Here is a 57,671-nt window from a genome sequence, read left to right on the forward strand (position 1 = left end):
AGCACCAGCTGATTCTTGGAATCTATCTATTCACTATTCTATACTGTATCTTTATATTATTTACTATTCAGCCCACAGGGAATAAGTACCAGGTGCCGGGATTTTCTGTGCTGCTAGGAATTATTTTTACGGTGATTTCCATTTACGCTTTTATTTACTTTATTCATCATATCTCCCAGAGCATTCAAATTAGCAATATCCTTCAAGGTATATTTAAAACGGCCGAAGTTTCCCTTAAAGAACTTGTTGATGACGAGGAAAAGGTAGTAGAGAACTTTGAAACTTCCGAAAAATGGCATGAGTATCATACCGAAACCAGTGGTTATCTTCAGAATGTATCTTTTACCAATCTGGTAAATATTTGTGAAAAGGAAGACACTTTATTACATATTCTACCTGTTAAAGGAATTTTTGTGCTAAAGGGAATTCCCATTTTTAAATCTAAAAAAAGATTAGATGAGAAAACTGTGAAAATTATCCTTTCCAATTTTAATTTTTCCCGGGAAGAACTAGTATCAGATAACTATACTCTCGCTTTCAAACAAATTACTGAAATTATTGTTAAAGCCATGTCTCCAGGAATTAATGACCCGGGAACGGCAATTAACGGGATAGATTATCTTACAGAATTGCTCTCCCTAAGAATGCAAAAAAAGGATAGCAGCGTAATTAGAAGAGATAAAAAACTCTACATTAAGATGAGTGTGGTTACTTTTGAAGAACTGCTGTATAATATTATGGCCTCTATCCGCACCTATTGCAAACATGATATTATCCTTGTGCAAAAATTACTCCTTATGTTCCATTATTTGCTGAAGCAGGAGCCTAAAGATGATAATTATACGCGTACAATTAAAAAAGAAGCCACTAATTTACTTAAAGATGCAAAAGAGGCTATTGCTAATGAAGGAGATGTGGAAAAAGCCAATAATATGGCTGAAAAGCTGAATTTATTTCTATAATTCTTCCTGTATCAATTACCTTTGTAGCTATGGCATTAACAAATAACGATATTTTTAAAAAATTAAGGGTAGCTCATAAATTACGTGATGAGGATATTGTAAACATTTGCGCGCTCGTTGATTTTAAAGTCACAAAAAGTGAACTTGGCGCAATTTTCAGAAATGAAAATCATCCCAAATATGTAGAATGTGGAGACCAGTTTCTGCGGAATTTTCTAAACGGACTTATTATTCACCTTCGTGGGCCAATGCCTGAAAAGAAATGAGACTGTAGACTGTAGACTGTAGACTGTAGACTGTAGACTGTAGACTGTAGACTGTAGACTGTAGACTGTAGACAAAATTAAAAAAAGGGAGTTGAACCACACGCTCAACTCCCTTTTTACTTTTTCCTGATAAAATTTATCTTACCAGTTTCTTGTATTTAATACGCTTCGGCATTACGTCACCGCCAAGCCGTTTTTTCTTATTTTCTTCATAATCTGAGAATCCGCCTTCAAAGAAGTACACCTGGGAATCGCCTTCAAAAGCGAGAATATGAGTACATACTCTGTCCAGGAACCAGCGGTCGTGAGAAATAACCACCGCACAGCCGGCAAAATTCTCCAAACCTTCTTCCAGGGCACGCAGGGTGTTTACGTCAAGGTCGTTGGAAGGCTCATCCAGAAGCAGTACGTTACCTTCTTCTTTTAAAGTCATGGCCAGGTGCAGCCTGTTGCGCTCCCCTCCTGAAAGCATGTTTACTTTTTTATTTTGCTCACTTCCGCTAAAGTTAAACCTGCTCATATATGCGCGGGAATTCACCTGGCGTCCGCCCATCATTACCAGTTCCTGTTCATCGCTAAAGTTTTGCCAGATGGTTTTTTCAGGATCAATATCAGAATGGCTCTGATCTACATAGGCAATCTTGGCGGTCTCTCCTACTTCAAAATTCCCTTTGTCCGGCTGCTCTTCACCCATAATCATCTTAAAAATAGTAGTCTTACCGGCACCGTTAGGGCCAATAACACCAACAATTCCTGCTTGTGGAAGTTTAAAATTAAGATCTTCATAAAGCAGTTTATCACCAAAGGCCTTGCTTACCCCCTTGGCCTCGATCACATTTGTTCCCAGACGAGGGCCATTTGGAATGTAAATTTCAAGCTTTTCATCCACCTGTTTCTGATCCTGGCTCAGCAGCTTATCATAATTATTTAGACGCGCTTTTTGCTTCGCCTGTCTACCTTTTGGGTTCATCCTGGCCCATTCCAACTCTCTTTCCAGCGTTTTCTGGCGCTTACTTGCCTGTTTCTGTTCCTGGGCCAGTCGTTTAGATTTTTGATCGAGCCAGGAAGAATAATTCCCTTTCCATGGAATTCCTTCTCCCCTGTCCAGTTCCAGGATCCAGCCCGCAACATTATCAAGGAAGTAACGGTCGTGCGTAACCGCGATCACCGTTCCTTTATATTGCGCCAAATGATGTTCCAGCCAGTGTACCGATTCGGCATCAAGGTGGTTGGTTGGCTCATCCAGAAGTAAAATATCAGGCTCCTGTAACAGCAAACGGCAAAGGGCAACCCGACGTCTTTCCCCTCCGGAAAGCACTCCTATTTTCTTATCGGCATCGGGAGTACGCAAAGCGTCCATTGCAATTTCCAGTTTGGTATCCAGTTCCCAGGCATTGGTGGCGTCAATTTTATCCTGAAGTTCTGCCTGCTTGTCCATAAGCTTCTGCATTTTATCTGCATCTTCATAAACTTCCGGCAGCCCAAACATGTCATTAATCTTATTGTATTCGTCCAGAACCGCAACAGTTTCTCCAACACCTTCTTTTACCACTTCAAGAACTGTTTTTTCGTCGTCCAGTTTTGGCTCCTGTTCCAGGTACCCTATGCTGTAACCTGGAGAGAAAACCACATCTCCCTGATAATTGCTGTCTTCCCCGGCAATAATCCTTAGTAAGGTTGATTTTCCTGAACCATTTAATCCAAGGATCCCTATTTTGGCCCCATAGAAAAAGCTCAGGTAGATATTCTTTATAACCGGCGTATTCGCATTTTTATAAGTTTTGGTGACTCCGGACATGGAGAAAATCACCTTTTTATCATCTGCCATATTTTTAAAATTTTCTGCTGTTAGTTTTCCCTAAAGAGTATTTTTCACCTTCTCCGGGTGATTGCAAATATCTTAAATTTAAGCCAGATAATATTATTGAGTAAGGAAATATCAGCTTTTGTGTAAGCCTAATAATCTAAGAATAACCAATAGCTGCCCGGTGTGATAGGAAGTGTGTTCAATTACCAGCATGATTTCCCTCAGCAGGCTATGGTTTTCGCCATTTTTTACTGGTTCCATCAGTTTATTTTTGGGATTAAGGATAAAATCCTCAAAATCCTTACGGCATTCAAAGTAATCGGCTTTCAGGTCTTCCCAGTCTTCTTCAGATTCGGGAGCAGGATTTTCAGGCCAGTAATCATCTGGCCAGTTTCCACTTTTATACTCTTCCGCAGTGCAATATTCAATGATATCTTTTTGAGCATAATGGATATGGTAAAACAGCTCGTAAAAGGAATAGGGTAAGGATTGCGGTCGCTTCCCTATTTCTTCAAAAGGAATTTCATCCAGGAATTTACCCAGGGACAAATATGCCTCTCCTCCCTGAAGATGCTTAATTAATTGTTTTTTTACCTCTTTTTCTGAAGCCATATTAAACTCTGCCTTTTAGTGCGTTAAAAGCCCATGAAATTGCGAAAAATCCTATTCCTACTACTGAAAATCCTATAGCATAATCCAGGTATTTTAATACTCCCAGTAAAATAACTGCTGCCCCTATGATGAACAGCACGAATGAAGCCCAACCGAAAATGGTATTTTTGTTCATTCCCATAGCATTTCAATTTAGAACAATGTGCAGCTATTTAAATTCTGCATTTCAATTTTACAATAGACTTGATTTTGTATTTTAGCTAAAAACCAATTTAAGGGAGTTTTTCCTGAATGTGTCTTAAAAATATACCAATATTTTTTGGTAACATTTCAAAAAGGCTAAAAAAGATAAGAAAACGATGAGTATCAACTTCAATAAGAATGAAGACCATAATAAACTTCTGGTTGCTGACCTGAACCATAAATTAAAAACAGTTAAGAAGGGTGGCGGGGAGAAAAGAATTGAAAAACACCATGGAAAAGGCAAAATGACTGCCCGCGAAAGAATTGATTTTCTATTGGATGAAGGCAGGGAGAGTATTGAAATTGGAGCGTTTGCAGGAGAAGGAATGTACAAGGAACACGGCGGCTGCCCAAGTGGCGGGGTTATTGTGAAAATTGGCTACGTCTCCGGCAAACAATGCATCGTTGTTGCTAATGATGCCACGGTTAAGGCAGGCGCATGGTTTCCTATTACCGGGAAGAAGAATTTGAGGGCCCAGGAAATTGCCATAGAAAACCGGTTGCCCATTATTTACCTGGTGGATAGTGCGGGAGTTTTTCTTCCTATGCAGGATGAGATTTTTCCCGATAAAGAGCATTTTGGAAGGATATTTAGAAATAACGCGGTAATGAGCAGCATGGGAATTACCCAGATTGCTGCTGTTATGGGCAGTTGTGTAGCCGGCGGCGCGTATTTGCCCATTATGAGTGATGAAGCCCTTATTGTTGAAAAAACAGGCAGCATTTTTCTCGCAGGAAGTTACCTGGTAAAAGCAGCGATTGGCGAAACCATAGATAACGAAACTCTTGGTGGGGCAACCACTCATACTGAAATTAGTGGCGTTACAGATTATAAAGCTAAAAATGACGCTGATGCCCTGGAAAAAATTCAGAATATTATGGATAAGATCGGCGAGTTTGAAAAAGCCGGTTTTAACCGAAAAAAAGCGGCTAAACCCAAAGAAGATGAAAATGAAATCTTCGGAATTTTGCCTAAAAAGAGAAGCGACCAGTATGACGCTATGGAAATTATCAAGCGCCTGGTGGACAATTCTGAATTTGAAGAATATAAAGCAGGGTATGGACAAACCATTATTACCGGTTATGCCCGTATTGATGGCTGGGCCGTAGGAATAGTGGCCAATCAACGTAAAATTGTAAAGACCAAAAAAGGCGAGATGCAGTTTGGCGGCGTGATCTATTCAGACTCTGCAGATAAGGCAACCCGTTTTATTGCAAATTGCAACCAGAAGAAAATTCCGCTGGTTTTTCTCCAGGACGTGACCGGATTTATGGTGGGAAGCAAAAGCGAGCACGGCGGGATTATTAAAGATGGTGCCAAAATGGTGAATGCGGTAAGCAATTCTGTAGTTCCAAAATTCACCGTTATTATTGGCAATTCCTACGGCGCTGGAAATTATGCCATGTGCGGTAAAGCTTACGACCCTCGCCTTATTTTCGCCTGGCCTAGCGCAGAACTTGCTGTTATGGGCGGCACCCAGGCGGCAAAGGTACTGGCCCAAATAGAAACCGCCGCAATGGCTAAAAAGGGAGAAAAAGTAGATGAAGAAAAAGAAAAGGAAGTTTTTGAAAAACTGAAGGCAAAATATGATGAGCAAACTTCGGCTTATTACGCCGCTGCCCGGCTGTGGACAGACGCGGTTATAAATCCGCTGGAAACCCGTAAATGGATTTCAATGGGAATAGAAGCCGCCAACCATGCTCCAATTGAGAAAGATTTTAACATGGGGGTAATTCAAACTTAATTTCAGGAAATAATCATCAAATTAATATCTTTATTCTTTAAAAGTACCGACTTTAATACTGTTTAAAATGAGAGAAATAACACTTAAAATTCCGGATAAAAAGCTAAGTTTTTTCTTGGAACTAGTGGAGCAGTTAGGCTTTGAAATTTCCAGGGACAGCATAGCTCCTTCCGAAGAGCACAAATCTATAGTGAGAAAAAGAATGGCACAATCCGGCCAGAATCCAGAGCGCCTTTTGAATTGGGAGAACGAGCAGGATAATTTCAGATTTAATGAATGAATTCCTCATCAAACTAGAACCTGAGGTTACAAATGATATTCAGGAAGGAATTAACTGGTACAATAAGCAACAACAAGGGCTGGGACCTCTATTTTATGTAGAAGTAAGAACTGCTTTTAATAGCTTAAAAATTAATCCATATTATCAAATTCGGTATGACAAGGTACGTTGCCTTCCAATAAAAAAATTCCCTTATATGATCCATTTCACCATTTCTGAAAAAGAAAATTTAATTATTATCCGTGGAGTTTTCAACACTTCAGATTCTCCAGAGAAATGGAAAAGAAATAAGTAATTTATTATGCCCGGGCACAGTAATCATTTTAACAAAATTTAAAAATATGAGAGTTGTTTTTTTTCTCAGTCTACTATTTTTCAGCCTTAATACTTTTTCCCAGGTACTAAGCGATAAAGAAGGAAAATATACAGAAGCGGATACGTTAAGAGGCTCGCTGAGGCCGGAAAGAAATTATGATGCTTTAAAATATCATCTTCAGCTAAGAGTGGTGCCTGATGAAAAATTTATTTCAGGTTCCAATACCATTACCTTCAGAACTGAAGAAAAGTTGCCGGTAATGCAGGTAGACCTTTTTGAAAATATGAAAGTAGATTCTATTGTTCATAAGGGCACAAAGCTGAAGTATAACCGGAAATACAACGCGGTTTTCATCAATTTTGACAAGCCCCTGAGGAAAGGAAAAAAAGATTCTATCCGGTTTTATTATTCCGGTAACCCGGTGGTAGCCAAACGCCCGCCATGGGATGGCGGCTTTATATGGACCCAGGATGAAAAAGGAAACCCATGGGTTTCTGTGGCGGTACAGGGAACCGGTGCCAGTTTGTGGTACCCCAATAAGGATCACCAAAGTGACGAGCCGGAAGAAGTATTGAGTGAAATTGAAGTTCCCACCGGCCTTACCAATGTCTCCAACGGCAGGTTATTAGGCAGCAAAGATTTAAAAGACGGTTATACGCGCTGGAAATGGAAGGTTTCCAACTCAATTAACAATTATGATGTTATTCTGAATGTTGGAAAATATGCCCATTTTCATGACACCTTTAAAGATCTGGACCTGGATTACTATGTGCTCGAGTACAATCTGGAAAAAGCAAAAAAACAGTTTGAGGAAGTACAGCCGATGATGGCCTGTTTTTATGAAAAAATGGGGCCTTACCCTTTTCCTGAAGACGGATACAAACTTGTTGAAACCCCGTATTTGGGAATGGAACACCAAAGTGCAGTGGCTTATGGCAATAAATATATGAAAGGTTACCTGGGAAATGACCTTTCCGGCACCGGGCTAGGCCTTACCTGGGACTATATTATCATCCATGAATCAGGTCATGAATGGTACGGCAACAGCATCACTTCAAAAGATATTGCCGATATGTGGATTCATGAAGGTTTTACCACCTATACTGAAGGTATTTATGTGGAATGCCAGGAGGGCAAGGAAGCCGCTTTAAAATACCTAAAAGGCCTTAGAAGAAATATCGGGAATCAAAGTCCGATAATTGGCGATTACGGAGTGAATTCCGAAGGTTCAGGAGATATGTATGCCAAAGGAGCCAATCTTTTGAATACCCTTCGCAGTATTTATAAAAATGACGAGCTTTGGTGGAGCACTCTTAGGGCCTATACCAAAGAATTCAGGCATCAAACCATTACCACACAACAGGCAGAAGATTTTTTCAATGAACCTGTTGCCACCAATCTTCAGCCGGTATTCGACCAGTATTTAAGGAATAGTCACCTTCCCGAGCTTCAATTTAAAAAAGAAGGAAATACGATTTCCTACCGCTGGGATGCAGATGTGCAGAATTTTGAAATGCCGGTAGATGTTTTTATTAAAGGAAAGGAAAAAAGGTTAACGCCCACCGAAAACTGGCAAAAATTCCAGCAGCCTTTAAGCAAAGAAGATATTAAGGTAAATGACCTGGAATTTTATATTAATTCTTCTTTTGTAGAATAAGTTTAGAGTTACAAAGAATAAGCAGATTTGGAAATCAATTTATCCAACTCTGCTTTTTACCGTATTTTCCCGGTGGATTTTGCCTGAAGAAGTTTCCTCAAATTTCTCGATAAGATAAATTTTCTTCGGAATTTCGTATTTACTGAGAGAATCCAATTCTTTTATGCTCTGCGTTAAAGAATCCAGCAACTCTTCAGAAAAATCATTTTCCACGAAGAGTACCAGTCTATCTCCCAGGGAATCATCGGGAAGAGAAGTGATGAAAAACCGCTGATGGACCACCGGACTAATCTTCTTTTCAACCTCTTCAGGATAAATTTTAATTCCGCCGGTATTTATCACATTATCGATCCTTCCCTTCCACTGAAATTTTTTGTAAGTAAGAATATCCACAATATCATTGGTCACCACTACGTCATCTGAAAGTTTGGGAGCCTTAATTACCAGGCAGCCCCGGCTGTCTTTAGAAATATTGATATTGGGCAATACTTTAAACGTCCTTTCCTCATCTTTTCTTTTAACAGGATTGAGCCTGCGGGCAGCGATATGAGTAACAGTTTCTGTCATACCATAAGTTTCATAAACCTTGGTTTCAAGATCCCTTACCATGTCTTTAATCCTAAAGGAAACTGCTCCCCCACCCACGATGAGTTTTTTAATTAGATGAAGCCGTCCCACCGAATTATCCAGCTGAAAAGGCGTCATTGCGCAAAAATCATAACGCTTAAAAACCTGGTCAAGAGGATTAGATGAAGGAGGGATAATATCAAGTTGCCAGCCAAGGACCATTGCCCGCACCAGCATCATTTTACCAGCGATATAAGTTGCAGGAAGGCAAAGCAGGGCCGTTGTTTTCTCCGGAAGGCCGAAAAATTTTGAAGTAGCCAGGGCAGAATTTACCATGTGCTCTTTTTTAAGTTCTATTTCTTTAGGTTTCCCTGTAGAGCCCGAGGTTTTACTGGTTATAAAAGAGGAAGGTTTTAACCATTCCAGCAAAAATGTTCCTAACTTTTCTTCAAAAGCTTCTCCTTCTTTTATAAAGCTATAGGCTACCTGCCGGAGTTCGGCGTTGGAAAAATGTTTCTTGTTCAGCCTGAAATCGGGGTGAGTTTCCGGTATCCTGTATTTATCCATCATAGCCCAAACCTAAAAGGAATTCTTTCTATGCCGGAAGTTAACAAATAGCCCGGATAATTTTAAGATTTTTTAGAAAATTTTAAGGATTTAATGGTACGATTTTTCCGAATAATTTATTTTTCCAGTCTTTCCAGCCATATTTTTTTGCAAGGATAAACAAGAAAAGAGGATAGATAATAAAAAGAGGGGCAAGAACATCCCATCCTGCCGAAGGTTCAGATACGTCCTTTAGAATAGAATCGGTCTGGAACGCTGTCCAGTCTGCAGTAACCAGTAAAGCTGTTACAAGATTATTGGCCGCATGAAAGCCCAATGCCAGTTCCAGCCCTTCATCCATAAGGGTAATAATGCCCAGCATAAATCCTGTGCCTATATAATAGAGCATGATAATATTACCAAGTTTGGTAACTTCGGGGTTAAAATAATGCAGCCCTCCAAAAATAACTGAAGTAACAATAAGCGGCACCCAACGGTTCTTAGCGAGTAAACCCAAGCCCTGCATAAGATATCCACGGAAAAAATATTCCTCAAAACTCGTTTGTAAAGGGATTAACAAAACTGAAATAACTACAAGGTACAGAAAGGGTTCCAGCTTAAAATTAAAGAGGTAATCCCCGGGATTGCTGTAGTAATCAATAACTATAAGCACAGTGTTAACCACCGCTACAAGTATAAAGGCAAAAGCGAACCTGCCCCAATCCACTTTTTTTCGCGAGGTGGTTAAAGCTTTAACAGGCTGCCGGTGAACATATTTCACCCAAAAGAGAAGTGCGCCAAGAAAGAGGACAAAAGCACTTAAATTTTCTGCCAAAACACGGTTTGCTCCTTTGCGGGCTATTTCTTCCTGCATAAACTGGTTCACATCAATTTCAAAAAATGCAACCGCAAGATAATTGAGGGCCATGAGCCCGAAGAAAAGAATAGGAATTACCAGATATTTCCAAAAAGACTGAGAATACTTAGAAGCCTGAGCTATAAACATACTTTTAAATAAGATTAACGTTCCAGGATTTCCCCGGGTTGTATTTTATTTTCCCGTTTTCGACCTCCAGCGGAGAATCAAAATTGTTGGTGTAAAGGCTTCCGGTGCCAAGCCCCTGAGGCATTTCGTTCTTTTTTGTAAACGTCCACTGCGAAATTGCATTTAAACCTACATTGCTTTCCAAAGCACTCGTAATCCACCAGCCGGTATCATTTTGCTCCGCGAGTTCAAGCCATTCCTGAGTTCCTCTAAAGCCACCAATTAAGCTGGGCTTAAAGATCACGTACTGTGGCTGTATAGTTTGTATCAGGTTACGCCTTTTTGTTACATCAAAAACGCCTATCAATTCTTCATCTAAAGCAATTGGCAATGGAGTCCTGGCACAAAGATTTGCCATTTCCTGAGGTTGGCCCTGTTTCACAGGCTGTTCTATGCTATGAATTTCAAAGTCACTCAGTTTTTTTAGTTTTTCCAGGGCTTCAGCCGGAGCAAATGCACCATTCGCATCTACCCGTAATTCAATTTCTGCTGAAGAAAACTGGCGGCGAATATATTTTAGAAGATCAAGTTCAGCTTCAAAATCAATCGCGCCTATCTTTAATTTTATACAATGAAAACCTGCTTTAATTTTTTCTTCAATTTGGGATTTCATGAAACTTTTCTCACCCATCCATATAAGGCCGTTAATGGGGATGGCACTTTCTCCCGTTGTAAATTCTGAAGGGTAAAGTTCAAAGGGATTTGAAGCATGAAAAGACCTGAAAGCCATCTCCACACCAAATTGTATGCTGGGAAACTCCTGTAACTGTTGCAGGAGTTTTTCTTCTCCAATATGGATGTTTGCACAAACCCATTTCAGCTTTTCCTCATAATCCGGCCGGTCATCTATACTTAAACCCCGCAGGAGGCCGCATTCTCCTATTCCCTTTTTATCTTCTTCGGAAATTATAAGGAACCAGGTTTCTTTTGTAGTAAGAACGCCCCGTGAAGTTCCACTGGGGCGTTTAAAGGTTAGGGTGTATTGCTTATAGGAAGCTTTCATTTTCGACTATTCGATAATTGGATTTTTGGATTTTTGATTTTTGATTTTTGATTTTTGATTTTTGAAAATTTAAAAGGATTTAATTCAAGGTAGACCTAAATTTTCAAGTCATTTTAATAATTGCTTCTAATTTCGATCGCAAATCTAAAAGATGCTCTTTACTTAGAAAACCTAAATCATTGGCAATTAACATCTGCGTCTCTATCTCATAACATGAACCAATCGCTATTTGTAAAAATCTGCTAAAATCTTTAGCCGAATCCCTTGAAGCACCTTCTGCAATATTTGAAGGTATAGAAACACTAGCCCTTCTTAGCTGATTTACGAGCCCAAATTTTTCTCCTTCAGGAAAATCTTCGGTAACCTTATATATATCTTTACAAAAGCTTCGGCTCTTTTTCCATATTTCCAGCTCTTAGAACCTGTGCATATTTATAAGATACCTACTAATCTAGCGATTCTAATCATCCAACATTCTAAATACAAATCATAGCTCTATACTTTCTCCAATTTCCAGCAGCATTAAATCCTTCCCTTTTTCGTAGAATTTCTTCTTGTCTTCCTCATGATCAATCTCAATGTAACCAAAAGTATCGTAGTGGCAGCCCAGAACCTTCTCGCATTCCACAAAATCACTGGCCACTATAGCATCTTCCACTCCCATGGTGAAATTATCTCCTATTGGCAGTACGGCAAGATCCAATTTAGTGGTCATAGGAATGAGTTTCATATCCATGGTTAATGCGGTATCGCCGGCAATATAAATATTTTTATGTTCACTTTCTATCACAAATCCTCCTGGCTGGCCGCCGTATGAACCATCAGGGAAGGAACTGGTGTGGATGGCATTTACATACTTCACATTTCCAAATTCAAAATCCCAGCTTCCGCCGTGATTCATCGGGTGAACTTCTATGCCTTTTTCTTCATAATGATTGGCAATTTCAAAATTGGCTACAATTACTGCACCTGTATTTTTAGCGATTTCTTCAGCATCCAGGGTATGATCCTGGTGTGCATGGGTAAGGAGGATAAAGTCTGCCTTCAAATCTTTAATATCAATTTTATCTTTAGCCAGTTCGTTTCCTGAAATAAAAGGATCTACAAGAACATCTACATCTCCTATCTTAAGCCCAAGGGCATTTTGTCCATAAAAAGTAATTTTCATAACTGTATTTTTAAGGTTTACTCCTAAAAATAAGGATTAGGAGAAAGATGCACCGATTGGCAAAATATATAATTTTGTTAAACTTGGCGCTTTTACCATATTTGTCCTATTCCGAAGAGAACCGCGGCTGCAAAGGTAGAGAGTGATAAAATTTTAAGTTCCGGATCAAGCATCATAGGAGCTGTATTCCCATAGACTCTTTTTATGTGGAAGATTAGCGGAATAAATGCCAGCAGATATAACAGGTCCATAAAATCTTTAAAAGAAAAAACGGTGTAAAGAGAAAGACAAACAAATGCTGAAAAAATAAGGGAATAGTGATAGATTTTTGCCCTGGCTCCGCCTAGTTTTACAACCAGGGTATTTTTTCCGGACTTTTCGTCGGAAACCCTGTCCCGCATATTGTTCAGGTTTAAAACTCCGGCACTCAGGAAACCGAAAGCCGCGGCAGGAAAGATTACTTTCCACTCCCAAATATGGGCATAAAGAAAATAGGAACCGTAAACCGCTACCAGGCCGAAAAATATAAATACGAACACATCACCAAGTCCGCGATATCCATACGCCGAAGTTCCCACAGTGTACTTTATAGCCGCCGCGATGGCTCCTAATCCTAACAGAAAAAAAACAATCGCGAAAACAAAATTTTCAGTTCCAAAAGCAGCATATATAAGCAGCAGGGCAAGAATTAAGGTGAGTATTGTGGTGACTACAATGGCCCTAAGCATCTCCTTCTGACTTATAATTCCACTCTGCAGCGCCCGCATTGGCCCTACCCTATCTTCATTATCGGTTCCTTTAACGCCATCTCCATAATCGTTGGCAAAATTGGATAAAACCTGTAAACCTAAAGTGGTTCCCAGGGCAAGACAAAAAACACCAATATCAAAAAAACCTTTTTCCACGGCTATGGCAGTACCTGCTAAAATTCCTGAAAGTGATAAGGGCAGGGTTCTTAATCTCGCGGCACTAATCCATGATTTAATTTTTTTCATTGATTAATGCATTATTTTTACTAGTAATTCTTTGAGCAAATCTCCCTGCGAAATATTTACTGCTCCAACTCCTTTGCTTTTCACATCGGTTTCATGCAACATGGCTATGACCGCACTTACTTTTTTCATGGGATAATTTTTGGCGCCGGTAACATAATCACTTACAAAATAAGGACTTACTTTTAACTGTTTTGCCACGTTGGCTTTGGACTTATCGGGAAGTCCGTGATACTGAAGCAATTGAGAAAAATAGGAGAACAACAACGAAATGGTTACTACAATTGGATTATCCCTTGGATTCTGAGCAAAGTAATTAACAATGCGGTGCGCCTTAAGCGAGTCCTTCATTCCAATTGCCTTTCGTAATTCAAAGTTGTTGAAATCTTTGCTAATTCCTATATTTTCTTCTATTAATTCCGGAGTAATTAGTGTTCCTTTAGGTGAAATAAGCTGTAACTTCTGAAGTTCATTATCTATTTTACCCAAATCTATTCCCAGAAATTCCACCAGCATTTGCGCCGCTTTTGGAGAAATACTGTACTCTCTGGATTTTAAGGTGTCCTGAATCCATCCGGCGACCTGATTTTCATAAAGCCGTTTGCTCTCGAAAATCACCCCCGACTTTTTTACGGCTTTGTATAATTTTTTTCGCTTATCAATTTTTTTATACTTGTAGCACATTACCAGCGTGGTGGTGTGCTGCGGTTTTTCAGCATAATCAACCAGGTTCTCAATAGTTCGGGAAAGGTCCTGCGCTTCTTTTACAATGATCACCTGGCGCTCGGCCATCATGGGATATCTTTTAGCGTTGCTTATAATATCGTCTATAGAAACATCCCGCCCGTACAGGGTCATTTGGTTAAAACCCTTTTCTTCTTCTTTTAATACATTATCAGCAATAAAATCGGCAATTTTATCTATGTAATAAGGCTCCTCACCCATCAGAAAATAAATGGGATCTATTTTACCGTTTTTTATATTATTTACAATTTGTCTTGCTTCTTCCATCAGGTTACCAAACTTTCATTCCACGCTGAAATCTCTATTTTTTCAGGCTGAATTTTTTATTCTTTCTTATTTTTGGCGCATGCAAGCACTCAATTTCCCGCATTATAAATTTCGGTTCAAAAATAGTCAAAATAAAACAGCTGTTTTTGACAAACTGCGGAAAAAGTTCGTGATCCTTACTCCGGAAGAATGGGTAAGACAAAATTGTGTAAGGTTCCTTTCAGAAGAAAAAAAATATCCGGAAAGCTTTATTAATGTTGAAAAACAACTAAAAATTGGCGATCTAACCAAACGTTACGATATTGTAGTTTTTAACAACAACGGCAGTATAAATCTTGTTGTAGAATGCAAAGCCCCAAAAATCAGTATCACACAAGACACTTTTGACCAGATCGCCAGGTACAACATGAGCCTTAACGCAAATTATTTAATGGTTACCAATGGCATTGTACACTATTTTTGCCAGATGGATTACCAGAATGAAAAATATAAATTCCTGCCCGAAATTCCCGCTTATAACAATAGACTATAGACGGTAGACTTTAGACCTTAGAAAAAAGAGGAGAGAGGAAAGAGGAGAGACAACACATAACAAAGACAATCTAGAAACAACCATGACCACAGCTGTAGTAATTTTAAACTGGAACGGGAGGACGCTTCTGGAAAAATTCCTCCCTTCGGTTGTATCTTTATCTCCAGAAGCTAATGTTTATGTGGCAGATAACGCTTCTACAGATGGTTCTGTAGATGTTGTTAAGCAGAAATTCCCGGAAGTAAAGATCATACAGAACAGAGAAAACGGCGGCTATGCCAGAGGCTATAATGAAGCGCTGAAGGATTTGGAAGAAGAAATTTTAATTCTCCTGAACAGCGATGCAGAAGTCACCCCTGGCTGGCTGCGGCCAATCCTGGAAATTTTTGAAAATGAAAATAATGTTGCTGCGGTCCAGCCAAAAATTTTAGACTATAACCGTAAGAACTATTTTGAATATGCCGGTGCTGCAGGAGGATACCTGGATAAGTACGGCTACGCCTTTTGCCGCGGAAGGATATTTGAAACGCTTGAAGAAGATCACGGGCAGTACAACAATGTGGCAAATATTTTTTGGGCCAGCGGCGCATGTTTCGCCATTAAAAACCAAGTTTTTAAAAAAGCGGGAGGTTTTGATGAAGATTTTTTTGCACACCAGGAGGAGATAGACCTTTGCTGGAGGCTTAATAACCTGGGATACCGTATAAAATTTGCCGGGAATTCCTCAATTTATCATGTTGGTGGAGCCACTTTAAGCAACATAAATCCCAGGAAAACGTATTTTAACTTCAGGAACAATCTTTACCTGCTGCTTAAAAATTTGCCTTCTTCGCAGTTAATCCCGATTTTACTGATGAGAATGGTCCTGGATGGACTGGCTGCTTTTAGGTTTCTGGCGCAGGGAAAATTCAGTCATTTTTTTGCAATTTTCAGGGCACACCTGTCTTTCTACAGCCATTTTTCAGCAATAAGAAACAAGCGTAAAAATATTGCTCACAAGAAAGAATATTTTAGAATTAATTCAATCGTATCTTCCTATTTTATAGCAGGTAAAAGAAAATTTACAGATTTAAAAAATTAAGCCCAAAGAATTGTTAAATCTGCTTTTTAGCTTAGCTTTTTTTTGATACTTTTGGCATCATCTAACATTAATAATATTATCAAATTATGAGAAAAATCATGCTTTTGTCGGCAACTGCCGCTATTGTGCTCTCTTCATGCGTTTCCCAGAAAAAATACGCTGAATTGGAAGCCAAGCAACAAGAGACCCAGGACCAGTTAAACACAGCAACCGTAAAGTTAAACTCTTGTCTGGATGATAAAGAAAATCTTAACAGGCAGATTACCACCTTAAACAATACCAATGCTGCATTACTAAATAACGTAGGGGATCTTGCCACCTTATCTAAAAAAGAGGCTGAGAACCTTGAACGTTCCCTGGAGAGCATCAAAGAAAAAGACATGGCTATTAAAACCATGCGTGATGCTATTAACAAAAAAGATTCTGTAACCCTTGCCTTGGTAACCAGCCTTAAAGGTGCTTTAGGTAACCTTAATGATGAGGATATTGAAGTGAATGTTGAAAAAGGAGTGGTTTACGTATCTATTTCAGATAAATTATTATTTGAAAGTGGTCGCTATAACATCACTAACAGAGCTAAAGAAGTTTTAGGGAAAGTTGCCACCGTGGTAAAAAACAAACCAGATATCGATTTTATGGTTGAAGGCCATACCGATGACAATCCAATTAACACCAATTGTCTTGAGGATAACTGGGATCTTAGTGTAAAAAGAGCTACTTCTGTAGTAAGAGTGCTTCAGGATGAATTTGGAGTAGACCCTAAGCGAATGACTGCAGCAGGGAGAAGTGAATACATTCCTGTAGCTGCTAACGAATCTGCTGATGGTCGAGCAAAAAATAGGAGAACACGTATTGTTGTACTTCCAAAACTTGATCAATTCTACGGAATGATTGAAGAAGGCATGAAAGAAGCCAACCAGGCTACAGAAAATCAGGATTAATACTTGCCTACACGCCAAAAAGAATGGACAACCCCGCCAATGTGCGGGGTTTATTATTGAAGAATATTCATCAAAAATTTGATCCAGATCAAAATTATTTAAACGTTTTTCAAAAAGGTTAATATTTTTAACAATCTTTCTTCCCTTTCCTACGAATCATCTTCTATATTTGGCTCTGAAATTTTTAACCACAAAAACATATTAAATGAAAAGTACTAAATTAAAAGTTGCTTTGTTAGCCTTATCCCTTGGAGTGGCAACAGTTTCCTGTGAGAAAGACACTATGGAAGAAGTAGGGAACACCCCGTCAACCCAATCGGTGAATAATAAAAAAGGTTTTCCAGAGCTTAGGCCTCAGGATACCAAAGCTGCAGCTGTTGAAACAAGTGAGAATCTGGGAGTTTTATTTCGTAATGCCGTAGCACCTTCAGAGTGTGGAACTACAGAGCTTACCACGGTTCAGAATAAATACATTAACGCCATTATAAAAGATCCAATAGCTTTAGCCAACAACGGAATCTATTCAGATCTTAATTATTACTACAGCTATTACCTTGCCGATGGCGATCAGTATTTTGGTGAAGATGGCGATTACACCAAACTGATGATTAAAAGACAGCGTGAGCTAGAAAAATTCTGGGATATGCCGGTAGAAATTCAGGTTAATGGCCAGCATACTGCCACCTTAAACGACAGGGATAAAATTGCTGAAGTTTTTGAAACTTTCTTTGGTTACAGAGTTAATGGCGTATTTGTTCCTTTAACCACAGAACAGGCTTATGAAGAGGCAGATTATCTTATATCTTTAAATGAGGCTTCTCCAAACTTACCGGAAAATCCATATTTTGCCACAGATGGATTTGCATCTACAAACCGTACCATTGTTATTGGTGATGGTTTACCAACATGGTTGGCAGAAACAGGTATCGACGAAGGAATTGTTTGGACGGGTATCCTTTCTCACGAATGGGCTCATGAAGTACAATTTTTAAACAGAAGTCAATGGTATCCTAATGGTGCCGCACCAGATCCTGCTGCAGCAACAAGGTATACTGAACTTGAAGCCGACTTCATGGCTGCTTATTTTATGACACATAAAAGAGGTGCTACCTATAACTGGAAAAGAGTTGAAGAGTTTTTTGATCTTTATTTCCAGATTGGAGATTGCGGATTTACAAGCAGTGGACACCACGGTACTCCACTTCAAAGAATGGAAGCTGCCCGTTTAGGATACGAGCTTGCAGACAGCGCTCAAAAGCAGGGACACATCCTTACACAACAGGAAGTTCATGAAGCTTTTGTTTCTGTAGTTGGAAGCATTGTAGACTAACAAGATCATATTATATGCTTACTAAAAAAGCCTCCTGTTTACGGGAGGCTTTTTATTTTAAGCTTGTCAATAACAAAACAGTTTAGTCCAAAATCTACATAATTTCCACACTACCTTTTCCCTCTCTTATTACTTCAGGACTAGCTGTTGTAAGATCTATAACTGATGAAGGAATATTATCTCCATACCCACCATCTATTACAATATCTACCAGATGGTCCCATTTTTCTTTTATTAATTCGGGATCTGTGGTATACTCCAGCACTTCATCATCGTCTTTAATAGAGGTGGATACTATAGGATTACCAAGGCCAGCTACAAGAGCTTTACAAATTGTATTATCGGGCACCCTTATTCCTACGGTTTTCTTTTTCTTAAAAACATTTGGCAAATTATTATTTCCCGGTAAAACAAAAGTATATGGGCCGGGCAAACAACGTTTTAATATCTTGAAAGTAGCGGTATCTATTTGTTTTACATAGTCTGAAAGGTTACTTAAATCTTCACAGATAAATGAGAAATTCGCTTTTTCCAGCTTTATCCCTTTTATCTGGGCAATTTTTTCCAGAGCCGCGGTGTTTGTTATGTCACAACCCAGCCCATAAACCGTATCGGTTGGATATATCACCAATCCCCCGTTCCTTAAGGTATCCACAACCTTTTTAATTTTATTCTGTTCCGGGTTTTCTTCGTAAATTTTTATTAATTCAGCCATATATTTTTAATTTAAAAATCTGAACAGGGTGCTATAGTATTAATTATTAGAATTAAGCCTTTTCCACCTCACTTTCAAGTTTCAGCACATGATCTCCATCTTCCTGTTCTATATATAAGGCTTTATTATCCTCTTTTCCGTGGCGTGTTACTTCGTTACCTTCAATTTTCCTGGTGACAGTTTTGGCAAATACAGATTTTACAGTACCTGTACCCTGACCATTTCCCCAGTTCCACTTCACTTTTGTGCCTTCCTTTACCATTTTTTTATTTTGAATATAAAAATAAACATATAGATAAAGATGCTCTATAACAGAAGTTTAACTCAAAAAAAACTCAGGAGAGCACCTTTAATTTGGCAAACCTCAGGAGTAATTTTTTAATCCCTCCGTTCTCAAAATCAATTTCTGCCTTTTGGTCCTGGCCAGCGCCTTCAATCTTCAACACCTTTCCTTTTCCAAAGCGCATATGCTCCACTTCATTTCCTGCGGAAAGGTCTACAGATTTTGTTGCTTTTACCGGTTCCGGCGAAGCAGGTTTTAATTTTCTCAACTTCCTAAGTTGTTGCTCGGTAGGTTTGTGGGCAGGCGGCGGCGTACCATTTTTTGGCTTGGTTTGCCTAAATTTACTTTTGTCAACTTCCCCAAAAATATCGGTATCTATAAGTGGTTTGTACTTATAATCGTCCTGCGGGATCATATAATCCAGGAACTTATCATCTATTTCTTCTATAAAGCGGCTGGGCTCCGCATCTACCAGTTTTCCCCAACGATAGCGGGATTGGGTGTAGGTGAGATATGCCTGGGTTTCAGCTCGTGTAAGAGCAACATAAAAAAGCCGGCGCTCTTCTTCCAGTTCGCTTCGGGTATTCATGCTCATTGCTGAAGGAAATAAATCTTCTTCCAAACCTACAATATAGACATAGGGAAATTCCAGTCCCTTTGCCAGGTGAATAGTCATTAAAGCCACCCGGTCTTCATCTGAAGTATCCTTATCCATATCTGTTGCCAGGGCCACATCTTCAAGAAATTCTGCCAAAGAACCTGTGGCATCTGCCAGTTCCTTTTGCCCTTCCACAAAATCGCGGATCCCGTTTAGCAGCTCTTCAATATTTTCAATTCTCGCAATCCCTTCGGGAGTGCCGTCCTTTTTTAATTCCTGTACAAGGCCTGTCTTTTTTGTCACGGTATCGGCCACTACAAAAGCATCAGCATTCTGGCTCAAAATGGTGAAACTTTTGATCATATTTACAAAGTTCTGAAGCTTATTTCGCGTACTGCTGTTTATTTTAAGGTCAAGATGATCCAGGTTTTCAATAACTTCAAAAAGTGATTTCCCATATTGGTTACCGGCAATACTCAGCCTGTCCATGGTGGTTTGGCCAATCCCTCTTGCAGGATAATTGATCACTCTTTTTAGCGCTTCTTCATCTTTAGGATTTGTTAATAGCCTTAAGTAAGAAAGTACATCTTTAATTTCCTTCCGCTGATAGAAAGAAAGGCCGCCGTATATACGGTAAGGGATGTCCTTTTTGCGCAATGCGTCTTCCATTGCCCTACTTTGGGCATTGGTACGGTATAAAATAGCAAAAGCACTATTGGGCAGCTGATTTTGCATCTTGGTTTCAAAAATAGAACTAGCTACAAACCTTCCTTCTTCCCCATCGGTAAGCAGCCGGTTGACCACAATTTTAGGACCTTCATCATTATCTGTCCAAACCACTTTTTCAAGTTTGGTTTTATTTTTATCAATTATCGAATTCGCGGCGTTTACAATGTTTTTGGTGGAACGGTAATTCTGTTCCAGGCGGTACATCTGAACATCGTCATAATCTTTCTGAAAATTCAGGATGTTGTTAATGTTCGCTCCGCGGAAGGCATAAATACTCTGGGCATCGTCCCCCACCACACAGATATTCTGAAATTTATCCGAAAGCGCCTTTACAATTAAATATTGTGAATGGTTGGTATCCTGGTACTCATCTACCAGGATATACCTAAAGCGGTTTTGATATTTATGCAATACTTCAGGAAAACGATTTAAAAGTTCATTGGTCTTCAGCAGTAAATCATCAAAATCCATCGCGCCGGCCTTAAAACATCTTTCCACGTAAGCCTGGTAAATTTCACCCATCCTGGGTTTTTTAGACATGGCATCGGCCTCCTGTAACTCCGGGTTTTGGAAATATGCCTTTACCGTGATCAGGCTGTTCTTGAAGGAAGAAATACGGTTATAAACCTGCTTGTATTTATAAACATCCTTATCCAGCCGCATATCTTTAATAATCGCACGGATAACACTTTGGGAATCCTGGGTATCATAAATGGTAAAATTGGAAGGATAACCCAGTTTTTCAGCTTCAAAACGAAGGATTTTTGCAAAAACAGAATGGAAAGTTCCCATCCATAAGTTTTTAGCTTCGCTGCTGCCCACGATTTTTGAAATCCTGTTCTTCATCTCACGGGCCGCTTTGTTGGTAAACGTAAGCGCAAGAATATTAAAAGGATCCACTCCCTGGTTCATGAGGTAAGCGATCCTGTAGGTAAGCACCCGCGTTTTGCCGGAACCAGCCCCCGCAATTACAATCATTGCACCATCTTTTTGCAGCACCGGAGCCCGCTGCGCATCGTTTAATTCCGCTATATAAGATTCCAAATTTTCCTTCTCTTTTAGGGCGTGAATTTAATCAAAAAAACATGTTTATAAAAACCTGCCGGAGCTTCTTACCAACAAATCAGGAAGGCGGAATTATGATCTAATCCATTTTTTGAATATCTTGGGCAGAAGGGTTTTTTGCTTTTTACTTTGAAACTAACCAAAACCTTATCTAAACTTAAAATATGAAACAATACTTCTCTTTTTTTCTTGTTTGCTTTTTGGCCGGATTTGCCTCTTATGCCCAAACAAATTTAAGTAAGGACATTGCTGCCATTGAAGATAAAGTTATTGAATGGCGAAGGAACATCCATCAACATCCAGAACTTTCCAACAGGGAATTTAAAACCGCCGAAAAAATCGCGGCGCACCTCAACCGGCTGGGGCTGGAAGTGGAAACCGGCGTTGGCAAAACCGGGGTGGTAGGAATCCTGAAGGGCAAAAATGAAGGGAAAACAGTAGCTCTACGTGCCGATATTGATGCTTTGCCGGTAACCGAAAGAAATGACCTCCCATTTAAATCTGAAGTAACTACAGAATTCCTGGGTTCCGAAACCGGGGTGATGCATGCCTGCGGCCATGATACCCACACCGCGATTTTAATGGGAGTGGCCGAGGTGCTTTCCAAACATAAAGACGAAATTAACGGGACGGTAAAATTTATCTTTCAGCCTGCGGAAGAAGGGCCGCCACCGGGAGAAGAAGGTGGCGCGGCCTTAATGATAAAAGAAGGTGTGTTAAAGAATCCTGATGTGGACGCTATTTTTGGGCTTCATATAGATTCTGAAGTTCCCGTTGGTACCATTACCTATAAACCTGAAGGCATCATGGCCGCCGTAGAACGCTTTGTGATTAATGTACAGGGGAAGCAAACCCATGGATCGCAGCCCTGGTCCGGGACAGACCCGATAATGATTTCAGCAAAAATTATAGACGGGCTGCAAACCATCATTAGCCGGGAAGCCAGGCTTACCGATGCGGCAGCAGTGATTACTGTAGGAAAAATTTCTGGCGGCGTGCGCTTTAATATTATTCCTGAAACAGTCGAGATGATTGGTACCGTAAGGACATTAGACCCCGAAAACAAGGAACTTATCTTAAGAAGGATGAAAGAAATGGTTCCTGCTCTTGCCGAAGCCTACGGCGCCAAAGCCACAATAGAAATCCAAAACAACACCTCTATTACTTATAATGACCCGGAACTAACCGAGGAAATGCTGCCAAGCCTGCAGAAAGTCGCCGGCAGTGAAAATGTGCAACTGGTGAAAGCCACCACCGGAGGCGAAGATTTTTCCTTTTTTCAGGAAAAAGTTCCCGGATTATATTTTTTCCTCGGCGGAAAACCTTTAAATTCTACCGAGGCGGCACCACATCATACTCCTGATTTTTATATTGATGAAAGCGGATTATTACTAGGGGTTAAAGCGATGTCGCAATTAGCAATAGATTACTTAAACCAGGGATAAAATGAATAGTTTTCTTTCTTTTTTTGGCGCCATAAGCTGGTGGGGCTGGATCTTAATTTTTCTTGCAGGTGTTGCCATAAAAGATATTTTCTTCAATAAAACTCATATTATAAAGCACAATTTTCCGGTAGTAGGGAACCTGCGGTATTTTCTGGAAAGTGTGGGGCCCGAATTGCGGCAGTACATTGTAGCAAGTAACCGTGAAGAAAGGCCTTTCAACCGGAGGGAAAGAGGATGGATTTATGCCTCGGCCAAAAATGAAAATAACTACGAAGGCTTTGGGACAGATCAGGATATTTCAGAAAACCAGTACATATTTGTGAATAATGCCATGATGCCCTTTAAGATGAAAAAGGATCATCCAAATCATGAAGATCCCAATTTTATCGCCTGTGCAAAAGTGATGGGCCTTTACAATAATAGGAAAAGGCCCTACCGCCCGGCCTCAATAATTAATGTTTCGGCGATGAGTTTTGGCTCCCTCTCTGCGCGTGCCATAGAAAGTCTTAATCTAGGCTGCAAGGAAGCCGGCGCATACCATAATACCGGGGAAGGCGGATTGTCTCAATATCATAAAAAAGGAGCTGATGTCGTGTTCCAGATAGGCACTGCTTATTTTGGCGTGAGGGATGACGAGGGTAATTTCTGTATGGAAAAACTTGTAGAACTGGTGCGGGAAAATCCGCAGATAAGGGCGATAGAAATAAAACTGTCCCAGGGAGCAAAACCGGGAAAAGGCGGGGTTTTACCCGCATCCAAGATTAGTGAAGAAATTGCTGAAATCAGGCACATTCCTTTGGGTAAAGATGTACTTTCGCCCCCTTTCCATACTGCTTTTGAAGGTTTAGACGGATTGTTGGAGTTTATAGAAGATATTGCCGAAGAAACCGGATTGCCGGTGGGAATTAAATCGGCTGTGGGAAAACTGGAACAGTGGGAAGAATTAGCCGAAAAAATGCAGGCTTCAGGAAAAGGCCCGGATTTTATTAGTATTGATGGAGGCGAAGGCGGGACGGGAGCTGCCCCGCCGAGTTTTGCAGATCATGTTTCCCTACCTTGGATTTACGCCTTTTCTAAAGTGTACAAGATCTTCCTGGACCAGGGAATTACCAACAGGATTGTTTTTGTGGCAAGCGGAAAACTTGGTTTCCCGGCCAAAGCTGCAATGGCTTTTGCTATGGGCGCAGATTGCGTGAATGTGGCCCGAGAAGCCATGATGAGTATTGGCTGCATCCAGGCGCAATCCTGCCATAACAATACCTGCCCCACCGGGATAGCCACTCAGAATAAATGGCTGCAATCCGGCATTAATATCAAAGACAAGGCAAAAAGAGTAAATTATTACTTTGTAAAATTTCGCAAGGAACTGCTGGAAATTTGCCATGCCTGCGGGTATGAACACCCATGCCAGTTCACCATGGACGATGTGCAGATTAACCTTAGTGACAGGAACCTGGCAAAATCTTTGGCCGCCACTTTTACTTACCATAAAGAAGAAGTACCTTTCACCTCTGTTAGAGAACATCTGGAATCTCCATATTTAGGCGGTTTCCAGAAGTCCAGAGATGTAGAAACCAAAGAAGCAGAAACCGAAGACACTGCAGTTTACCATAAGCACAAATGATAGCATCAGATCTTAGTTTTTTATTTTTCAGCATACTTCCCGCCCTTGTAGTTGGCGGGCTCGCTTTTTACTTTTTCCATACAAATTCCAGAAATGAGGAATTGAGAAGAAGATTTTTATTACACCGGGAAAATCAAAAAACCGCCTTACCCATTAAACTTCAGGCTTATGAAAGGATGACGCTTTTTCTGGAGCGCATTTCGCCGGGCAAAATATTATTCAGGATAAAACCTGTAAGTGAAGATGTCCGGTCTTATACCAATCTTATTGTTGGCACCATAGAACAGGAGTTTGACCATAATCTGGCGCAGCAAATTTATGTAAGTGCCGATTGCTGGGATTATATAAAAACCGCTAAAAACGCCACTATTGGCCTGGTTAGAAAAGCCAGTACCCAGGAAGAAGTAACTACCCCAGATAAGCTTCGGGAAGTAATTCTCACTGCGCTAATAGAAAAACCGGCACCTACAGATGCCGCCCTCGCCTTTATTAAAAAAGAGGTAAGAAATATTGTTTAAAAAGAGAATAACCTGAAGAAACCCCTGGATTTTTTTCGGTTTTCTTCTGAACGGTTTTTAGCATATTCAAAACCTTCCTGCCACCACTCCGTCATTGCTTTTTTGTTGAACACGAGCGAGTTTTCAGTAAGTTTTGTGGGCGTATAGTAAATATTCAGTTTTACCTGTTTATTGAGAGCGGCAAGTTTGCCTTCAACAATATCGTGATATTCCACCTGGTCCAGTAGAAATCCGAAGAGGTTGATCATTAACGAAAACGGGTTTTTCCCAAGCACCTTATTATATTCCATATTTTCCGCCTCCAGGATTATGGCATCCACTTCTTTCGCGCCACGTTTTATGGCTTCCCTAATGGGCACCACGCATCCCAGCCCGCCATCGGCATATTCATAACCATCCTTTGTTGCCAGGCTCATAAACGGAATATAATTACAACTAATCCAGATCCAGTCACAAAAATCATCATAAGAGAAATCATGGATAGACTTATACTCTACGCGGTTTTTGGAAAGATTTGAAACCGTGACCACCACATCTTTCACTTTAGCTTTAAGCAATGTAAAATCTTCTTCTGAAAAATGAACGCGAATATGTTTTTTAAGATTTTTGCTCTCCCCAAACGTTCTTTTGCGCTTAATGAACTGCCAGAACATGTTAAAATAATTAATGGTAACATACTCCCTGCCGTCCTTCTTTTTAACGATGAAAGGATTTACACTAAAGATTTTATGCTGGTCTACATTGGTGTAGATATCATGAACCTTTTCAATGTTCCCTGCTGCCAGGTGAGGGATTAAAAGACTTCCGGTTGAGGTTCCTAAAAAAAGATCATATTTTTTCTTATCCTCTTCAATTAAATACTGCGCCACTCCGCCGGCAAAAGCTCCCTTACTACCGCCTCCTGAAATTACCAATGCCCGCATTAAGGTTCAATTTGATTAAGTTCTTCATTCTTAAGTTTCGCGAAGCTGTAACCGCTCTCCCACCAGCTCTTCATCTTCTTTTCATCAAAAATAAGGGAATTCGTGGTCAAAACTGTAGGAGTATAGTAGAAATTAATAATGGCATTTTTATTTGCCGCCGCAAATTTTCCAATCCTGATATTTTGGTTTTCAATCCTGTCCAGCATAAACTGAAACAAATTTGTAATTAGCCCAAAAGCGTTTTTAGAAGGTAAACGATTAAAATTTGTCACTTCGGTTTGCAGGATAATCGCATCAATCTCTGTTGCCCCGCGTTTTATAGCCTCTTCAATGGGAACCATAGAACCAAGTCCCCCGTCAGCATATTCGCAACCGTTTTTTTGCGCCAGGCTCATAAAAGGAGTATAATTACTGGAAATCCATATCCATTCACAAAAATCATCGTAGTTAAAATCTCTTATGGATTTATATTCCACCTCGTTTAAAGACAAATTTGATACCGTTACCACCACATCTTTTGTGCCGGATTTTAACTGCTGAAATTCCTTCGGCGTAAAAGTATCTTTTATCAGCTTCTGAAGATTTTTGCTCTCACCAAAGGTTTTCCTGCCTTTTAAGAAATTCCGCAATACGTTAAAGTGATTGATACTAATCTGGTCATAACCATGGCGGCGCCTGATTAGGAACGGCCGGTTGCTGAAAATACTCGCCTGGTTTACCGAAGTAAACACCTCCCTGATTTTTTCAGTTTCATTAAGGGCAAGGTGGGAAATTAACAGGCTACCGGTAGATGTGCCAAGGTAAAGGTCGTATTCCCTGTTCATTTCCCTAATAAGGTACTGCGCTACTCCCCCGGCAAAAGCTCCTTTGCTGCCGCCGCCTGAGATCACTAATGCCTTCATGATTGCGCAAGCTTGTTTTCCAGAAATTCCCGTTGTTTTAGCGGAAGGCTTTCCTGCAAGTCCATGAACATATTTTTGTATTCTTCATTTTTAAGCAGCTCTTCCAGCAATTCCCTGCAGTAATTACGAAAACTGTACGTTTGATGCTGGGTTCCGGCCATTAGGTCTTTTAAATTTTGCGTGGTAAAAGTGTTGAGCTGATACAGGTAACCAAAGGCGTTTTTACGCGTTTCAAAATGCTGGCGTGGCGAAGTATAACCCGTAAGTTTATTAAAAACCTGCTGTTTTTTTTCCGGCTGAAAGTTTGGCGTGGCCAGGTTTAAGGCCAACCACAAAGTTTCCACGTTTTTGTCCATAAAACCTGCTACGCCGTCTAAATCTTCAAGATAAGCGGCGCGGCCTTCAGGAAACTGCATCCAGAGGTTGTAAAGCGCGGTTTCTTTGGTTACATAGGAATCATCATCAAGAAGAGATTCATAATAGGTTTTTAATTCTGAAGGAATTTTTTGCATGCTGCCGGCAATGGCCTGGCGCACATAAAGATTGTTTGTTTCAAAGGCCTTTTTGTAAAGCCGAAGTGCATCAGCTGAAGTATTCCCGGCCAGTTGATAAACCACCTCCTGGCCAATATAATCGTTAACCGGGAAATTTAAGGCTTCATCCAGCTGCGCGTATTTTTGCTCCAGAGGCACCTCCCTTAAACCTGCAATTTTAAGATAATTCTGAACAAATGCCGATTCCTTCAAAGAATTTAGCGCCGCATGGGCTTTAAAAGCAGACTGCTTCAGCCAGTTATTGATAAAATCTGTCAAATCCTGCCCGGAAGTTTTTTCCACCTCAGCAATAAAATTTTCAGTAGAAACGGCCTGATATTTATATAATTCCAGGTAATTCTGTACCGCCTGCCTAAAAGCTTCCTCTCCTACTTTCTCCCTCAAAATGTGCAAAGCCCAGGCCCCTTTTTGATAAAAGGTAAGGGAACTGGCTTTAGGATTCAAAACCGCTTCCCCTTTCCCGCTGTCACTCAACTGCTTTAACTGCTCGGCAGATTCATATAATTTCCAGTAATAATAATCTTCTCCAAAAATTTCTTTTTCAGCTAAAAGGGCATAAAAAGTAGCAAAACCTTCATGCAACCAGTGGTCCCGGCTTTCTTTTTCAGTCACCAGGTCCCCAAACCACTGGTGGGCCAGCTCGTGTGCATTAACATTTACATAATTACGGTCGTTAAACCCGGTGGAATCTACCACGAGAATATTTGAGAAAATTGTGGCGCCGGTATTTTCCATTCCCGCGTAAATAAAATCCTGCACCGGGATTTGTTTATAATTTTGCCAGGGAAAAGCTACCCCTATTTCCTTTTCAAAAAAATCAAAAATTTCTTTGGAATACCGGTAAGTCGGCTCCAGCTTTAAAGAATCTTCCGGCTCATAATAAAGCTGCATCTTGACGCCAGAAGCGGTGGTGATTTCCTTTTTACGGTAATTTCCAGCGGCAATGGCCACCAGGTAACTGCTCATGGGCTGCTCCATATTATATTGCCATTGGGTAACGGAGTCATTCAGGATTTGTTTTTCCTGTAAGACCCCGTTAGCTATTACTTCATAACCCCCGCGAAAATTAATATTAAGGTCGAAAATTGCCTTTTCCTGAAGGTCGTCAAAACTTGGCAGCCAGTACGAAGTATATTTGCCCTGCCCCTGCGTCCAGACCTGCCGGGGGGATTGCACTCCCGCCGGTTCATTCCAGTTTATAAAGTACATAGCCTGTGAAGGAAAAGCAGAATATTCCAGGGCTATTTTATTTTCTTCGGAAGGGGAAAAATCAGATTTTACCCATAAATGTTTGCCGTCGTTATTTACTTCAGCTTCTTTGCCGTTTAAGGTGACCTGCTGGAAATTCATATTTTGAGCATCAATAAAAATAGAATCTGCAGGCGCGAGCACGTCAAAAAGATAAACAACCCTACCCTGAACCTTTTCTTCTTCAGGAAAAATACTAATGCTGGCATTTACATTTTTAAAATCTACCTTCTCTCGCTGACTGGTAGGAGTATTTTGTGAAGTTCCTGCAAAGGAAATCAGCAATAGCAGGATTAAAAAAAAATTCTTCATTTTAATAATTGGCAATAGAAAGCTAAAATACAAAATATGTGATGTTCAGGAATGTTTCAGCTTCAAAAGAATGATTATACAGATAAGAAGTTAAAGGTTTTAAGCGGATTTAATATCTTCGTTTTTATGAATCCCAATATCCTGCAAACGCCAATTGATTACTTAAAGGGAGTAGGCCCAACCCGGGCAGGATTATTACGCAAAGAACTTGGCATCCATACCTACCAGGATTTGCTTAATTTCTTCCCGAACCGTTATTTGGATAAAACCAGGTTTTATAAAATTAACGAACTGCAGAGAACTTCTGCTGAAGTTCAGCTGGTGGGAAAGATCACCCATATTAAAACCGTGGAACAAAAGCGCGGCAAAAGGATGGTAGCCGATTTTGTTGATGACACGGGCAGAATGGAACTGGTTTGGTTTAGAGGCCATAAATGGATTCGGGAAAACCTCAAATTGAATACTCCTTATGTAATATTTGGCAAAACCAACTGGTTTAACGGGATGTTTAGCATGCCACATCCCGAGCTGGAACCGGTGGAAGAATACAAGAAACAGCTTCGCACTGCCATGCAGCCGGTGTACCCTTCAACAGAACTGCTGGCTAAAAAAGGCATTAGCAACAGGGTGGTCAATAAGATCATGCAGCAACTTTTTCTAGAAACCAAAGGCAGGTTTTATGATACCCTTACAGATGAAATAAGGGAGAAATTAAAGCTAATTCCTAAAACGGAAGCCCTTTTTAATGTTCATTTCCCTAAAAGCCAGGAGTTGTTGGGAAAAGCACAATTCAGGTTAAAGTTTGAAGAATTGTTCTACATACAGCTGCAGTTGCTCATTAAGAACATGCTTCAGAAGAAAAAAATAAAGGGATTTGTATTTGACCAGATTGGGGAAAATTTTGGAAAATTTTATAACGAACACCTGCCATTTGAGCTCACCAATGCCCAAAAAAGGGTGATAAAGGAAATTAGAAGCGACCTGGGAAGCGGCGCCCAGATGAACCGGCTGTTACAGGGAGACGTGGGATCGGGCAAAACCATAGTTGCGCTGATGTCTATGTTTATTGCCCTGGACAACGGTTTCCAGGCCTGTTTAATGGCGCCTACCGAAATTCTTTCCATTCAGCATTATAACGGCCTGGTGGAATTATGCAGAGATCTTGGAACAAGTATTTACCTGCTCACCGGTTCCAGCAAAACTTCAGAAAGAAGGGAAATCCATGAAAAACTGGAGAACGGGGAGATCGATATTCTTATTGGCACCCACGCCCTGCTGGAAGATAAGGTACAATTTAAGAATCTTGGCCTTGCCATTATAGATGAACAACATCGGTTTGGAGTGGCACAAAGGGCAAAATTGTGGAAAAAGAACCACATGCCCCCGCACATATTAGTAATGACCGCAACTCCTATCCCGCGAACTTTGGCCATGAGCCTTTATGGCGATTTGGATATTTCGGTAATAGACGAGCTTCCTCCCGGCAGAAAACCTATAAAAACAGTACATCGTTACGATAGCAACCGGCTTAAAGTTTTCAGATTTATAAAAGAGGAAATTGAAAGAGGAAGGCAGGTTTATATTGTTTATCCGCTGATCCAGGAATCTGAAAAAATGGATTACAAAGACCTCATGGACGGGTATGAAAGTATCGCCAGGGAATTCCCCAACAACCAGATTTCTATTGTGCACGGCCAGATGAAACCTGCTGATAAAGATTATGAAATGGACAGGTTTGTGCGGGCGGAAACACAGATCATGGTGGCCACTACCGTTATTGAAGTGGGCGTAAATGTGCCAAATGCAAGCGTGATGATTATTGAAAGTGCAGAACGTTTTGGGCTTTCACAGTTGCACCAGCTTCGCGGAAGGGTTGGCCGTGGCGCCGAACAAAGTTTTTGTATCCTGATGACCGGCCATAAACTTTCCAACGATTCCAAAACCCGGCTACAAACCATGGTACACACCAATGATGGCTTTGAGATTGCTGAAGTTGACCTGAAATTACGTGGCCCCGGCGATCTTATGGGAACCCAGCAAAGCGGAGTGCTAAATCTTAAAATTGCAGATATTGTAAAAGATAACGAGATCCTTAAAGCCGCCCGGTATCACGCCATGCAGGTGCTAAAAGAAGACCCAGACCTTGCCCTTGAAAAAAACAAGGTTTTAAAATACACCTATTCCCAGGTGGTGAAGCATAAGAACATCTGGAATTACATTAGCTGATTCTGCGGAAAAAAATCTGCATTTTCTGAAGAAACCCTGCTTTAAATTCAGATTTCAAATTATGCCAAAACCATCTGTAATATTATCTTTGCCTTCTGAAAAATTATTCTGATGAAAATCTCATATAACTGGCTTAAACAATTTATCAAACTTCCAGAAAATCCTGAAGAAACAGGAGAATTACTTACAGATCTTGGCCTCGAAGTAGAAGGCATAAGCAAATTTGAAAGTGTAAAAGGAGGGCTTGAAGGTATTGTTGTTGGCCATGTTTTAAATTGTGAATCCCACCCAAATGCAGACAGGTTAAACCTAACCAAGGTAGACCTTGGAAACGGGGAAAATGTGCAAATAGTTTGCGGGGCTCCAAATATAGCTGCCGGGCAAAAAGTTCCTGTTGCCACCATAGGAACTGTTCTTTATGATGAAAAAGGGGAAGAATGGGCCATTAAAAAAGGTAAAATTCGCGGGGAATCCAGCTATGGGATGATTTGTTCAGAAAAAGAGATTGGACTGGGCGCCAGCCATGAAGGCATTATGGTTATGGATAATGAACTGGTACCGGGAACACCTGTTGCAGAAATTTTTGAAATTGAAAACGACCAGGTTTTTGAGATTGGCCTTACCCCTAACAGGGCAGATGCCATGAGCCACTGGGGAGTGGCCCGGGACCTGAAGGCAGGTTACCAGCAAAAAAACAAACATTTGGAACTCATCACGCCATCTGTAAGCAGTTTTCATGTAGACAGCCGTAGCCTCAAAATCCCTATTCATGTAGAAGATTCGGCCCTGGCACCCCGGTATTGCGGGTTGACTATCTCTGATGTTAAAATTCAGCCATCACCAAAATGGCTGCAAAACAGGCTGAAAGCCATTGGGATTTCCCCCAAAAACAACGTGGTAGATGCCACTAATTATGTATTGCATGAACTGGGACAGCCTTTGCACGCCTTTGATGCCGCGAAGATTACGGGAAACGAAATTCATGTAAAAACACTACCGGCAGGAACTAAATTTACCACTTTAGATGAAGTGGAAAGGGAACTTCACGAAGAGGACCTTATGATTTGCGATACGGAAAAGCCTCTTGCTATTGCCGGAGTTTTTGGCGGGCTGCATAGTGGCGTATCAGCAAACACCACTAAAATATTCCTGGAGAGCGCCTATTTTAACCCGGTAAGCATCAGGAAAACCGCTAAAAGGCACAGCCTTAGTACAGATGCTTCTTTCAGGTTTGAAAGAGGTATTGATCCTTCTATTACAGAATATGCTTTAAAACGCGCTGCTCTTTTAATCCAGGAAATTGCCGGTGGAGAAATTACCAGCGACATAAATGATATCTACTTTCGTAAAATAGAAGATTTCCAGGTGTTCCTCACCTTTGATAAGGTAAATAAACTTATTGGGGAAAACCTTCAGGAAGAAACCATAAAATCTATTCTTGCTTCTTTGGAAATAAGGGTGAACAATGTTACTGAAACCGGGATGGGCCTTACTATCCCCTCATACCGGGTAGATGTGCAGCGGGAATCTGATGTAATTGAGGAGATCCTGAGAGTGTATGGATACAACAATATAAAGTTTGGTGAAAAGCTCAAAATTTCCGTAGCGAATTCTTCGAAATTTGAAGATTATAAATTGCAGAATATTATTGCCAACCAGCTTACCGGGCAGGGGTTTCATGAAACCATGGCAAATTCTCTTACCTCCCCGGAATACCTAAACCTTAGTGAGCAGTTAAAAGAAGAGCATAGCGTTAAAATACTAAATCCTTTAAGTAATGACCTAAGCGTGATGAGACAATCGCTGCTGTTTTCCGGATTAGAGGCCTTAAGTTACAATATTAACAGAAAACAAAGCGACCTGAAATTCTTCGAATTTGGGAAAACTTACCACTCCTACATGAGTGGCAGAGTAGAAAACAAACACCTTACACTATTTATTTCCGGCAACAGGAACCCGGAAAGCTGGAATCTTAAAGGAAACAATACTACTTTCTTTTACCTGAAGGGGGTTGTAGAAAGCATCTTTCGAAGGTTGGGAATTAATAACCTGCAATCGTCATCTTCTAAAACCGATATTTTTTCTGAAGGAATGGCTTTAAGTTCTAAAAAATCAAAACTGGTTGAATTTGGGGTGGTAAAAAAAATGCTTTTAAAGCAATTTGACATTCCTCAGGAAGTATTGCACGCCGATTTTAACTGGGATGCTATCCTGGAACTGGTGAAAATCCAAAAAATTCAATTTGCCGCTATTCCCCGGCATCCAGCGGTAAGAAGGGATTTTGCCCTGCTGCTGGATGAAAATGTAAAATACGAAGAGATAGAGAAAATTGCCTATCAAACCGAAAAGAAACTGCTGAAGCAAGTTAACCTATTTGATGTTTACCAGGGCAAAAGCCTTACCGAAGGGAAGAAAAGCTATGCGGTAAGTTTCCTCTTTCAGGACGAGCATAAAACGCTTACTGATAAACAGGTGGACAAAATGATGAACAAGTTGCAGCAGCGCTTTGAGAAAGAGCTAAAAGCCGAACTAAGATAACAGTTAATTGGAATTGCTAATTTCCTGCCATTTCACAATTAACACATGATAAGGAGGTTATCCTTTTCTTCTCTTAAATTTCCGTTTGGAATGTCTAACTTATTACTTAATTTAGTGCTGGATGCTAAAGAAAAAGAAAATGAAGCTGAACCTCCCTCGCACAAACCTCGAATCTCAGTTATTAAAAGTACGCAGCAGAAGAATTCCTGAAGAGCAGATCCTGGAACAGGTCCAGGCCATCTTACAGGCAGACGCCGGAAAAGAAGAGGAGATCCTCGAAACCCTTAATGACGGCAACATTGCTAAAGGCAATACTTTTGATCTTGATCTTCTGGAAACCCGCCGTATATTTCATATAAAGGATATTGAAAAAATCTGCGTTCTTTACAGGCTAAGATTCCTTAGTACGAAATACTTCAAGGGAGAAATTCCTTACGTGGCACTTATGGAAATAAAGAAGCTCGAAAAACAGCATCAAACTACTCTCAAGGGCTTTAAAATTATGGCTCCTTCCAAACTTTTTAAACTTGAAAATGCTGATGATCCTTTGCTGCTGGCACCTATAGGCAACGATTACTTTTACCTGGTGCATAAATGGGGTAATGATCTTAGCCCTTTTAGGAGGATTCTTATGTGGCCATTTAAAACCCTTGAAAATTTTATAATTGTTCTTCTTTTGGGAAGTTTTATTCTCACCCTTATGGTCCCGGACGGACTTTTTTCTCCTGAACCAAGCACTACCGAATTTTTATTGATCTTTTTCTTTATGTTTAAATGGGTAGCAGGTCTCGCTATTTTTTATGGATTCAAAAAAGGGAAAAATTTCAGTACAGAGATCTGGAACAGCAAATACTATAATGCCTAGAACGTTAAACTCTGTATAAAGGTCCTGTTCATACCTTGGGATATTTGTATTTTAGATGTAAAACCTCTAAAATAATGAGTACAGACGAGACTTACGAACATGTTTACACCGGTCCTGAAACCAACGTGCAATACCTGCAGGAGTTATATGAGGAAGAAGGCATCTCCTCCCGTGTAAGAAATGATTTTGATTCGGGTTTGAGGGCTGGCTTCGGTGGTGGCATGCCCGGCCAGGTTCTGCTTTTTGTAGATAAAAAGCATCTTGGCAAAGCCAATGAAATTGCCCGGAACACATTTCCTGAAGACTATAAAAATGAAGGATGAGCATTCCCAAAGAAGGAACAGGAACATCTGGCATCTTGTGCTGGGAATCCTCTTTATAGGTTATGGTAGTTACAGGCTTTATTACCGCCTGCTGGAAACCGAAAAAGATATCTTTGGAATTATCCTGGCGGTAGGATTTATTATTTTTGGCATCTACGATTTGTATCGGTATTTTAAAGGCGTCTAAATTACCACTGGATGACAGCACTTCCCCAGGTAAAACCACTTCCAAAGGCTGCAAGTACAACCACATCACCTTCTTTAATCTTTCCTTTTTCCCAGGCTTCAGTTAGAGCTATAGGAATTGATGCCGCAGTAGTATTTCCATATTTCTGAATATTATTAAAAACCTGATCATCGCTTAGCTGAAACTTTTGCTGAATAAACTGAGAAATTCTCAGATTTGCCTGGTGAGGAATCAGCATATCTATATCTTCAACACCAAGGCCATTCGCCTTCAGGCCTTCCATAATAACTTCAGAAAAACGAACTACGGCATTTTTAAATACAAATTGGCCGTTCATATATGGATAATAAGGAATATCATCTCCCTGCGGATTTTCAGCAATAATTTCGGGCACCCAGTGGTCGGTACTCGGGCCTCTAAGTGAAAGTTCCAGCGCATGCTTCCCTTCAGAGTGAAGGTGGGTGGAAAGGATGCCTTCGCTGTTATGGTCACTCCTGGTAAGCACTGCCGCTCCTGCACCATCGCCGAAAATAACAGAAACCGAGCGGCCGCGGGTAGTCATATCCAATCCTCCGCTATGGTTTTCACTTCCTATCACCAGGACGTTTTTATACATCCCGGTTTTAATAAACTGATCTGCCACGGAAAGGCCGTAAATAAATCCGCTGCATTGATTTCTTACATCCAGGGCCGGGCAGGTATTAATATCAAGCATCTCCTGCACCTGTACCCCACAACCAGGAAAATAATAATCTGGACTTAGGGTGGCAAATACAATAAGATCGATATCGTCCTTAGATATACCTGCGCGCTCTAGGGCAATTTTAGCGGCTTTCATTCCCATTACGGCGGTAGAATTTCCATCTCCTCTTTTAATATGTCTTCTCTCTTTAATTCCGGTGCGTTCCTGGATCCAAGCATCATTGGTATCCATCATTTTGGAAAGGTCTTCATTAGTTACAACATTCTCAGGGACATAACTTCCCAAACCGGCAATTTTAGACTGGTACATAGATCTCTTTTATTTCTGTGGGTTGCTATTGCTCTAGGATTTCAGCATAAATAACTAGCGCAATATATGAAAGTTTAATAGCATGAAAACCGCTTTTTAAGGAGAATAATGGAGTGACAAAGCACAATATGAGACGTATGTTTACTCTTCAGCATTAAAATAGGCATCTCCGGCTTCATATTCATCTTCATTTAAAAATCCATCCCCATTACTATCCCAGTCTTCAAAAATCCCTTCATTTAGCTCATCTGGATTCATATAGCCATCCCGGTCTATGTCATAGGAGTCAAACCAGTCGGAATTAAGAAATCCGTCTGTCCATTCCTCCTCATCAATAGATCCATCTGCATTGGCATCAAATTTATTGAAATCTTCCTCTCCGGCATAATTCCTATACAGATTTCTATTGTCCTGGTTCCATTCGTCTTCATCTATTTTTCCGTCGTCATTTAAGTCTGTATACCGGAAGGTGCTGCCAAAAAATTCCCTGCCATCCAACAAGTCATCATTGTCTTCATCCCAGTTAGAAAAATTTTCTGTGTAAGCATTTTTAAATTCGTCTCCATTCCACATGCTATCATTATCATGATCGTACCGGCTGAAATTGTTTTCACAGCCAATGCTTATGAAGATTAGTGGTAGTATAGATACTATTTTAGATTTCATAGTGATTACTTTTCAAGAAGATAGCATGAAAAGGGAAGAGAGCAATATTCTTTAAAATTATTTAACGTTGGAAAATTCTTATTTTAAAGCTTTGGTAAGAAAATTAAACGAGCATCTTATACCGTAATACTGTACAAAAAAGGCCCGCTGTTGCAGGCCAAATCAAATTTAAAAATTATCTTTTTATCTCATATCACCAGTGGTGGCATGATAATAAGAACCTCCAGAGGTAAATTCATTTTCGTCTATGGAACCACTCCTGTCCCTGTCCATACTATTATAGACACCCTGGTTAAGTTCCTGCTGATTTACCGTACCATTCCTGTCCGTATCATAGCTACTATAAAATTCAGTATTTCTAAAGCCGTTATAATATTCGTCATTATCTATATATCCATCTGCATTGGCATCAAACTGGTCATATTGATTAGTATCAAAGTAATCCCCATACATATTATCATAGCCATCGTTCCATTCTTCTTCAGAAAGGCGGTTATCTCCATTTGCATCTACACTGCTATAGGTGGCTTTATAAAATTCCTTATCATCTACCTGCTGGTCGTTATTGCTATCCCAGTTCGAAAATTGATTGTTATACTGGTTATCAAATTCCTGGCGATCCATAGCCCCATCGCTATTGCTATCATACGTGCTGTAGTTTTGCGCACTTGCAATGGCGCAAAAGAAAAGGAATAATCCCATTGCACTAAAATTTCGCATCTTCATCATATTTATTTTTAAATGGTTAATACCCAGGTAATTTAAGACAAAATGAGCGCGCATATAGTACTTTATAAGTGTTTAACAGGTTAAAAGCCTCTTTTGTACCTACCGTAACAATCGCAGAGAAATTGAGGAAAAAAGAATAAAATAACGTTAAAAGAAAAGCGCAACTCTTAAAAGTAATTGCGCTTTTCCAACAACCTAACCAATAAATCAATCTTTACAGATACTTTTTATACCTGTTTATTTTTACCTCTGCTTTTAAATCATGAAGGAGATTGTACAATCCAAAAAAAGTGCGGTTGATGTAGAGAAAGTGTTTGCTTCCCCTGTTTCCGTTCATTTTACGTAGTTCAGTATCTTTGCTATATTTTTCGCTTAATTCTGTAATGGAATTCCAAAAACTTTCATCTGAAAAATCAAAAGTTTCCTGATGAAAAGGACTGGTAAACAAATTAAGCATTTGAAAAAAAAGTTCCGAGAAATACTTTATTTCATGAGGCGAATCGTCTTTTCGAAGAATCTCTAATTCATACAATTTGCTCCTAAAGAAATCTGGGTTATTAATATTGTCTTTTTCAGCCAGTTCAAAATAAGGGACGTAAAAATCTTCCGGTACCTGTTTAATGCAGCCAAAATCTATAGCGATTAATTTCCCTTCTTCACTTATTAAAAAATTACCGGGATGGGGATCTGCATGCACTTCTTTTAAATTATGCATCTGGAACATGTAAAAATCCCATAGCGCCTGCCCTACTTTATTTGCTTTTTCCTGGTCCTTATTTTCTTTTGCAAATTCACTAAGATGTTTTCCCTCCATCCAGTCCATAGTAATAATGCGCTGGCTGGATAATTCTTCATAATACTCTGGAAATTCCAGATTAGGAATATGCTCACATGCTTCGGAAATTGACTTGCTTTGTTTTACTTCCAGCACATAATCTGTCTCTTCCATCAATTTCCCTTCAACTTCTTTAAAGTACTTTTCTGAATCTTTGCCTTGCAGGTTGAACATCCTTATGGCAATAGGCTTTACCATTGCAAGGTCTGAACTGATACTGTCTGCAACCCCTGGGTATTGGATTTTCACAGCAAGTTTCTTCCCGTCTTTCGTCGCCTGATGCACCTGGCCGATGCTGGCAGCATTAACAGACTGGGTTGCAAACGTATCATAGAGTTCCTCAGGAAAAGCTCCCTGGTATTTCTTAAAAGTCTTACGCACAAGAGGTGCAGACAAAGGCGGAACGCTAAACTGCGCCAGGCTGAATTTTTCTACATAAGCATTGGGCAGCAAGCTTTTTTCCATAGAAAGCATCTGGGCTACTTTTAAAGCACTTCCTTTAAGGCTTTTCAAGCCATCATAAATGTCACTGGCATTGCTTTCATCCAGCTCATCCCTAGTAATCTCAGGATTTAATGCCCGCTTCCCATAATATTTTAAATAATTCCCACCTATTTTAACGCCTGTTTGGACCATTTTTGAAGTACGGCCAATTTTTCCGGTAGGTATTTTATCTATTGTTTTCATCTTTATCCTATGTGCTATGACATCTTTTCTTTCCAGAGAAATTTGCCAAAATCCAACACTCTTTCCAAAGGCGTATTGTCAAAAACATCAAATATGGTGTTCACAGATTTCTCTATGGCCACATCTGTACTTTCAAATTGCGGAGAATTATCTTCCATCCAAAACTTCATAAGGAACATAAGTTGTACCCAGGCAGCTTCTGAAAAAACAGTTTCTGATTGCTTAAGAGCATTTATTGTTTTCTCTTGATTTGCATCACGTATAAGTTGTTTTGCAAATCCTTTCACCTTTCTCCTCAGGCCGGTTAGTTGCTCGAGGTTCTTTAAAGGCATATCGCTTTTATTAAGGGTGAACAGGACATAACTTCGGTTAGCGGTAAGGATCTCAAAAAATGTAAAAAAGAAAGTGAGCATTTTCTCCCTGTTGGTAAAGGTGGCATACTCCGGGCTCTTATCTATCACATTTGTGGCATGCTCATAAAACCGTTCCCAGATTCCTTTTTCCAGTCCTTCAAAACTTCCGAAGAAATTGTAAAACTCTTCTTCCTTTATCTTGTTCTGCTTACAAAATTTGTAGACCGTGCCGGGAGTTTTTTCCTCTTCAAGGATATAATCCATATATAAAGATATTAGGCGGTCCTTATCCAGCGGTTTTTTAGCAGGTGTATTTTTTACTTTAGCTGTCATAGCAAAATTTTCTTTTTCAAAGATAATTTTTTGTTCAATAGAATTTAAAAAAGATTAAACAAAAATTTGTTAAAACTTTCATTTTGAAGGCGATTCAAAAATTTAGACGTAGTTAAGGTTTAAACATTACACCTGTATTTTATGTCAGTTTGTCAGCGCATTTTCAATGGTACTTTTTTTGAACAATATGAAGCCAATTGAATAACACTTAAAATATTATATATGGCAACCGGAAATATTAATGTATCTGTAGAGAACATCTTTCCTTTGATAAAGAAGTTCTTATACAGCGATCACGAGATCTTTCTAAGGGAATTAATTTCCAACGCGACAGATGCAACCCTTAAACTAAAACACCTTACCAGTATTGGAGAGGCTTCTGTGGAATATGGCAATCCCGTTATTGAAGTAAAAGTAGATAAGGAAGGAAAAAAAATCCACGTTATCGACCAGGGAATTGGGATGACCAGGGAAGAAGTTGAAAAATACATCAACGAAGTTGCTTTCTCTGGCGCAGAAGAATTCCTGGAAAAATACAAAGACTCCGCTAAAGACAGCGGGATAATTGGCCATTTTGGACTTGGTTTCTATTCTGCTTTTATGGTAGCCCATAAAGTTGAAATCATTACCAAATCTTATAAAGATGAGCCGGCTGCTCACTGGGTTTGTGAAGGAACCACAAAATTTACTTTAGAAGAAGCCGAGAAGCAAGAAAGGGGTACAGAAATTATTCTTCATATTAATGAAGACGATGAAGAGTTTCTGGAAAATACCAGGATTGAGGAATTACTGGTAAAGTACAACAAGTTTATGCCTATCCCGATTAAATTCGGGACTAAAGAAGAAACACTTCCGCTTCCTGAAGACGCCGCCGAAGACGCCAAGCCAGAAACCAAAACTGTTGACAATATTATCAATAATCCAGAGCCGGCCTGGACCAAGCAACCAACAGACCTTGAGGAAAAAGATTATAAAGAGTTCTACCGCGAACTCTACCCAATGCAGTTTGAAGAGCCTTTATTCCATATTCATTTAAATGTGGATTATCCTTTTAATCTTACCGGAATCCTATATTTCCCAAAGATGACTCAGGATATGAATATCCAGCGGGATAAAATCCAGCTTTATCAAAACCAGGTTTTTGTAACCGATAGTGTGGAAGGGATTGTTCCTGAATTTTTGACCATGCTTCGCGGGGTGATTGACTCCCCGGATATTCCTTTGAATGTCTCCAGATCTCACCTTCAGGCAGATTCTTCAGTTAAAAAGATTTCCAGTTACATCACCCGTAAAGTGGCAGATAAGCTGAAAAGCCTTTTCAACAGCAACCGGGAAGACTTTGAGAAAAAGTGGAACGACATTAAGATCGTTATTGAATACGGAATGCTTTCCGAAGAAAAATTCTTCGATAAAGCACAAAAATTCGCCCTTTATCCTACTGTTGACGGTGAGTATTTTACTTTTGAAGAGCTGGAAGCTAAAATTAAGGAAAACCAGACCGATAAAGACGGAAATATGGTGGTGCTTTATGCTTCCAACCAAAATGAGCAGCACAGTTACATACAGGCCGCCAAAGACAAAGGTTATCAGGTATTGCTCCTGGATTCCCCTATTGTTTCTCACTTGTTGCAGAAGCTGGAAACCTCAAAAGAAAAACTTTCTTTTGTGCGGGTAGATTCAGATCACGTGAACAACCTTATCAAAAAGGATGATGAGAATATTTCCAAGCTTTCTGATGAAGAAAAAGAAAAACTGAAGGCTGACTTTGAAAAAGTTGTTCCGAAGGAAAAATATACCGTACAACTTGAAGCGATGGACAGCGACGCGGCACCGCTACTTATTACCCAACCGGAGTTTATGCGCCGTATGAAAGAGATGCAGCAAACCGGCGGAGGTGGAATGTTTGGAATGGGCAATATGCCTGAAATGTACAACCTGGTGGTAAATACCAATCATCCGTTGGTTTCTGAAATCCTTAACACCAAAACTGAGAAAAAACAGGAGCGCCTTATCAAGCAATCCCTGGACCTGGCCAGGCTTTCTCAAAATCTTCTTAAGGGAGAAGAGCTTACCGCATTCATCAAACGTAGTTTTGATATGGTTAAATAAATTTTGTAAATCCTTTTTAAAGGAGTAAAAAGCCGCGCCTTTGTAAGACGCGGCTATTTTTATAAAATAAAACTTAAGAATTTCCTTTAGTGAAAAAAATTAAGGTTGGGCAGGCATCTTTCTACCGGTTATATTCCTGTAAATAATCTGGTAGAATTGCTGCACATCATAAGGTTTTACAATAATATCGTCCATTCCCGCATTAAAGATCTTCTCCCTCATTTCATCAACTTCCACAGCAGTAAGGGCAACCACAGGAACAGCGGAGTTGCTTTCCCTTATTTTCCTGGTGGCCTCCAAACCGCCCATTCCCGGCATATTGAGGTCCATTAGAATAAGGTCAAAATCAGTTAGCTGGATTTTTTCAAGAGCTTCTTCCCCACTTCCCGCGACATCACAGTCAAAATTTTTCTTTTTAAGAATCTTACTGGTAACCACCTGGTTTATGCGGTTATCATCAACAATAAGGATTCTATTAGCACCAACCTTGTGTTCATTATCCTCAAAAATACGCTCAGGGTTTTCTTCCCTCGTTGGTTTTTCCTGCCTGTTCTTATCTTTTTCAAATGATACTACAAAATAAAAGGTGCTTCCTCTCCCTTCTTCGCTCTTCAGATATATTTCTGAATTATGCAATTCCAGTAATTTTTTAACAATAGGCAGGCCTAATCCTGTTCCCTGGTAACTATAATTAGTAGTGCTTACCTGAGAAAATTCTTCAAAAATGCTTTGCTGCTTGTTCTCGGGAATACCAATCCCGTCATCTTTAACTTCAAAGTAGATCAGGTATTTTTCCTCAATAACTTTTTTTAGACGCGCCGTGATAAAAATATTACCTCTTTCAGTAAATTTTACCGCATTCCCCACCAGGTTCATGAGCACCTGGGACAGCCTTACAGGATCGCCCAGTAGAAAAGGTGGAATATCCTCATCTACCTCTACCTGAATTTCATTATTGTTCTGCATCCTGGAAAACTCAAAGGTATTAAGGATGCCGGTCATAAGATCTTCTAGATGAAAAGAAACATGCTCCAGTTTTAGTTGCCTGGATTCCATTTTATTCATTTGAAGCACATCATTTATTAGTGCCAGAAGATAATCTGCTGAAAATTTAAGAGATTTAAGGTCGTTCTCATGTTTTTTAAGGCTTTCATCTTCCAGCAGTAATGAAGTAAGACCAATTACCCCATATAAGGGAGTTCTTATTTCATGACTTACAGTAGAGAAGAATTGCGTTTTTAAGCTGGATAGCCTTTCTGCCTCATTCTTGGAATCCCTAAGCTGGTTGTTCTTATGCTTAAGCTCCTGAATAAGCTTTGTCCTGTCCCGGTTGATCTTATTCAGGCTAAAGAGAATAATCACCAGAATTACAGAAGACACCAACATGATAAAGATCTTTTCGTTGGACTTCTTAATAATTTGCGCCTGATATTCCTGTTCTTTTTCAGCCAGCTTTAAGTTATTCTGGAACTCGTTATTATCAAACTGGGCATTAGCCATTTCAATTTGTCTCAGGCGTTCCTGCTCAAAGATTTCCGAATTATATTGCTCGTATTTACTTAAGGCGGCATAGGCATTTTTATAATCTTCCAAAGAAGAGAGTACTTTTGCATACTCCTTATAGGCCAGGGATGCTTCAATAAGATAATTTTTATCTTCAGCATAAGTGATGGCCTTATTAAAGTAACTGCCGGCCGCTTCCAGTTCATTCTGGTCTGCATAATAACGGCCGGTTAAATAATTAAGCTGTGAAAGCAGGTACTTATCTTCTTTCCCGGTCTCTTCCACCAATCTCCAGGCTTTCTCCAGGTATGGCCAGGCTCTTAGAGAAGCCTCATTATCAAGATATGTCCAGGCGATATTAACGGTTGGGTACAGGATTTCACTTTTAATATGCAGCTTTTTGGCTAGTGCTATGGCTTTGTTATAATAATCTATCCCTGTTTGCTTGGTCTTTTTATCTTCAGAATAAATATTTCCAAGATTATTATTTGCCCAGAGCACAAGCGTATCATTGTGGGATTTTACCGCATAATCCAGGGCCTCCTCATAGCTTTCGCGTGCCCTTACCGTGTCCTTAAGATCAGAATAGCTTGCGCCAAGCAAATTATAAGCATGAAAAATATAACCGTTGTTATCCCTTAACTTTGCCTCATTTATAAGGTCCCTGGCCTGGATAATGGCATCTTTATAATCGTATTTATCTATAGATCCCAGAGAAATGTGGTAGAGCGAATCCAGGTACACATCTGCACAGGGATCTTTTTGTGCTAAACCACTTATCCAGGTGAAAGTGAAGAATAACAATAAAAACGATAAATATCTTTTCTTCAAATGGTTAAGAGGTTAAGTCATTATTCTATGGGACGCGAAATTTAGTTCATTTAAGAAAACTACACAAGCAATTTGTAATTATAAGGCCTTAAAGGCTTATATTCCCAAAGATTTAAGTATTTTTTTCGTATTAAGCAGTTAATAGAAAACAAACTACTACAATGTTCAGATCCCAGTATTTTTAGAACTGGCACCGGAGCTTTGTTTTTTCCCTGCACCAGTCCTGGCTTTTTAAAAACAGGGTTCATTTTTATATAGTTTTTAAAACCTCATCTTCGCAATGCAGTATCCATGGCACCTTTATCTTATGGCAGTTCTATTTATTCTCGCAGGGGCAAATCATTTTTTTAAACCTAAAATGTATATGCGAATTATGCCCCCTTACCTTCCTGCACATCGGTTGCTGGTGTATGTTAGTGGAATAGTTGAAATATTGCTGGGAATTTTCCTATGCTTTGAGTATACCAAAAACATAGCGATTTATTTGCTTATTTTAATGTTAATGGTTTTCATGATGGTACATTTTTACATGCTTTCCTCTGAAAAAGCAGGTGCGGGTATTCCAAAATGGCTCCTCATTTTACGAATTCCGCTGCAATTTGCACTTATATGGTGGGCGTGGTACTATCTTAAATTTTGAAATTATGAAATTCGAAAAGTCGGAACTACCAGATGCAGAAATTCTTTATTTTCCTCATTTTTTTTCTGAAAAAGATGCGAATGATTATGCGGATGAAATTCTTACCAATACCTTCTGGAGACAGGACAGCATTAAAATTTTTGGAAAAGAAATGCTGCAACCAAGGCTTACCGCACTTTTTGCCGATAATGCCAAATCCTACACCTATTCTGGCCTTACTTTGCAACCCAAACCTTTTCCGGAAGTTTTACTGAAAGTTAAAAATGCTGTGGAAGAAGTTTCTGAAGTGCAGTTTACCACCTGCCTTCTAAATTTATATCGTAACGGCAACGACAGCATGGGCTGGCATGCCGATGATGAAAAGGAATTAGGCAAGAATCCTGAAATTGCATCAGTAAGTTTTGGCGCCGAAAGGGTTTTTCATCTAAAGCATAAAACAAAAACTGCCAGGTTCAAACTAAAGCTTGAAAATGGCAGCTTATTAATTATGAAAGGAAGTACTCAGCATTTCTGGAAACACCAGCTTCCAAAAACAAAAATGGACATTGGCCCCAGGGTTAATCTTACCTTCAGAAAGATTGAGTAAGATTATCCGTAAATATCGTTAAGGACTTTTGCCAGCCTTAAGCCTCCTTTTTGAAGTTGCTCCAACACCATTGGGAAACGTTCATACATATATTCGTAGCCCAGTTTTTCACCATTGTCCACAGAGGCATAAAGTTCATCTGCCAAATCCCTGGATTCATAAACCCAGTCCAGAAGGCTGCCAGATCGTATTTTGTCCATCTTCTCTTTTGACAGATCTTTGGTATTCTCAGCAAGTTCAGAATAACTCATCTGGAAAGAATCTATCATATCACTGTCCCATACCCGGTGAATATTAGAGCCTTCCCCAAACCATCTCACCTGTATATCGTTTCCACCCTTGTCTGCACTTCTTCCTGCATGAAAAGGCTGGTGTAAATCTCCCATAAAATGCACCAGCATTTTCAGGTAGAACTGCTTTTCTTCCCTGGGAGCACTGTTATCCTTTAATACCGAAATACATTTTCTAATCGCCTGTACCAGGTCACCTTTAGGGTTTGCCTTTTCAGGAACATATTTTTCATCTTCAGGATCTATGTTTACATAATGCCAGGGGCTGTACTTCCGGAATTCAGGATCACTTTTAATATCATCTGCATAGTTGGCCACGAATGCAAGGCTTCTTCCGTTCAGCAATTCTTCAATATTACGTCTGGCTTTTTTAGTAAGATAAGATTCTGCTATTTCCGCAGTAGCCCTGTGTCCAGTCTTTCCCCAGTCCGCCGTATTAGCAAAGGAAGTGTTCATCAATACTATAGAGAATAAGAATAAAAAATAATGTTTCATCTGTTTTTTCGATTTGTCGCAAAGATAATAGAAGCATGAGATTTTTAGTGTTAAAATTTCCAGGCTCATGTTTTAATTTAATATATTTATAATATCATCATAATATCAACTAACATCTCCAGTCATGACTCAGGAAAAAGATTTAAATCCCTCCAACGGGTATCTCATGTTATTTTTGTTCGTAATTCTTTTCTTCGGAAGTATTATCGGGTTTATTGTAATGCCCAGAATATGGTTTGGCTTAGCGTTTCTCATTTCCATAATAATTCTCCCGGGCCTTATCCTTGTAAACCCTAACGAATCCCGGGTACTTCTTCTCTTTGGGGACTACAAAGGCACAGTTAAGAAAAACGGACTTTTTTGGGTGAATCCCCTTTACACCAAGAAGAAAATTTCTTTACGGGCGAGGAACTTTGACAGTGAACGGCTGAAGGTGAACGATAAGCTGGGCAACCCCGTGATGATTAGCACCATATTGGTTTGGAGGGTAAGAGACACCTTTAAAGCCTCCTTTGATGTCGATAATTTTGAAAATTTTGTAGTGGTCCAAACAGATGCAGCGGTGAGGAAGCTGGCCAGTTTATATCCATACGATAATTTTGCCGATGAAGGGCTGGATGAAGATATTACCCTTCGCTCCAGTGTAAATGAAGTTAGCGATGCCCTGGAAAAAGAGCTTGAAGAAAGGCTGGATATTGCCGGGATAGAAGTCCTGGAAGCCAGGATTGGCTACCTTGCCTATGCCAACGAAATTGCCAGCGCCATGTTAAAAAGACAACAGGCCACCGCCATTGTTGCCGCCAGGCATAAAATAGTGGAAGGTGCCGTAAGTATGGTAGAAATGGCGCTCTCAGAGCTAAGCAGGAAACAGATTGTTGAACTGGACGATGAGCGGCGTACGGCCATGGTAAGTAATTTAATGGTGATTTTATGTGGGGACAGGGATGCCACCCCCGTGGTAAATGCCGGCACTTTAAATCATTAATTTGAGATATGACTAAAAGAAAGGACAATATGCTAAAGAAAATAGGAATTTTGATCCTGATGATTTGCGCTCAAACGAGCCTCGCACAGGAGCCATTTAAAGAACAGGAAATAGCCGTCAATCCAATGATAGACGGCACACTTACTTTACCGGCAGAAGGCGAAGCTTCTTCGCTGGTAATTTTAATTGCCGGCTCCGGCCCTACAGACCGCAATAGCAATCAACCAATGATGAGAAATGATGCTTTTAAAAAAACAGCTCACGAATTAGCTGGAAATGGTATTGCCACCTACCGCTTCGATAAGCGGATTTTTAAAATGAGCGAATTTAATATTAAAGAAGAAGATTTGCGTTTTGACGATTTTGTGGAAGATACAGAAGCAATAATTAACTATTTTAAAGAAAATGGCGCGTTTAATAATATTGTGGTGGCCGGCCACAGCGAAGGCTCTTTAATAGGAATGCTGGCAGCCAAAGATAAAGCAGATGCCTTTATCTCCATTGCCGGTGCAGGCAGGAACATAGACAGTGTTATTGTTGAACAAATAGGTAAACAGGCTCCCGGCCTGCAGGAAAATACCCGCGAATCCCTGGATGAAATTATAGCAACCGGCAGCACTTCTAATTACAACCCAATGCTGGCATCGGTTTTTCGTCCAGGCGTACAGCCTTATCTTGCATCGTGGATTAATTATAACCCGGCAGAAGAAATCGCAAAACTGAACATACCTGTACTCATCATCCAGGGAACTTCAGATATACAGGTGGAAACAAAAGAAGCCGAAATCCTTAAAGAAGCTAAGCCTGATGCCAAATTGGTACTGCTGCAGGATATGAACCACGTGTTCAGAAAAGTTGAGGAAGAAGACAGGCTCGCCAATACTAAAACTTATAATGAGCCGCAACGGCCGCTTCACCCAAACTTTATTCCTGCCATAACTGCTTTTATAAAATCATTAGAACAAAAATAATGAGCAAAAAGAAAGCATTCGCGCTAAGGGTAAATGAGGAGATGCTGAAGGCCATTGAAAAGTGGGCTGCTGATGAATTCAGGAGCACCAATGGCCAGATTGAATGGATGCTGAACAAAAGTTTAAAAGAAGCCAACAGAGAACCAAAAACTAAAACCGAAGAATAGATGCCTTACAAAATAATATTTTCAGATATAGACGGTACACTGCTTAATTCCAAGCGGGTACTTTCCATCCACACCATTGAGACCATACAAAAAATTAGCAATAAAATTCCTTTCGTACTTATTTCGGCAAGAATGCCGAAAGCCATGCGTCACCTGCAGGATGACCTCAACATAAAACACTATCCTATTATTGCTTACAATGGCGGGCTGGTGATGGTGGGGGAAAAAAGCATCAGCTCCACCACTATTCCCATAGAAACTGTAGAAAAACTGCATGAATTCAACAGTAAATTTAATTGTCACCTCAGCCTTTATCATGAAGATGAATGGTATGTTCCCCAGATCGATAAATGGGCAAAACGGGAAGAGGAAAATACAAAAGTTGCTCCTGAAGTAAAATCCAATGCTGAAGTAATTGAAAAATGGAAACAGGAAAAAAAGGGCGCCCACAAAATAATGGCCATGGGCGCTGAAGAGATAATTGATGAGATAAGAGATTTTCTTAGGGAAAATTTTCCAAAACAACTGCACTTGTACCGCTCTAAACGAACTTATTTGGAAATAGCCAACAGTAGCATTTCCAAATTCAGTGCAATTGAGCTATTGCTACGGGAACATTATAACTGCGAAACCAAGGATTGCGTGGCCTTTGGAGACAACTATAATGATGTTGAAATGATTAAAGGCGTGGGTATGGGAATAGCAGTGGCCAATGCACGCGACGAAGTATTGGAGGTAGCCAATAAAGTGACTCATGCCGGGATTGAGGATGGGGTGGCAAGAAGTCTAAATGAACTTTTTAATATGGAAAATTCATAACGCTGTTTTTCCCTAAAAAGCCTTTAAAAAATTGTATTTTGCCGCCGCAATAACATTATTTTATTCTTTCTATGGAAGATTTACCTGTTTTCACCAATGACGCTGTTGTTTTTGGGATATTGATGATCTCCCTGGGAGCTGTTTTTTATACTTCCTCATTGAAATCGAGTTTCTGGAAAAAGTTTTATAGCGTAGTCCCCGCCCTGCTCATGTGCTACCTCATTCCGGCGATTTTTAATTCCCTGGGCCTTATAGATGATTCCACTTCTAATCTTTACTTTGTAGCTAGCCGTTACCTTTTGCCGGCAGCACTGGTATTAATGACTCTAAGTATAGATCTAAAGGCTATTTATAACCTTGGCCCAAAAGCTTTAGTGATGTTCTTTGCCGGGACTTTGGGTATTATCCTGGGCGGCCCTGTGGCCATCTTAATTATCTCTGCCATTTCTCCTGAAACCGTGGGCGGAGTAGGGCCTGATGCCATCTGGCGCGGACTCTCCACGATTGCCGGAAGCTGGATTGGGGGTGGCGCAAACCAGGCCGCTATGCTGGAAATTTATGAATACAACCCCGAGCTTTATGGGGGAATGGTGCTCGTGGATATTATTGTTGCCAATCTCTGGATGGCCATTGTTCTCATGGGAATTGGCAAAAACGAGCAAATAGACCGTTGGCTTAAAGCCGATAACTCTGCAATAGAAGAACTTAAATCACGCGTTTCCCATTATGCGGCAAGCGTTAGCCGCAATCCTTCCCTGGCAGATTTAATGATTTTACTCTCTCTAGCCTTTGGTGCGGTAGGTATTGCCCATTGGGGAGCCGATGGTATTTCAGCCTTTCTTTCAGCTAACTTTGAAGTTTTTACAGATACTAAGAGCGCGCTTTCCTCATTTTCTTCAGATTTTTTCTGGATGATTTCCATCGCCACAGCAATAGGTATTTTTCTCTCCTTTACCAGATTCAGGTCTTATGAAGGTGCCGGAGCAAGCAAACTGGGAAGTATCTTTATTTACATCCTGGTAGCCACCATTGGAATGAAAATGGATCTTGGAAGCGTACTGGATAATCCCGGGCTTATTGCAATTGGACTGGTGTGGATACTCATTCATGTAATAGTGTTGCTTATTACTGCGAAATTAATCAAGGCTCCATATTTTTTCCTGGCGGTGGGCAGCCAAGCAAATGTCGGCGGCGCCGCGTCGGCACCGGTGGTAGCCGCAGCCTTCCACCCTTCCCTGGCTACAGTTGGTGTACTTCTTGCGGTATTTGGATATGTAGTGGGAACTTATGGCGCAATATTGTGCACAATTTTAATGCAAATGGCTTCCGCAGGTTAGATTAAAATAAAAAAATATAAGATATTTGCGCTCCAAAAATGATATTGATCAGAATGAAAAATCTTGGCCTTCTTTTACTATTTGTGATTAGTCTTTCTGCTTGTTCAAAAAAGGAAAGCAATCTGGTGGTCAATGGCAACATTAAAGGTTTAAAAAAGGGAACAGTTTACCTTCAAAAGATTGAAGATACTGCGCTGGTAAGTGTGGATTCCGTGGTAATTGACGGTGATCCGCAATTTGTGCTGGAAGCGTATATCGATAGTCCCCAGATGATGTATCTATATCTTGAAAAAATAGATAATTCCAAATTTGATGACCGGCTTGATTTTTTTGCTGATGAAGGGCAGGTAACTATTACCACAAGTCTGGAAAAATTTGAAACCGCTGCAAAAATTGTCGGTTCCAAAAATCAGGAAAAATTGATGGAATATCGCAAGATGATGAAGCGCTTCAACGACAGTAACCTTGATCTTATAAAAGCCAATTTTGAAGCGCAGCAGGCGCAGGACGAAGAAAAGCTTATGGAAATAGACCAGCAATACGATAAATTGCTCAGGAGAAAATATCTTTATACCGTAAATTTTGCCATTAACAATAAAGATCTGGAACTCGCTCCTTACCTGGCTCTTTCAGAAGTATTTGATGCAAACATCAAGTACCTGGACACCATTTACAATTCCCTTGATAAAAAGGTGAAAAAATCAAAATACGGCGAAGATCTCAAGCGCTTCCTGAAAGAAAGAAGAAAAGAAGAAAAACTACAGGAGGAAGTTCAGGAAGAATATGCCGAAGAAAACACCTGATCTTCTCCCTTTACGGCAATTTTAATCCTTTCCAGTACAAGCTTTTAATATTTCTTTAAACCAATTGGCAGGTCATTTCCCTAAATTTGGAAAAAGACATGCTATGACTTCCAATATCACCACTCAAAAAGATTATGATCTTATTTGTATAGGCGGCGGGATTATGAGTGCTACTCTCTCCCTGTTGCTGAAACTGATAGACCCGGAAAGTAAGATCATTATTTTTGAAAGGCTTGAGAAGGTAGCCGAAGAAAGCACGGAAGCCTGGAACAACGCGGGCACAGGACATTCGGCTTTATGCGAACTTAATTATACTCCGGAACGTGAAGACGGAAGCATAGACATCTCTAAAGCGATAAAAATTTTTGAACAATTTGAAACTACCAAACAATTTTGGGCTTACCTGGTGGAAAAAGACCTCATTCAGGACCCTGAAAATTTTCTAAGGTCGGTGCCACATCATAGCTGGGTGCGTGGTGAAGATGATGTGGAATTCCTTAAAAAGAGATTTGAAGCCATGAAAGCACATCCTCTTTTTAAAACCATGAAATTTTCTGAAGATTTCCCAACATTGCGCAAATGGTTCCCTTTAATTATGAAAGATCGCAGTGAAGATGAAAAACTTGCTGCTACCCGCATGGAAATTGGAACAGAAGTAAATTTTGGTAAACTTACCGAGTATTATTTCAAAATTCTGGAGACACAGTTTAACGTACCCGTACTGCGAAATCATGAGGTTTTAGACGTAGATCCCGATGAGAAGCTGGAATGGACAGTGGAAACTAAAGATCTGCAATCGGGAGAAAAAAAATATTACGACGCAGAGCATGTATTTATAGGAGCCGGCGGCGGGGCTTTACCGCTTTTACAAAAGGTGGAAATTAAGGAAAAAGAAGGTTACGGCGGATTTCCTGTTAGCGGACAATGGTTGTTCTGCAAAAATCCTGAGATTATTAAAGAGCACAGTGCTAAGGTTTACAGCAAGGCAGGTCCAGATGCTCCGCCAATGTCCACACCTCACCTGGATACCCGCTATATAAATGGCAAAAAAGAATTACTGTTTGGGCCGTTTGCAGGTTTCAGCACAAAATTTCTTAAAGAAGGTTCCAAAATGGATCTTCCAAAATCCATAAGGCTGGACAATATCCCATCTATGTGGGGAGTGTTCTGGCATAATTTACCGCTTACAAAATACCTGATTAAACAGGTTACCATGGGCCATGAAGAGCGCATGGAAGACCTTAGAATATTTGTAAAAGAAGCAAGATCTGAAGACTGGGAATTACGTATTGCCGGCCAAAGGGTTCAAATTATTAAAAGAGATAAGGAAGAAGGCGGAATCCTTGAATTTGGAACAGATGTGGTACATAGCCAGGATGGAACTATAACTGCCTTACTGGGAGCATCTCCGGGAGCTTCTGTAGCCGTTCCCATCATGTTAGATGTCTTAAAAATTGCCTTTCCGGAAAAAATAAAATCTGAATCCTGGAAAAAGAAACTTACGGAAATGATCCCCATGTGGAACAAAAACATTCAGGATCACCTGGAGGAATTTAAGAAGGTGCAGGCAAATTCTTCAGAGAAATTAAAACTGGAGGTATTGCATTAAATCCTTTATAATTTGCAATTAGCAAACCTCCCAGGTTTTAAAAACCAGGAAGTCTTTTTATCATAGCTTTAAAATACTATTATTCCTGAATAAGTTTTTGAACAACGTCAAAATTTCCCTTCGACTTTGGCAATAAAAATTGCCTTCGCTCAGGATAAACTTCTCGTCCCTTTTTAATTTCAAAAAAAACCTCCCAAAAATGGGAGGTCTTAAACAAGAGCCGATAGAGGGACTCCCTTCGACTTTGGCAATAAAATTGCCTTCGCTCAGGATAAACTTCTCGTCCCTTTTTAAATTCCATAAAAAAACCTCCCAAAAATGAGAGGTTTTAAACAAGAGCCGATAGAGGGACTCGAACCCACGACCTGCTGATTACAAATCAGCTGCTCTAGCCAGCTGAGCTACATCGGCAAAAAAATTACAAAGCGTTTACTTTTTCAACTAAAGCTTCTGCTTTGGTTTCAAATTCTTTATTTACTTCTTTAAAATGTTGTTTCTGGTTCTCCACATCCCTTCTATTGATTTTTTCAATTAAATCGTCAAAAGTGGCAATTGCTTCATCAACAATAGCTTCAGACTTTGCAGGATCTTCCTGGGGATTTGCAGCCTGGTGAAGATAAGCGGCATCAATAATATCGCCCATTACATTATTCACATCCCGTTTTAAAACTCTTTTACTCGCCATAATTATCAATTTTCCGGCAGCGAATTTAATCTATTTTTTAATATGTAAGGAAGAAGTAGCTGTAAATTTTAAAAAATTCACCTTAATTTTTCAAGAGCCGTTAGCGCCTCAGGGATATGCCTGTTGGCATTCATGCTGTTAAACCTGTATTTCAGGATTCCCTGCATATCAAAAACAAAAGTCTCCCGGCCAGGCACCATTCCCAGGAGATTAGGCTTTACCCCAAAAAGTTCCCTTGCCTTTTTGTCTTTGTCTGAAAGCATTACAAAAGGCAGATCATATTTTTCTATGAATTTTGCATGTGAATCTTCAGTATCTGAGCTTATACCAATGACTTCTGCCCCAAGTTCCTTAAAATCCTCATATTGATCCCTAAAAGAACAGGCCTCCTTAGTACATCCGGGAGTAAAATCTTTCGGGTAAAAATAAACCACAAAAGGCTGAACTCCCTTTACGGTTGAAAAATCAAAGATTTCTCCATGCTGATTCTTTAGTTCGATATCTGGCAGGCTGTCGCCAATTTTGAGTGACATATTATTCGCCGTTATAGGTTACAAAATTCCTGGGAGTTTCATAAAGAGTAACTGCGAGTTCAAGGTTATCTCTAAGTTCTTTCCTTAATTTATTCCAGATCACCACCGCAATATTTTCGGCCGTGGGATTAAGATCTTTAAAGTCTTCTACTTCCACATTTAAATTTTTATGATCAAAAGGCTGCTCCACTTTCTCATAAATCAAATCTTTAAGGATCTTAAGATCCATAACAAAACCAGTCTCAGGGTCTACTTCTCCTGTTACCGATACGGTTAGGTCATAATTATGCCCATGATAATTGGGGTTGCTGCACTTGCCAAAAACCGCCTCATTTTTAGCATTGTCCCAATCTTTACGGTAAAGACGGTGGGCCGCATTAAAATGTGCTTTTCTGTGAACGGTCAACCTCATGCTTTTATATGGGAATAATATTTATTAAAAATAATTTTGAACCACTCAGTATAAATATGGGGGTTTTGCTTCATGTCTTCTTCCACATCTTCCAGAGGGATCCATTTCCAGTCAGCTACCTCATCTGGATTTAAATTTGGTTCTCCTTCAAATTTACCCACCAGAATATGATCATATTCATGTTCCGTAAGCCCGTTATCAAATGGCGCTTTATAAATAAAGGAAATAGTATCTTTTAACTCTGTAGAAAAACCCATCTCTTCCTGCAGCCTTCTTTTACCTGCCTCTACATTAGTTTCCCCTTCCCGCTGATGGCTGCAGCAGGTATTGGTCCATAGGCCTGGGGAGTGATATTTGGTTAACGCCCGCTGCTGGATCATAAGCTCGTTTTTAGTGTTAAAAACAAATACTGAAAAAGCCCTGTGCAAAAGTGCCTTTTCATGGGCCTCAATTTTTTCCATAAGGCCAATTTGTTCATCGGCTTCGTTAACTAATATAACCTTTTCCTGTGCCATTTCCAGTAGTGGGTTTTCCTTCCCCGCAGTTTTTAATGCCATAGCTTTTGTTTCTCCTGCCTTAAGGGATGTTGATTAAAAAATCAAATGTACAAAATAGGGATTTGGTTTACCAAATTAAGTTGAGTGGCCTGCCTACTTTGTGCTTTGTTTATGCTTTGCTGCATAGATACGGCAGTCTATGGCTAAAATAAATTCAGAACGGCGATTAACTTCATGTTCTTGCTCTGTACAGGGTACATGATTTACACATCGATTTAAAACCGCGGTTTCGCCATAGCCCCTGCCGGAAATCCTGCTGGTCTCCACACCCTTGTTTGCCAGGTATTTCATGGTGGCTTCCACACGGTTTTCTGAAAGTTTGAGATTATAATCGTCATCTGCCCGGCAATCTGTATGCGAGCGAATATCCAGTAAAATTTCAGGATATTTTTTCATAAAGGCCGCTATACGGTCCAGTTCGTTTTTAGCTTCAGGCTTTATTTCGGCTTTATCAAGATCAAAGAGAATATTGTTCAATTTCATCAGTTTTGCAAGATCATCTCCCAGCTTAGCGGCAACTATAGCGCCTTCAGCAGCATTACTGTCAAACAGGATCAGGTTCTCCCGGCGTTTTACTTCTGCGGCATAGAAACTCCAATTAAAAAAGGCACGCATGGCCGCAACATTGGCTTCTGAATTTCCATATATACTGTGCCCGGCCTGGTACATTACCAGTCCATTCTTCAAATTATCAAAAGCATGGCCATAAACCATAACCGCGGCTTCTCCTTTGGTAAGATCTGGATGGTCTGGCGCAGATTCATCTACCACTATAATTTTGGCACCAGGCCGCCAGAGATTAATTTTCTTCGGATAAAAAATACGCTCAGAACCATTTAAATGCGCCTGGTCACAACTGCCTATATATTGAGAAACGGGATCTGCAGGTAATTTATGGGTGTATGGAGGGGTAGCATGCCGGTGCTCGAAAAAAGGGATTAACCCGGCACTTGGCGCTCCCGCAAATCCAGAAGACAAAAAATTAAGCTGAATTAATTGCTTTTCTTCTCCTTCTGAAGATTTTGCAGGCCCTACAAGATTTTCCAGCTGACTCCCGGCATGACAGCCTGCCCAAATGGCACCTTTAAAATCCCGGTTCCAATAATACAGGTTTTGATGGGTACTAAACTTAGGTTCGGCATGTGGCATTACAAAAATATCATCGCATACCCCCAGTTCCTCAGGGGATTTCCAGTAAAAACTACTATTCCCTCCGTATGCGGTTTCCGGTATTCCCGCAGCTTTAAAAAAAGCCAAGGCAATATTGCCGTTCTGTTTATCCAGGGTCCATTTTGGTGCAATGGTAAGGCTGGTAAAAACAGGAAGCCGAAGGTTTGTCTTCGCATAATTTCCCGCAACACCTTTTTTTTGCCAGTTAGCAATACGCATTTGCACCCGGTGGCTCAGGTAAGATACCAGTATTACAAAACATCCCCCACGGTAGGCAATACTGTCATGAATAAAATCTATCCCGTCTTTTTCTTTTTCAGGATTTATTACCCACTTAATTTCCACCGGTTCATTTTGCAAAAGCTCGTAAAGTAGCCCATAAGGCTTAAGGCCATTATTTAAATTTTGGGGCCTTACCCCCATGTTGACTAGAAAAGAACCACGGGCTATTTGTTCTTCTTTGTATTGGGCAAAAAGAAGACAGGGCAACATCCAAAAAATGATGCCCGGTATTAGCAGCCTATTTTTTGCCCCAACAATCATAAACCCCAAACTTCCCCTTAAGTTACGAAGTTTAGAGAACATAAAGGCAGTACCACGGCAAGCATGAAAAGAAAAGAATAGGGCTATGCGGCGTTTAAAATTAGTGAAAATAATAGTACTTTTGCGCTTCAAATTATGAGGAATGAAGAGCTTTCAGAAAGAAATAAGGAGAAGAAGAACTTTTGGAATTATTTCCCACCCAGATGCGGGTAAGACCACACTAACAGAGAAGTTATTGTTATTTGGAGGTGCCATACAGGAAGCAGGCGCGGTGAAATCTAATAAGATCAAAAAAGCTGCTACCAGTGACTTTATGGAAATTGAGCGCCAAAGGGGAATTTCTGTAGCCACCTCGGTACTTGCATTTGAATACAAAGATATAAAGATCAACATCCTGGATACTCCCGGGCACAAGGATTTTGCTGAAGATACCTTTCGCACCTTAACCGCCGTAGATAGTGTTATTGTGGTGATTGATGTTGCCAAAGGGGTTGAGGAGCAAACTGAAAAACTTGTTGAAGTTTGCCGTATGCGCAATATTCCCATGATTGTTTTCATCAACAAGCTGGACCGGGAGGGAAAAGATGCCTTTGAATTGCTTGACGAGATTGAGCAAAAACTAAACCTTACCGTTACCCCTTTAAGTTTTCCTATAGGAATGGGTTATGATTTTAAAGGGATCTATAATATTTGGGAACAAAATGTAAACCTCTTTACCGGCGATCCAAGAAAAGACATTGAGGAAACCGTGGAAATTTCTGATCTCGCTTCTAAAGAACTGGATGATCTTATTGGTAATAAAGCTGCCGATACTTTAAGGGAGGAACTGGAACTGGCGCAGGGCGTTTATCC

At 40.1% G+C, this 57,671-nt stretch carries 57 protein-coding genes and 1 tRNA gene (2 of these 58 cut by a window edge); 29 read left to right on the forward strand and 29 right to left on the reverse strand.

The features are described 5' to 3' along the window. Nucleotides 1–962, forward strand: partial view of a DUF2254 domain-containing protein gene (locus AB8M93_RS06680; protein WP_373056801.1) — the 3' portion only. 328 nt of this gene lie to the left of the window's left edge; only the last 962 of its 1,290 coding nucleotides appear in the window; its start codon lies off the left edge, out of view; the stop codon is at nt 960–962. 29 nt (nt 963–991) lie between these two features. Further along, complete coding sequence (locus AB8M93_RS06685) at nt 992–1,228, forward strand: DUF1456 family protein (protein ID WP_373056802.1); 237 nt, start codon at nt 992–994, stop codon at nt 1,226–1,228. A 136-nt stretch (nt 1,229–1,364) separates the two neighbouring features. Here AB8M93_RS06685 and ettA read toward each other — a convergent pair whose 3' ends face one another. From ettA to AB8M93_RS06700, 3 genes are all read right to left on the reverse strand, one after another. Then, nucleotides 1,365–3,056 carry an energy-dependent translational throttle protein EttA gene (gene ettA / locus AB8M93_RS06690; RefSeq protein WP_373056803.1) on the reverse strand — a complete coding sequence of 564 codons (1,692 nt, stop codon included), beginning with the start codon at nt 3,054–3,056 and terminating at the stop codon, nt 1,365–1,367. 111 nt (nt 3,057–3,167) lie between these two features. Beyond that, nucleotides 3,168–3,647 (reverse strand): DinB family protein, encoded by a 480-nt coding sequence (locus tag AB8M93_RS06695; RefSeq protein ID WP_373056804.1) that lies wholly within the window; start codon nt 3,645–3,647, stop codon nt 3,168–3,170. A 1-nt stretch (nt 3,648) separates the two neighbouring features. Further along, entirely contained in the window at nt 3,649–3,828 is a 180-nt protein-coding gene (locus AB8M93_RS06700; RefSeq protein WP_373056805.1) for a CAL67264 family membrane protein, read from the reverse strand. Nucleotides 3,829–4,006: 178 nt separating this feature from the next. Between AB8M93_RS06700 and AB8M93_RS06705 the strand changes: the two genes are divergently transcribed. The 4 genes from AB8M93_RS06705 (at nt 4,007) to AB8M93_RS06720 (ending at nt 7,888) form a co-directional block, all read left to right on the forward strand. Next, the gene (locus AB8M93_RS06705; protein WP_373056806.1) at nt 4,007–5,635 is read left to right on the forward strand and encodes an acyl-CoA carboxylase subunit beta; all 1,629 of its coding nucleotides are present in this window, start codon (nt 4,007–4,009) and stop codon (nt 5,633–5,635) included. A gap of 67 nt (nt 5,636–5,702) precedes the next feature. Next, complete coding sequence (locus AB8M93_RS06710) at nt 5,703–5,915, forward strand: hypothetical protein (RefSeq protein ID WP_373056807.1); 213 nt, start codon at nt 5,703–5,705, stop codon at nt 5,913–5,915. Continuing rightward, nucleotides 5,908–6,210 (forward strand): hypothetical protein, encoded by a 303-nt coding sequence (locus AB8M93_RS06715; protein ID WP_373056808.1) that lies wholly within the window; start codon nt 5,908–5,910, stop codon nt 6,208–6,210. The genes AB8M93_RS06710 and AB8M93_RS06715 overlap by 8 nt, the downstream gene beginning before the upstream one ends. A gap of 46 nt (nt 6,211–6,256) precedes the next feature. Beyond that, nucleotides 6,257–7,888, forward strand: a complete 1,632-nt coding sequence (locus tag AB8M93_RS06720; protein ID WP_373056809.1) for a M1 family metallopeptidase — start codon at nt 6,257–6,259, stop codon at nt 7,886–7,888. Between the two features lie 39 nt (nt 7,889–7,927). Here AB8M93_RS06720 and AB8M93_RS06725 read toward each other — a convergent pair whose 3' ends face one another. The 7 genes from AB8M93_RS06725 to holA form a co-directional block, all read right to left on the reverse strand. Next, nucleotides 7,928–9,025 (reverse strand): AMP-binding protein, encoded by a 1,098-nt coding sequence (locus AB8M93_RS06725; protein WP_373056810.1) that lies wholly within the window; start codon nt 9,023–9,025, stop codon nt 7,928–7,930. A 79-nt stretch (nt 9,026–9,104) separates the two neighbouring features. After that, on the reverse strand, nt 9,105–10,007 hold the full coding sequence (locus tag AB8M93_RS06730) for a CPBP family intramembrane glutamic endopeptidase (RefSeq protein WP_373056811.1): 903 nt from the start codon (nt 10,005–10,007) through the stop codon (nt 9,105–9,107). 4 nt (nt 10,008–10,011) lie between these two features. After that, complete coding sequence (locus tag AB8M93_RS06735) at nt 10,012–11,049, reverse strand: o-succinylbenzoate synthase (protein ID WP_373056812.1); 1,038 nt, start codon at nt 11,047–11,049, stop codon at nt 10,012–10,014. 103 nt (nt 11,050–11,152) lie between these two features. Next, nucleotides 11,153–11,461, reverse strand: coding sequence for a four helix bundle protein (locus tag AB8M93_RS06740; RefSeq protein ID WP_373056945.1), 309 nt, complete (start codon nt 11,459–11,461; stop codon nt 11,153–11,155). A 75-nt stretch (nt 11,462–11,536) separates the two neighbouring features. Continuing rightward, nucleotides 11,537–12,217, reverse strand: a complete 681-nt coding sequence (locus AB8M93_RS06745) for a metal-dependent hydrolase (RefSeq protein ID WP_373056813.1) — start codon at nt 12,215–12,217, stop codon at nt 11,537–11,539. A gap of 92 nt (nt 12,218–12,309) precedes the next feature. Continuing rightward, nucleotides 12,310–13,212, reverse strand: coding sequence for a 1,4-dihydroxy-2-naphthoate octaprenyltransferase (gene menA / locus AB8M93_RS06750; protein WP_373056814.1), 903 nt, complete (start codon nt 13,210–13,212; stop codon nt 12,310–12,312). Nucleotides 13,213–13,215: 3 nt separating this feature from the next. After that, on the reverse strand, nt 13,216–14,220 hold the full coding sequence (gene holA / locus AB8M93_RS06755; RefSeq protein WP_373056815.1) for a DNA polymerase III subunit delta: 1,005 nt from the start codon (nt 14,218–14,220) through the stop codon (nt 13,216–13,218). A gap of 79 nt (nt 14,221–14,299) precedes the next feature. Here holA and AB8M93_RS06760 point away from each other — a divergent pair, with 79 nt between their 5' ends. The 4 genes from AB8M93_RS06760 (at nt 14,300) to AB8M93_RS06775 (ending at nt 18,104) form a co-directional block, all read left to right on the forward strand. Beyond that, a complete protein-coding gene (locus tag AB8M93_RS06760; RefSeq protein WP_373056816.1) occupies nt 14,300–14,752 on the forward strand; it encodes a type I restriction enzyme HsdR N-terminal domain-containing protein in 453 nt (150 codons plus the stop codon). Nucleotides 14,753–14,834: 82 nt separating this feature from the next. Continuing rightward, the gene (locus tag AB8M93_RS06765; protein WP_373056817.1) at nt 14,835–15,833 is read left to right on the forward strand and encodes a glycosyltransferase family 2 protein; all 999 of its coding nucleotides are present in this window, start codon (nt 14,835–14,837) and stop codon (nt 15,831–15,833) included. 86 nt (nt 15,834–15,919) lie between these two features. Continuing rightward, a complete protein-coding gene (locus AB8M93_RS06770; RefSeq protein WP_373056818.1) occupies nt 15,920–16,774 on the forward strand; it encodes an OmpA/MotB family protein in 855 nt (284 codons plus the stop codon). Nucleotides 16,775–16,979: 205 nt separating this feature from the next. Then, nucleotides 16,980–18,104: a hypothetical protein gene (locus AB8M93_RS06775; protein ID WP_373056819.1), complete on the forward strand. Its 1,125-nt coding sequence runs from the start codon at nt 16,980–16,982 to the stop codon at nt 18,102–18,104. 94 nt (nt 18,105–18,198) lie between these two features. Here the strand turns inward: AB8M93_RS06775 and AB8M93_RS06780 are convergent, their stop codons facing one another. From AB8M93_RS06780 to AB8M93_RS06790, 3 genes are all read right to left on the reverse strand, one after another. Then, complete coding sequence (locus AB8M93_RS06780) at nt 18,199–18,819, reverse strand: L-threonylcarbamoyladenylate synthase (RefSeq protein ID WP_373056820.1); 621 nt, start codon at nt 18,817–18,819, stop codon at nt 18,199–18,201. A 52-nt stretch (nt 18,820–18,871) separates the two neighbouring features. Then, entirely contained in the window at nt 18,872–19,081 is a 210-nt protein-coding gene (locus AB8M93_RS06785; RefSeq protein ID WP_373056821.1) for a hypervirulence associated TUDOR domain-containing protein, read from the reverse strand. A 73-nt stretch (nt 19,082–19,154) separates the two neighbouring features. Continuing rightward, nucleotides 19,155–21,473 carry an ATP-dependent helicase gene (locus AB8M93_RS06790; protein WP_373056822.1) on the reverse strand — a complete coding sequence of 773 codons (2,319 nt, stop codon included), beginning with the start codon at nt 21,471–21,473 and terminating at the stop codon, nt 19,155–19,157. 185 nt (nt 21,474–21,658) lie between these two features. Between AB8M93_RS06790 and AB8M93_RS06795 the strand changes: the two genes are divergently transcribed. The 3 genes from AB8M93_RS06795 to AB8M93_RS06805 are packed head-to-tail and all read left to right on the forward strand — an operon-like array spanning nt 21,659 to nt 25,081. After that, complete coding sequence (locus tag AB8M93_RS06795; protein ID WP_373056823.1) at nt 21,659–22,939, forward strand: amidohydrolase; 1,281 nt, start codon at nt 21,659–21,661, stop codon at nt 22,937–22,939. Nucleotide 22,940: 1 nt separating this feature from the next. Then, complete coding sequence (locus AB8M93_RS06800) at nt 22,941–24,563, forward strand: FMN-binding glutamate synthase family protein (RefSeq protein WP_373056824.1); 1,623 nt, start codon at nt 22,941–22,943, stop codon at nt 24,561–24,563. Then, a complete protein-coding gene (locus AB8M93_RS06805; protein WP_373056825.1) occupies nt 24,560–25,081 on the forward strand; it encodes a DUF7935 family protein in 522 nt (173 codons plus the stop codon). The genes AB8M93_RS06800 and AB8M93_RS06805 overlap by 4 nt, the downstream gene beginning before the upstream one ends. On the opposite strand, the gene AB8M93_RS06810 is transcribed toward AB8M93_RS06805, so the two are convergent. Genes AB8M93_RS06810 through AB8M93_RS06820 form a run of 3 tightly spaced genes read right to left on the reverse strand, consistent with a single transcriptional unit; the run spans nt 25,078 to nt 29,020 of the window. After that, complete coding sequence (locus tag AB8M93_RS06810; protein ID WP_373056826.1) at nt 25,078–26,004, reverse strand: patatin-like phospholipase family protein; 927 nt, start codon at nt 26,002–26,004, stop codon at nt 25,078–25,080. The genes AB8M93_RS06805 and AB8M93_RS06810 overlap by 4 nt on opposite strands. Further along, nucleotides 26,004–26,906: a patatin-like phospholipase family protein gene (locus AB8M93_RS06815; protein WP_373056827.1), complete on the reverse strand. Its 903-nt coding sequence runs from the start codon at nt 26,904–26,906 to the stop codon at nt 26,004–26,006. Before AB8M93_RS06815 ends, AB8M93_RS06810 begins: the two co-directional genes overlap by 1 nt. Next, nucleotides 26,903–29,020, reverse strand: a complete 2,118-nt coding sequence (locus AB8M93_RS06820) for a M1 family metallopeptidase (RefSeq protein ID WP_373056828.1) — start codon at nt 29,018–29,020, stop codon at nt 26,903–26,905. The genes AB8M93_RS06815 and AB8M93_RS06820 overlap by 4 nt, the downstream gene beginning before the upstream one ends. 126 nt (nt 29,021–29,146) lie before the next feature. Here AB8M93_RS06820 and recG point away from each other — a divergent pair, with 126 nt between their 5' ends. The 5 genes from recG (at nt 29,147) to AB8M93_RS06845 (ending at nt 35,159) form a co-directional block, all read left to right on the forward strand. Next, entirely contained in the window at nt 29,147–31,246 is a 2,100-nt protein-coding gene (gene recG, locus AB8M93_RS06825) for an ATP-dependent DNA helicase RecG (protein WP_373056946.1), read from the forward strand. A gap of 111 nt (nt 31,247–31,357) precedes the next feature. Next, entirely contained in the window at nt 31,358–33,784 is a 2,427-nt protein-coding gene (pheT, locus tag AB8M93_RS06830) for a phenylalanine--tRNA ligase subunit beta (protein WP_373056829.1), read from the forward strand. 139 nt (nt 33,785–33,923) lie between these two features. Continuing rightward, complete coding sequence (locus AB8M93_RS06835; RefSeq protein WP_373056830.1) at nt 33,924–34,649, forward strand: hypothetical protein; 726 nt, start codon at nt 33,924–33,926, stop codon at nt 34,647–34,649. Between the two features lie 74 nt (nt 34,650–34,723). Further along, nucleotides 34,724–34,972 carry a putative signal transducing protein gene (locus tag AB8M93_RS06840; protein WP_373056831.1) on the forward strand — a complete coding sequence of 83 codons (249 nt, stop codon included), beginning with the start codon at nt 34,724–34,726 and terminating at the stop codon, nt 34,970–34,972. Then, nucleotides 34,962–35,159: a hypothetical protein gene (locus tag AB8M93_RS06845; protein WP_373056832.1), complete on the forward strand. Its 198-nt coding sequence runs from the start codon at nt 34,962–34,964 to the stop codon at nt 35,157–35,159. Before AB8M93_RS06840 ends, AB8M93_RS06845 begins: the two co-directional genes overlap by 11 nt. Nucleotide 35,160: 1 nt before the next feature. On the opposite strand, the gene AB8M93_RS06850 is transcribed toward AB8M93_RS06845, so the two are convergent. From AB8M93_RS06850 to AB8M93_RS06870, 5 genes are all read right to left on the reverse strand, one after another. Beyond that, a complete protein-coding gene (locus AB8M93_RS06850; protein WP_373056833.1) occupies nt 35,161–36,171 on the reverse strand; it encodes a 3-oxoacyl-ACP synthase III family protein in 1,011 nt (336 codons plus the stop codon). 141 nt (nt 36,172–36,312) lie between these two features. Further along, complete coding sequence (locus AB8M93_RS06855) at nt 36,313–36,837, reverse strand: EF-hand domain-containing protein (protein ID WP_373056834.1); 525 nt, start codon at nt 36,835–36,837, stop codon at nt 36,313–36,315. A gap of 183 nt (nt 36,838–37,020) precedes the next feature. Next, nucleotides 37,021–37,566 carry an EF-hand domain-containing protein gene (locus AB8M93_RS06860; protein WP_373056835.1) on the reverse strand — a complete coding sequence of 182 codons (546 nt, stop codon included), beginning with the start codon at nt 37,564–37,566 and terminating at the stop codon, nt 37,021–37,023. A 214-nt stretch (nt 37,567–37,780) separates the two neighbouring features. After that, on the reverse strand, nt 37,781–39,088 hold the full coding sequence (locus AB8M93_RS06865; RefSeq protein ID WP_373056836.1) for an ABC1 kinase family protein: 1,308 nt from the start codon (nt 39,086–39,088) through the stop codon (nt 37,781–37,783). A 14-nt stretch (nt 39,089–39,102) separates the two neighbouring features. Further along, complete coding sequence (locus AB8M93_RS06870) at nt 39,103–39,774, reverse strand: TetR family transcriptional regulator C-terminal domain-containing protein (RefSeq protein WP_373056837.1); 672 nt, start codon at nt 39,772–39,774, stop codon at nt 39,103–39,105. A gap of 222 nt (nt 39,775–39,996) precedes the next feature. Between AB8M93_RS06870 and htpG the strand changes: the two genes are divergently transcribed. Continuing rightward, entirely contained in the window at nt 39,997–41,883 is a 1,887-nt protein-coding gene (gene htpG / locus AB8M93_RS06875) for a molecular chaperone HtpG (RefSeq protein ID WP_373056838.1), read from the forward strand. A gap of 99 nt (nt 41,884–41,982) precedes the next feature. Here htpG and AB8M93_RS06880 read toward each other — a convergent pair whose 3' ends face one another. Continuing rightward, on the reverse strand, nt 41,983–44,217 hold the full coding sequence (locus tag AB8M93_RS06880; RefSeq protein ID WP_373056839.1) for a tetratricopeptide repeat-containing hybrid sensor histidine kinase/response regulator: 2,235 nt from the start codon (nt 44,215–44,217) through the stop codon (nt 41,983–41,985). A 280-nt stretch (nt 44,218–44,497) separates the two neighbouring features. On the opposite strand from AB8M93_RS06880, the gene AB8M93_RS06885 reads away from it, so the two are divergent. Both AB8M93_RS06885 and AB8M93_RS06890 read left to right on the forward strand, forming a co-directional pair. Next, nucleotides 44,498–44,857 carry a DoxX family protein gene (locus AB8M93_RS06885; RefSeq protein ID WP_373056840.1) on the forward strand — a complete coding sequence of 120 codons (360 nt, stop codon included), beginning with the start codon at nt 44,498–44,500 and terminating at the stop codon, nt 44,855–44,857. A 4-nt stretch (nt 44,858–44,861) separates the two neighbouring features. Further along, the gene (locus AB8M93_RS06890) at nt 44,862–45,443 is read left to right on the forward strand and encodes an alpha-ketoglutarate-dependent dioxygenase AlkB family protein (RefSeq protein ID WP_373056841.1); all 582 of its coding nucleotides are present in this window, start codon (nt 44,862–44,864) and stop codon (nt 45,441–45,443) included. Nucleotides 45,444–45,445: 2 nt separating this feature from the next. On the opposite strand, the gene AB8M93_RS06895 is transcribed toward AB8M93_RS06890, so the two are convergent. Continuing rightward, entirely contained in the window at nt 45,446–46,228 is a 783-nt protein-coding gene (locus AB8M93_RS06895) for a S1/P1 nuclease (protein WP_373056842.1), read from the reverse strand. A gap of 124 nt (nt 46,229–46,352) precedes the next feature. On the opposite strand from AB8M93_RS06895, the gene AB8M93_RS06900 reads away from it, so the two are divergent. The 7 genes from AB8M93_RS06900 (at nt 46,353) to mqo (ending at nt 52,919) form a co-directional block, all read left to right on the forward strand. After that, nucleotides 46,353–47,213: an SPFH domain-containing protein gene (locus tag AB8M93_RS06900; RefSeq protein ID WP_373056843.1), complete on the forward strand. Its 861-nt coding sequence runs from the start codon at nt 46,353–46,355 to the stop codon at nt 47,211–47,213. 8 nt (nt 47,214–47,221) lie between these two features. Next, nucleotides 47,222–48,184, forward strand: coding sequence for an alpha/beta hydrolase (locus AB8M93_RS06905; protein WP_373056844.1), 963 nt, complete (start codon nt 47,222–47,224; stop codon nt 48,182–48,184). Then, nucleotides 48,184–48,351: a type II toxin-antitoxin system antitoxin gene (locus AB8M93_RS06910; protein WP_373056845.1), complete on the forward strand. Its 168-nt coding sequence runs from the start codon at nt 48,184–48,186 to the stop codon at nt 48,349–48,351. Before AB8M93_RS06905 ends, AB8M93_RS06910 begins: the two co-directional genes overlap by 1 nt. After that, the gene (locus tag AB8M93_RS06915; RefSeq protein ID WP_373056846.1) at nt 48,352–49,170 is read left to right on the forward strand and encodes an HAD family hydrolase; all 819 of its coding nucleotides are present in this window, start codon (nt 48,352–48,354) and stop codon (nt 49,168–49,170) included. A 71-nt stretch (nt 49,171–49,241) separates the two neighbouring features. Continuing rightward, complete coding sequence (locus tag AB8M93_RS06920; RefSeq protein WP_373056847.1) at nt 49,242–50,507, forward strand: DUF819 family protein; 1,266 nt, start codon at nt 49,242–49,244, stop codon at nt 50,505–50,507. A gap of 53 nt (nt 50,508–50,560) precedes the next feature. Then, nucleotides 50,561–51,310, forward strand: coding sequence for a DUF4369 domain-containing protein (locus tag AB8M93_RS06925; RefSeq protein ID WP_373056848.1), 750 nt, complete (start codon nt 50,561–50,563; stop codon nt 51,308–51,310). Between the two features lie 103 nt (nt 51,311–51,413). Further along, nucleotides 51,414–52,919 (forward strand): malate dehydrogenase (quinone), encoded by a 1,506-nt coding sequence (mqo, locus tag AB8M93_RS06930; protein WP_373056849.1) that lies wholly within the window; start codon nt 51,414–51,416, stop codon nt 52,917–52,919. Nucleotides 52,920–53,256: 337 nt separating this feature from the next. Here the strand turns inward: mqo and AB8M93_RS06935 are convergent. From AB8M93_RS06935 to AB8M93_RS06960, 6 genes are all read right to left on the reverse strand, one after another. Beyond that, nucleotides 53,257–53,330, reverse strand: a tRNA-Thr gene (locus AB8M93_RS06935). A gap of 7 nt (nt 53,331–53,337) precedes the next feature. Next, on the reverse strand, nt 53,338–53,604 hold the full coding sequence (locus tag AB8M93_RS06940; protein WP_373056850.1) for a hypothetical protein: 267 nt from the start codon (nt 53,602–53,604) through the stop codon (nt 53,338–53,340). A gap of 77 nt (nt 53,605–53,681) precedes the next feature. Then, a complete protein-coding gene (locus AB8M93_RS06945; RefSeq protein WP_373056851.1) occupies nt 53,682–54,137 on the reverse strand; it encodes a peroxiredoxin in 456 nt (151 codons plus the stop codon). Between the two features lies 1 nt (nt 54,138). Further along, nucleotides 54,139–54,549, reverse strand: coding sequence for a 6-pyruvoyl trahydropterin synthase family protein (locus AB8M93_RS06950; protein WP_373056852.1), 411 nt, complete (start codon nt 54,547–54,549; stop codon nt 54,139–54,141). Then, nucleotides 54,546–55,064 (reverse strand): isopentenyl-diphosphate Delta-isomerase, encoded by a 519-nt coding sequence (gene idi / locus AB8M93_RS06955; protein WP_373056947.1) that lies wholly within the window; start codon nt 55,062–55,064, stop codon nt 54,546–54,548. Before idi ends, AB8M93_RS06950 begins: the two co-directional genes overlap by 4 nt. 135 nt (nt 55,065–55,199) lie before the next feature. After that, nucleotides 55,200–56,819, reverse strand: a complete 1,620-nt coding sequence (locus AB8M93_RS06960) for an OmpA family protein (protein WP_373056853.1) — start codon at nt 56,817–56,819, stop codon at nt 55,200–55,202. A gap of 142 nt (nt 56,820–56,961) precedes the next feature. Here AB8M93_RS06960 and AB8M93_RS06965 point away from each other — a divergent pair, with 142 nt between their 5' ends. Beyond that, a protein-coding gene (locus tag AB8M93_RS06965) for a peptide chain release factor 3 (protein ID WP_373056854.1) crosses the window boundary here: on the forward strand, nt 56,962–57,671 show its start. It continues 880 nt past the right edge of the window; only the first 710 of its 1,590 coding nucleotides appear in the window; the start codon lies at nt 56,962–56,964; its stop codon lies beyond the right edge, outside the window.

Origin of the sequence: Autumnicola aciditolerans (assembly GCF_041679265.1) — a bacterium.
In the GTDB taxonomy this organism is placed as follows: domain Bacteria; phylum Bacteroidota; class Bacteroidia; order Flavobacteriales; family Flavobacteriaceae; genus Autumnicola.

Bases quoted from the DNA above. Each gene is read 5' to 3' on its own strand.
- AB8M93_RS06685 (WP_373056802.1), top strand. From the start codon at position 992: ATGGCATTAACAAATAACGATATTTTTAAAAAATTAAGGGTAGCTCAT.
- ettA (WP_373056803.1), bottom strand. From the start codon at position 3,056: ATGGCAGATGATAAAAAGGTGATTTTCTCCATGTCCGGAGTCACCAAA.
- AB8M93_RS06695 (WP_373056804.1), bottom strand. From the start codon at position 3,647: ATGGCTTCAGAAAAAGAGGTAAAAAAACAATTAATTAAGCATCTTCAG.
- AB8M93_RS06700 (WP_373056805.1), bottom strand. From the start codon at position 3,828: ATGGGAATGAACAAAAATACCATTTTCGGTTGGGCTTCATTCGTGCTG.
- AB8M93_RS06705 (WP_373056806.1), top strand. From the start codon at position 4,007: ATGAGTATCAACTTCAATAAGAATGAAGACCATAATAAACTTCTGGTT.
- AB8M93_RS06710 (WP_373056807.1), top strand. From the start codon at position 5,703: ATGAGAGAAATAACACTTAAAATTCCGGATAAAAAGCTAAGTTTTTTC.
- AB8M93_RS06715 (WP_373056808.1), top strand. From the start codon at position 5,908: ATGAATGAATTCCTCATCAAACTAGAACCTGAGGTTACAAATGATATT.
- AB8M93_RS06720 (WP_373056809.1), top strand. From the start codon at position 6,257: ATGAGAGTTGTTTTTTTTCTCAGTCTACTATTTTTCAGCCTTAATACT.
- AB8M93_RS06725 (WP_373056810.1), bottom strand. From the start codon at position 9,025: ATGATGGATAAATACAGGATACCGGAAACTCACCCCGATTTCAGGCTG.
- AB8M93_RS06730 (WP_373056811.1), bottom strand. From the start codon at position 10,007: ATGTTTATAGCTCAGGCTTCTAAGTATTCTCAGTCTTTTTGGAAATAT.
- AB8M93_RS06735 (WP_373056812.1), bottom strand. From the start codon at position 11,049: ATGAAAGCTTCCTATAAGCAATACACCCTAACCTTTAAACGCCCCAGT.
- AB8M93_RS06745 (WP_373056813.1), bottom strand. From the start codon at position 12,217: ATGAAAATTACTTTTTATGGACAAAATGCCCTTGGGCTTAAGATAGGA.
- menA (WP_373056814.1), bottom strand. From the start codon at position 13,212: ATGAAAAAAATTAAATCATGGATTAGTGCCGCGAGATTAAGAACCCTG.
- holA (WP_373056815.1), bottom strand. From the start codon at position 14,220: ATGGAAGAAGCAAGACAAATTGTAAATAATATAAAAAACGGTAAAATA.
- AB8M93_RS06760 (WP_373056816.1), top strand. From the start codon at position 14,300: ATGCAAGCACTCAATTTCCCGCATTATAAATTTCGGTTCAAAAATAGT.
- AB8M93_RS06765 (WP_373056817.1), top strand. From the start codon at position 14,835: ATGACCACAGCTGTAGTAATTTTAAACTGGAACGGGAGGACGCTTCTG.
- AB8M93_RS06770 (WP_373056818.1), top strand. From the start codon at position 15,920: ATGAGAAAAATCATGCTTTTGTCGGCAACTGCCGCTATTGTGCTCTCT.
- AB8M93_RS06775 (WP_373056819.1), top strand. From the start codon at position 16,980: ATGAAAAGTACTAAATTAAAAGTTGCTTTGTTAGCCTTATCCCTTGGA.
- AB8M93_RS06780 (WP_373056820.1), bottom strand. From the start codon at position 18,819: ATGGCTGAATTAATAAAAATTTACGAAGAAAACCCGGAACAGAATAAA.
- AB8M93_RS06785 (WP_373056821.1), bottom strand. From the start codon at position 19,081: ATGGTAAAGGAAGGCACAAAAGTGAAGTGGAACTGGGGAAATGGTCAG.
- AB8M93_RS06795 (WP_373056823.1), top strand. From the start codon at position 21,659: ATGAAACAATACTTCTCTTTTTTTCTTGTTTGCTTTTTGGCCGGATTT.
- AB8M93_RS06800 (WP_373056824.1), top strand. From the start codon at position 22,941: ATGAATAGTTTTCTTTCTTTTTTTGGCGCCATAAGCTGGTGGGGCTGG.
- AB8M93_RS06805 (WP_373056825.1), top strand. From the start codon at position 24,560: ATGATAGCATCAGATCTTAGTTTTTTATTTTTCAGCATACTTCCCGCC.
- AB8M93_RS06810 (WP_373056826.1), bottom strand. From the start codon at position 26,004: ATGCGGGCATTGGTAATTTCAGGAGGCGGTAGTAAGGGAGCTTTTGCC.
- AB8M93_RS06815 (WP_373056827.1), bottom strand. From the start codon at position 26,906: ATGAAGGCATTAGTGATCTCAGGCGGCGGCAGCAAAGGAGCTTTTGCC.
- AB8M93_RS06820 (WP_373056828.1), bottom strand. From the start codon at position 29,020: ATGAAGAATTTTTTTTTAATCCTGCTATTGCTGATTTCCTTTGCAGGA.
- recG (WP_373056946.1), top strand. From the start codon at position 29,147: ATGAATCCCAATATCCTGCAAACGCCAATTGATTACTTAAAGGGAGTA.
- pheT (WP_373056829.1), top strand. From the start codon at position 31,358: ATGAAAATCTCATATAACTGGCTTAAACAATTTATCAAACTTCCAGAA.
- AB8M93_RS06835 (WP_373056830.1), top strand. From the start codon at position 33,924: ATGAAGCTGAACCTCCCTCGCACAAACCTCGAATCTCAGTTATTAAAA.
- AB8M93_RS06840 (WP_373056831.1), top strand. From the start codon at position 34,724: ATGAGTACAGACGAGACTTACGAACATGTTTACACCGGTCCTGAAACC.
- AB8M93_RS06845 (WP_373056832.1), top strand. From the start codon at position 34,962: ATGAAGGATGAGCATTCCCAAAGAAGGAACAGGAACATCTGGCATCTT.
- AB8M93_RS06850 (WP_373056833.1), bottom strand. From the start codon at position 36,171: ATGTACCAGTCTAAAATTGCCGGTTTGGGAAGTTATGTCCCTGAGAAT.
- AB8M93_RS06855 (WP_373056834.1), bottom strand. From the start codon at position 36,837: ATGAAATCTAAAATAGTATCTATACTACCACTAATCTTCATAAGCATT.
- AB8M93_RS06860 (WP_373056835.1), bottom strand. From the start codon at position 37,566: ATGATGAAGATGCGAAATTTTAGTGCAATGGGATTATTCCTTTTCTTT.
- AB8M93_RS06865 (WP_373056836.1), bottom strand. From the start codon at position 39,088: ATGAAAACAATAGATAAAATACCTACCGGAAAAATTGGCCGTACTTCA.
- AB8M93_RS06870 (WP_373056837.1), bottom strand. From the start codon at position 39,774: ATGACAGCTAAAGTAAAAAATACACCTGCTAAAAAACCGCTGGATAAG.
- htpG (WP_373056838.1), top strand. From the start codon at position 39,997: ATGGCAACCGGAAATATTAATGTATCTGTAGAGAACATCTTTCCTTTG.
- AB8M93_RS06885 (WP_373056840.1), top strand. From the start codon at position 44,498: ATGCAGTATCCATGGCACCTTTATCTTATGGCAGTTCTATTTATTCTC.
- AB8M93_RS06890 (WP_373056841.1), top strand. From the start codon at position 44,862: ATGAAATTCGAAAAGTCGGAACTACCAGATGCAGAAATTCTTTATTTT.
- AB8M93_RS06895 (WP_373056842.1), bottom strand. From the start codon at position 46,228: ATGAAACATTATTTTTTATTCTTATTCTCTATAGTATTGATGAACACT.
- AB8M93_RS06900 (WP_373056843.1), top strand. From the start codon at position 46,353: ATGACTCAGGAAAAAGATTTAAATCCCTCCAACGGGTATCTCATGTTA.
- AB8M93_RS06905 (WP_373056844.1), top strand. From the start codon at position 47,222: ATGACTAAAAGAAAGGACAATATGCTAAAGAAAATAGGAATTTTGATC.
- AB8M93_RS06910 (WP_373056845.1), top strand. From the start codon at position 48,184: ATGAGCAAAAAGAAAGCATTCGCGCTAAGGGTAAATGAGGAGATGCTG.
- AB8M93_RS06915 (WP_373056846.1), top strand. From the start codon at position 48,352: ATGCCTTACAAAATAATATTTTCAGATATAGACGGTACACTGCTTAAT.
- AB8M93_RS06920 (WP_373056847.1), top strand. From the start codon at position 49,242: ATGGAAGATTTACCTGTTTTCACCAATGACGCTGTTGTTTTTGGGATA.
- AB8M93_RS06925 (WP_373056848.1), top strand. From the start codon at position 50,561: ATGAAAAATCTTGGCCTTCTTTTACTATTTGTGATTAGTCTTTCTGCT.
- mqo (WP_373056849.1), top strand. From the start codon at position 51,414: ATGACTTCCAATATCACCACTCAAAAAGATTATGATCTTATTTGTATA.
- AB8M93_RS06940 (WP_373056850.1), bottom strand. From the start codon at position 53,604: ATGGCGAGTAAAAGAGTTTTAAAACGGGATGTGAATAATGTAATGGGC.
- AB8M93_RS06945 (WP_373056851.1), bottom strand. From the start codon at position 54,137: ATGTCACTCAAAATTGGCGACAGCCTGCCAGATATCGAACTAAAGAAT.
- AB8M93_RS06950 (WP_373056852.1), bottom strand. From the start codon at position 54,549: ATGAGGTTGACCGTTCACAGAAAAGCACATTTTAATGCGGCCCACCGT.
- idi (WP_373056947.1), bottom strand. From the start codon at position 55,064: ATGGCACAGGAAAAGGTTATATTAGTTAACGAAGCCGATGAACAAATT.
- AB8M93_RS06960 (WP_373056853.1), bottom strand. From the start codon at position 56,819: ATGATTGTTGGGGCAAAAAATAGGCTGCTAATACCGGGCATCATTTTT.